Below are 57671 nucleotides of genomic sequence, written 5' to 3' on the forward strand. Positions count from 1 at the left end.
GCAATAATTTGCAATTGCGGATACTTTTTGCGAACCGTAGAAACACGATCGATAACACCTTGGGAATGACCATGGGACGTGTCGATAAGTAACACATCTACCCCAGCTTCCACCAGTAGATCAATTCGTTCATCGGTGCCAGGGCCTACGCCTACTGCCGCGCCCACACGCAAACGCCCCAACGAGTCTTTACACGCGTTAGGTTTATTTTCTGCTTTTTGGAAGTCTTTAACGGTAATAAGCCCTTTTAGCTTAAAGCTATCATCCACTACCAGAATTTTCTCGATACGATTAGCATGCATCAAATCAAGTACTTGTGCGGAATCAGCACCTTCTTTTACCGTGACCAATTTTTCTTTTGGCGTCATAACCTGCTTGACCGGTAAATCGGGACGATTTTGGAAACGCATGTCACGACCAGTGACGATACCGATAAGGTTATTTTCTTTATCGGTGACAGGAAAGCCCGAGTAACCAAGCTTTTTACTCATGGCCAGCACGTCGCCGATCGCGGCGTTCTGTTCTACCGTAACCGGATCCGATACCACACCACTTTCGTATTTTTTAACTTCCCGTACATGATTCGCTTGTTCTTCCGGTTCCATATTCTTATGAATGAAACCCATTCCACCTTCTTGCGCCAATGCAATGGCCAAGCGCGCTTCGGTAACCGTATCCATTGCGGCAGAAACCATGGGAATGTTTAGCGTGACGTCACGGGTTAAACGTGTTTGTAAACTAGCGGTATGAGGTAAAACCGTTGAATGTCCGGGGACAAGTAGGACATCATCAAAGGTTAACGCTTCTTGAATGATTCGGAGCATGCAATTACACCTGAATAGTAGAGAGATAATTGCGGCGCAATTGTAGTGTTTTTTAATAATCAGGTAAACTCTATTCGTATTAAACTCTAAAAATTTTCATCTATGATTTTCAACACTCCATCGACATCGCGCCAAATACTCACTGTTACCAAGCTAAATCGTCTTGCCAGAACGGTTTTAGAAGGGGAAATTGGCCTGGTCTGGATTTCTGCTGAAATCTCGAATTTTGTTTGCGCGGCGTCTGGACATTGGTATTTCACGTTAAAAGACAATAAAGCCCAAGTACGGGCTGCCATGTTTAAAAATACCAACCGACATATCAAACATAAACCCAAAGAGGGCGATAAGGTATTAGTTCGCGCGTCAGTGGGCCTCTACGAGCCGAGAGGCGATTATCAGCTTATTGCCGAACATCTAGAGCCAGACGGTGAAGGACAGCTAAAGCAGGCGTTTGAGGCGCTAAAACGCAAACTTCAACAAGATGGTCTTTTCGATGCTGATGCCAAACGCCCGTTACCTCAGACAATTACCACCATCGGTGTGATCACCTCCCCCTCTGGCGCCGCGTTACACGATGTACTCACCGTATTAAAACGACGCAGCCCGAGTACAAACGTTATCGTCTACCCCACCATGGTGCAGGGTGAACAAGCCCCAATGCAAATTATCAACGCTCTAGAAACCGCCTATGCCCGCCACGAAGTGGATGTCATATTATTAACCCGCGGTGGTGGCTCGTTAGAAGATTTATGGTGTTTTAATCATGAAGGGCTTGCCCATTGTATTTCTGCATCTCCCGTCCCTGTGGTCAGTGCGGTGGGACACGAAATCGATATCACCATAGCCGATTTTGTTGCTGACGTACGCGCCCCTACCCCTTCGGCAGGAGCCGAATTACTCAGCCAAGACCAAAAAGCCCATTACTTAGCCATCAAACAGCAAAATCAGGCCCTTGAACGGGCATGGACCCAATGGTTGCAGCAACGTACCCACCGACTGATGCTGCTACGGCAACGGCTGAAAAACCTTCACCCGGCTAATCGGTTACAAAGTCAGGCGCAATCGTTAGACCGATATCAATTGTCCCTTACTCACGCCATGCGCACATCGTTAAGGGGCCACCAAGAACAACTTAACCAGTTAGTGCGCCGGCTAGATAATGTGAACCCCGTTCACACTATCCAACGACACATAGACAAACAACAACAATTGCACCAAGGTCTGTTGCGAGCAATCAGTCACCTAACAGAACAAAAAGCCAAGCAATTAGCCCACAGTGCCCAATTGCTTGAATCTGTCAGTCCGTTAAAAACCCTGTCCCGGGGATACAGCATCACCTTCCAAGCAGACACCCCGCTGACAAGCATTCAGAATGTGAAAAAAGGCCAGCGACTGCGCACTTATCTGGCAGAGGGTGAAATTATCAGCACCGTGGAAGACATTATCAGTACCGGGCAAAAACCTGACTAAAAAACTTGAGCATCATTAAGGCTTAGGTCAAACTAACCGCCCCACAGACATAGGATAAACCGTGAAAAAGGTCAGTATTCTGCTTCTGTCTATCCTAATGCATGGGTGTCAGCAAGCACCTCATGTGCAGCAAGATGTAGACATATTCCCCGATTATCATGTCGCAGCTCCCATCGCATTATTTGCCACCTACCCAAGCCAAGCCATGGTAGACCTATGTGATGACAAAAATGTTAGCCCTGAGCCGTGCGAACAGGATCCTCTCAGCGGCACACTTTTTGTGGAACAGCTCACCCAAACCGGTTGGTTTGATGCGGTATTACCCGCCACCAATGCCGCTGATTATGAATTACTGATTGCCACTTTATCGGCTCAGATCCCCGCCGATGCCACGGCCGCTCAACCACAGGCGGCTAGCGTTCTTGGTGTACAACAGCACGGGCAAACAACCCGCCCCTTATATTTAACCGAGTTAACCGTACAATGGCGAGGGATCGAAATTGCTTCACGCATTTTCCAAACCCCTTTACAGGGAAGTAGTTCAGACCAGAAGATTGTCGAGAAGGTATTGCAAGACTGGTGGCAATTAGCGGTAAAACAGAAAGTATTTTCAGCCGCCTATTTGTTTGATGTGCTTGGGGCAAGTGACTATAAAAATGATATGACGCTACCCCAGCACATCCAAAAATTCGTGATTTTAGACACGCAGCTTTATCCTGATCCCTTCAAAGGTGTTATAAGTCGGTATATCCATCCCGAATATGAAGGTGCACTGCTAGATATTACCGTTGCGCCCATTGTCACAAGCATGACAGAACCACAACAAGCACGCTTAACCGCAGCACTCCAGAACAACCTTGCAGAAGCGTCACGCATGGCAGAAGCTCAAGGGTTAACACTGACCATTGACGCCCCTATTGCCCCGTTTATTGTCAACGACGAGGAAAGCCACCGTTATTCGGGGTACCGTATTGCTGTGCGTGCTGAAAGTGAGGCCACAGAGGCCATCTATGCCACTACCTATGCCTTTGAAATGAAAGACAAACTAGTGACGTTATCCACCACATTTCCCGCTCGCATTGCCGATGAACTCATTAGTGAAGCGTTACCCATGATCACCGTTCCTGGGCCCTCACCGTTAATGCAAACACTGCGGAAATTCGCCAGTCAATAGCCGTATAAAATACGGCTATTTTTTCTTTTTGTGGAAGGACATCATCCGTCTGCGCTTACGTTGTTGCGCAAGGGTTAGCTGATTTTTCTTGCCTTCAAAGGGGTTCGCACCTTCTCTGAATTCAATCTTGATCGGCGTTCCCATCACCTTTAACGAGCGACGAAAATAATTCATTAAATAACGCTTATATGCACCGGGTAAATCGTTAACCTGATTACCGTGGATCACAATAACTGGGGGGTTATAACCACCGGCATGGGCGTATTTCATTTTAACCCGACGACCACGAACCAATGGCGGTTGGTGCTCTTGCTGAGCCATGTCCATAATCTGGGTAAGTAAAGAGGTGCCAACCCGTTGGGTAGCGCATTCATAGGCTTCATTTACCGAATCAAATAAATTACCGACACCCGAGCCGTGCAGCGCTGAAATAAAGTGAAGGCGAGCAAAATCGATAAAGCCCAATCGACGATCAAGTTCACGCTTGATGTCATCTTTAACATCGGTGCTTAACCCGTCCCATTTATTTACCGCCAGCACCAATGAACGCCCCGAGTTAAGAATATACCCTAACAAGCTTAGATCTTGATCGGCAATACCTTCTCTGGCATCAATAACCAACAGCACCACGTTAGCTTCTTCAATGGCTTGTAGGGTTTTAACAATAGAAAACTTCTCTACTGCATCGGCTACTTTTTTACGCTTTCTCACCCCAGCGGTATCAATAAGCACATACTCACGTTCATCCCTTTCCAATGGAATGAAAACGCTATCTCGAGTGGTGCCGGGCAAATCGAACACCACTACCCGTTCTTCACCTAAAATGCGGTTGGTCAAGGTGGATTTTCCCACATTAGGCTTACCTACAATGGCAAGCTTAATGGGTAAATTCTTAAGGCGCTCTAACTGTGCATCAGCATCAAGCTCTTCTTCGATTTTTGGCTGTTCAGCCATATCGGGGAATGCTTCAGCCAAAGGAGACAGGGTCTCATCTAGTAATTGAGACACGCCGCGGCCATGAGCCGCTGCGATTTGATGAACTGGCCCCATCCCAAGACGGTAAAAGTCACCGGTTTCGCTATCGGCGTCGATACCATCTACTTTATTGGCAACCACAAACATATTTTTGTTTATTTTTCTTAAATGGTCGGCAATACCAATATCCGCAGGCATGAGCCCTGCTCTTGCGTCTACCAAAAATAATACGACATCAGCTTCATCAATCGCCCGTAATGATTGTTGGGCCATTTCAGCATCAATACCTTGCTCATCACCGGTGATACCACCGGTATCGACCACAATAAACTGCTTTTTCTCATACGTTGCCTGCCCGTATTTGCGATCCCGGGTAAGGCCAGGAAAATCAGCAACCAAGGCATCACGCGTATTGGTTAAACGGTTAAACAGGGTGGATTTACCCACATTTGGGCGACCCACTAGTGCAACAACAGGCAACATGCTTGAAGTCCTAATTTATAAAATTTGAAAACACGCTGGCCGCGATTAAACGCGGCCAGCTTAACGATAGGGTTAATTATACCCCAAAATAGTAACAGACGTCAGCCTAACACAGACGTTGATGTGCGATACCTTACTCAGGCATTGAAATGGATGCCACCTCGCCTTCGCGGGTAATGGCAATTAGCGCATTGCCTGTATATACAGGAGCGACATAGACTGATTCGTCTTCATCATCGCCACCGAGATCATAGCGTGCGACAATTTCACCGGTCTCTTTATTTAACCAGTGGATCAACCCCCATTTATCACCCAATACCAGGTAATCGCCGGCAGGTTCTGCTGCGGTTAACACCCGCTTTTTCAATCCGGTTTGAGACCAAAGCTCGATGCCATTACGACGGTCAAGGGCATATACATGTGAATTATTATCCACCACGTACAAGGTGGTGCCGTCTAGTGTGACATTGCGGTAACTACCGTACTCACGCTTCCAGATAACACGGCCAGAACGTAATTCTACTGCCGCTAAGGTTCCGTTAAAGGAAATGGTATAGATTGTGCCACCATACATTAATGGAGCCGCATCAATATCCACAATACGCTCTAACTCTGTAGCACCAGCCGGCGACGTGATGGCGGTTTCCCAAGCCACTAGCCCCGAGTCCACAATATTCACCTGAATTTTGCCAGTGGCAGTGCCTAAAATCACACCACCATTACTAATAGCCGGCCTAGAAATACCCCGTAACGATAACGGCGGTACATCCCCTTCATGCTGCCAACGCTGTTCGCCCGTTTCGGCGTCTAACGCCACCAAGGTACCAGAACCGGTATTGATAACCACCAGATGCTCACCAGAAACCGGTGCGGCTAAAATTTCTCCTGCCACAGTGTGGGACCAGTTCATTTCACCAGACTCAGCGTTTAGTGCCATGATGACACCGTCTTCCGTTCCCACGAAAACCTGATCACCGTCCACAGACAAGCCGGCAATTTTAGCCGATTCGCCTCTAGACCACATGCGAGTGATTGAAGACATCATGCCTTCATCTTTGAAAATGGCGATGTCCTTTTCCCATTCGGTATCACCGGTTTTAGGGTCAAGGGCAGCAATTAAGCCGCGGCGATCGGCCACATACACTTTGTCGTTAGCGTACACAGGACGTAAACGAGAAAAATAATACTCTACGCCATCGCCAACCTCAGTTTCCCAGTTTACCTGAGGTTCAAACTCAGCGTCTAAAGGCGCTAAACGACGAATTTCTAATTCCTCGTCATCTGCGAACCAGTCTGAAATAGTGGAACAACCCGATAGGCCCACTGACAGCGTCAGCGCTAGTCCTATCGCCCGTGTAATTCGACCACACTGGCCACACGTTTCTGTTAACAAATTCGATACCTCTGCGTTGATTAATTCCCGGCCAATACAGGCAGGTTATCCAGCTTCATTTCGAGTAAAACGTTGCCAGTGGCTTTTTCCAATGCTTCTGTATATGCAAGACGCGCGTCGTTGAATTTCTCTTGCGCTACGAACACATCGCCTTTCACTTCGTCGATTTTCGCTTTGAACGCGTCATCATCAAGACTGTTTAACGTTGCCATCGCCGCGTCAGTGTTGCCTAATTCCAACTGCACGCGGGCTAAGCGAATGGCTGCCATAGTAGCAATATGTTCATCGGGTGTTTCATTTTGCACCCCTTTTAACAGCGACTCGGCTTTTTCAAGATCACCGGTATTAACGGCTTGTTGTGCGGCGACTAGACCAGCAATGGTGGCATACCCCGCATTCGCGGTATCGTTGACAAAAGCGGTAAGTTCATCGGCCTGACCTTTATCTTCTACCGCCACAACCGCACTTTGGTACGCTACCGACGCGTCTTCTTTTGCGACCCGCTGGGTGTCTGAATAATAACGCCAGCCCCATAAACCACCTAGGCCTAATAAAGCGCCAATAACAATGGCTACGCCATTGTCTTTCCAAAACTTTTTAATCGCTTCAACTTGTTGTTCTTCTGTAGCGAATTGTTCCATGTTTATAACCTCTAAAACGTGTTTTGCTGCGTAAATTGACTACAGCGATTAATCCAGTAACGTTGATAATGTGTCGGCAAGAGACGATAACGCAACCGTTTGTTGCTCGCCATCTCCTCGTAACGGTTTTACCGTGGCCGTGGTATTTGTCGCTTCATCTGAGCCTAAAAGCACTGCATAAAGTGCCCCGCTTTTATCTGCCCGCTTTAACTGCTTCTTAAAGTTTCCGCCGCCACAATGCATCATGACCCGCCATTGAGGTTTTGCATCACGCAGCATTTCGGATACTTGGACAGCGTAGCTGTCTGTCCCCATGGAAGTCACGTAAACATCTGCCGCACGCAAATCATCGTCTACAGATTGCAGCGTGGTTAGCAGTAACACCAAACGTTCCATACCCATGGCAAAACCTACCGCAGGGGCCGATTTACCACCTAACTGCTCGATTAAACCGTCATAGCGTCCACCAGCACACACTGTACCTTGAGAGCCTAAACTTTCTGTAACCCATTCAAAAACAGTGCGATTGTAGTAGTCTAGTCCACGAACCAATCTGGGATTAACCTCATATTGGATACCCGCTTGTGACAATCGTTCACACAAAATTGAAAAATGTTGCTGAGATTCTTCGTCTAGATAATCTAATAGCGATGGCGCATCAACAATCGCCGCCTGTACTTCGGGATTTTTACTGTCTAATACGCGAAGAGGATTGGTTTCTAGTCGGCGAAGTGAATCTTCATCTAATTGCTCTGAACGCGCTTTCAAAAAGGCAACCAAGGCATCTTTGTAACGCTGTCGAGCTTCATTTGAGCCTAATGAATTAATCTGTAACGTTACTTCGTCGCTGATACCGAAGGCCTTCCAAATGCGCGCACTCAGCAAAATAACTTCAAGATCGATATCGGGGCCGTTAAGTCCAAAAGTTTCCACCCCAAATTGATGGAACTGACGATACCGCCCTTTTTGTGGCCGTTCGTGACGAAACATAGGCCCCATGTACCACAAGCGTTGCTGTTGGTTATATATCAGCCCGTGCTCATTGCCGGCTCTGACGCAACTGGCTGTGCCTTCAGGTCGCAAGGTAAGGCTGTCACCATTACGATCTTCAAAGGTATACATTTCTTTTTCTACGATATCGGTCACTTCACCGATAGAGCGTTTAAAAAGATCCGTACTTTCTACAATAGGCGTTCTAATTTCTTGATAACCATAATTTGCCACCACTTGGCGCAACGTTGATTCTACTTTCTGCCATACGCCAGAAACGTCTGGCAGGCAGTCGTTCATGCCACGGATCGCCTGAATTGTTTTAGCCACCTGTAATTCTCATCTACCTGATAAATAAAAGCCCCGCATTATAGGGGCAATACTACGAAACAACAATCACCGTCATCGGTAAGAAAGTGTTTATACGTCTTTTACTTCTACGGGGATTTTATTCCCTTCATCAAATCGTGCCGCTTTAGCCCGAATTTTGCGTTCTAATTGATCCACTAAGTCGTCATTAGCTAACCGCTCTCGTTGCCGTTTTCCATCTTCATAAAAGCCGCTCATGTTGCGAGCACCAGTAAGTCCAAGATCAGACACTTCGGCTTCGCCCGGTCCGTTTACCACACAACCGATAATCGACACATCCATGGGCGTAAGAATATCTTCCACACGCTGCTCTAAGGCATTGACGGTACCAATCACATCAAATTCCTGACGGGAGCAGCTAGGACAAGCGATAAAGTTGATGCCACGAGAACGGATACGCAGTGATTTAAGGATATCGAAACCCACTTTTATCTCTTCTACTGGATCTGCCGCCAACGAGACCCGAATGGTATCGCCAATGCCTTCGGCCAACAGCATGCCAAGCCCAACTGCACTTTTAACCGCGCCGGCCCGTTGTCCACCCGCTTCGGTGATCCCCAAATGTAAGGGTTGGTCAATTTGGCGAGCCAATAACCGATATGCACCTACGGCTAAAAATACATCAGAGGCCTTTACACTCACCTTAAATTGGTCGAAGTTAAGCTTATCTAATATATCCACATGACGCATGGCCGATTCCACTAAAGCTTCGGGAGTGGGTTCGCCGTATTTTTCTTGTAAGTCGCGCTCTAGCGAACCGCCATTAACGCCAATGCGAATGGGAATGCCTTTATCTTTGGCACAATCTACCACCGACTTTACCCGTTCCAGATTACCGATATTTCCTGGGTTTATACGTAAACAATCCACGCCGTATTCCGCTACTTTTAGCGCAATACGATAGTCAAAATGGATATCCGCCACTAAAGGCACCGATACTTGCTTGCGGATGGCTTTAAACGCTTCCGCTGCATCCATGGTCGGTACCGACACGCGAACGATTTCTCCGCCCACCGCAACAATACGATTAATTTGGGCGACGGTGGCCTCAACGTCAGTCGTTGGGGTGTTTGTCATTGACTGCACAGCAATGGGTGCGCCATCGCCAATGGGTACACTACCCACGTTAATACGGGTTGATTTTCGACGTGTTATAGGGTTTTCAGTAAACATGATCAGTCCTGCATAGGTAACGAGAAACGCGCGATGCGTCCGTCCTGAAATTCAGAAATATCTACCGCGTCTCCATCATAGTTAATGCTTACGCCATCAGGGGCGCCTAGGGTAACCTTAAAAGGAGGAATGCCGGAAATAGACATCACCCGGCCGGCGGTCTTAACGCCATAGGCAATGGCTTCAGAAGTAGCGTCTTCAATATTTACCCAACAATCTTCAGCAAAGGTAAACTCCAAACTGACCGTCTCTGCCTGCTGGGCGTTGTCACTGTCGTTTTCTGTGGCGGCTGCTTGGGCAAGGGTGTTACTGGGCGCTTGACTGGCGGTCGGTGGTTGTGCAGCCAAATCTGCACCATCCACAGGTGCCGGTGTTTCATTTGCCCTTGCTTCATCCGTTAGTGAAGCGGCGGCTGGCGTGGCGAGTTCTCCGCCTTCAGACAGCACCTGGCCTTGCTCTACAGCAGAACCAGCACCACTTGAGTTCGCCGCCGGTGCCGTTGTATCAGTGTTATCACTGTCTGCCGATAAGGCCCTTACTGCTGCCGTGGTGGTGGTAGTGGTTTCGTTTTCCACCAACGCGGTTTTATCATCAGGCTGTTGATACCACCACACCACAAATGCAGCGAGCAACAGTAAAATAATAATCCAAGTTACCATCATCCAACGATCATCATGGGCTTGCTTAGCAACACGACGGGAAAAACTTTGTAGCTTAGCGGGTGGCTTGGTGGTGGTATGAATTTTTTCAAATTCAACAATCACTAAATTATCATCAATGCCCACTTGCTTAGCATACATACGTACATAACCTTTCGCGAAGGTTACTGACATATTCTCATCAAGACGATCCGACTCAATGTCGGCAATATTTTGTTGCTTTAAAAACAACTTTTCAGCCATCTGAAGCTGGGTTAATCCCTGCTTTTCTCTGGCTTGGCGAAGCATAGTTCCCGGTGTAGGCGTATCCTGAACCGGTTGTTCTTCAACCTGACTTTCTTTTGAACTCATTCGATAACCTGTCAATATTATTGAGGCGGTGTTAGACGCAGTTGCGTTCCGACTTCGATTTCGCTGGGATCAACGATAGAATTCCACTCCAACAAACGTGCCATTAAAATGTTGTAGCGAAGGGAAATGCGATAGAGATTCTCTCCCCGTTTGACCACATGGTAACGGGTTTCTGAATTTTCTTCATCGTTATTTGAATTTGTGCTCGCCTGTTTTGTAGAAGCCTCTTCTGCTACAGCAGAAGGCGATACGGATTTCTCTGCCTCATCAGAGGCCTTTGTGGATGATGCATCAGCCTGTGTTGGGTAAGAACTAGCCCCTTGGCTTTCTGATGTCTGCGAAGATTTATCCACGTTATCTTTGGCTTCTGGTGCTTCTGGTGCTTCAGGAGCGTGTTGTCCCCCCTCTTCGACTTCCGATGCTTTTGGTGTGTGTTGCGCAACGTCTTCGGCTGGTGACATGGGAGACGTTGGTTTCGCTTTAGGGGCCGTTCGTTCTGTCCGGGTTTTAACCCGAGTAACCATGCTGTGTTTTTCTTTTTCAGCCCGCAATTTTGCAACAAAGGCTTTGGCTGCCTGACTGTGAGGATAAAGTGAAATTAACATTTCACCATACCCTTGGGCAGTATGCTCATCTCCTTTGCCTTCAGCAATCTCAATGGCCAATTGTATCGAGTCGGGAGTCACTTTAGACACTTTTTCATAACGGCGTAAACTGTCAGAGGCCTTATCCCATTGGCTGGTTTTAATGTATAACTCGGTGAGCATATACAAGCTGCTAGAACGACCAGGCTGATGATTTAAGGCATTTTCAAAGTAGCTAATAGCGCTTTCAGTTGCCCCCTGCTCTTCAGCGCAAATACCCATATTTTCATAGGTTTGTGCCGAATTAGCATACTGATTGTTCGCCAGCGCTTTGTTGAAATAAACCGTGGCTTTATCAAACTGTTTCTGCTGACACAAATACGCACCGTAGCTGTTGGCAATATCGCCATCTCGGGGCGCTAAGTTAAGTGCATCTTCATAAGACGATTCGGCCCGCTCCCATTCCTCAACAGTTTGGTAGTAGTATGCTAGCGCATAATGCACATCAGCACTTCGGGGCGCAAATGACAACGCTTTATCCAGGTTTTGCTTTGCCTGCTGGTACTTGCCATTTTTTAAATAGGTAAGACCCAGCGACACCCGGGTTTTTGCCGCCTCTTGTAAATCAAACTTTTCACCTTGAAAATTACCAGATGAATTCTGGCTTACACATCCTGTCAGTACAACGACGATTGCGAGTACAACTAATCGCATGAAGTTTCTACCTTTTCTGTTTTACACTATTGAGCCATTTTTACCGATATTGCTTCGCCTTTCATCTGTTTCTTTAATAATCTTTTGGTTCTGTCTACCACATCGCCTACTAACTGCCCACAAGCAGCATCAATATCGTCACCCCGAGTTTTGCGCACAACCACTGTCATACCATAGCCCATAAGGACTTTCGCAAATCTATCGATACGGGAATTACTTGAACACAAGTAAGGCGAACCTGGGTAAGGATTAAATGGGATAAGGTTAATTTTACATGGTGTGTCTTTAAGCACTTGAGCAAGTTCATGGGCTTGATCTGTGCTGTCGTTAATGTTCGATAACATCACATATTCTACAGTCACTTTGCCTTGATTCGCTTTTGATTTGCTTAGATAGCGACGCACCGCGGCCAAGAACATCTCGATATTGTACTTTTTATTCACCGGAACAATTTCATCACGTAAGGTGTCATTGGATGCGTGAAGGGAAATTGCCAACGCCACATCAATTTGATCGCCAAGTTTATCTAGCGCAGGTACGACTCCTGAGGTGCTTAACGTCACCCGGCGTTTTGACAACCCAAACCCGAAATCATCCATCATCAGATCCATAGCGGGCACCACGTTTTTAAGATTCAGTAGTGGTTCGCCCATCCCCATCATTACCACATTGGTAATGGGTCGTTTAGCGGTATCTTTGGACAAGCCCAAAAACGTTGCTACGCGCCATACTTGGCCGATAATTTCACTGACCGATAAGTTACGGTTAAAACCTTGTTGAGCGGTGGAACAGAATGTACATTCCAAAGCGCAGCCTACCTGGGAGGAAACACACAAGGTGGCACGCTCTGTTTCTGGGATCCAAACAGACTCCACCTCTTGACCGCCATCCAGCGCCAAAGCGAATTTGATCGTGCCGTCACTGGCTTCTTGATAATAGGCGATCTCTGGGGCAACCACTTCGCCATGTTCGAGCAGTTTTTGACGCAGGTTTTTATTCAGGTTCGTCATTTCATTAAAATCACTGACACCCTGCTGATAAATCCATTTCATGACCTGATCGGCACGAAAAGGTTTTTCACCAATTTCAGCGAAAAATGCTTTTAGCCCCGCTCGGTTTAGATTTAAAAGATTTGTCTTTGCCATAAATGCCGATGACCCTAATTTGTGTCTTGAATATGAAAATAATTTGTCACACTTGCGACACCACCAGACGACGCGAACAAAACGCGAATACATCCTCCATGATTACGGTGTCAGGTAACGTAGATAACATCGATTCACTACTTTTTAAAAAGTGAAGCGAACCAAAGGCAAGCGAGACTGCGCAAATTTTAGCCGCACATTCTACCATACCAAAAGGTGGTTAGAAAGCTGATAACCGTGAGGTGAAGCACTTCCCTGCTTATTCAGTGAACCTTCGATAAACCTCAAGGTATTCACGATCGCCGCCATTGAGATTTATTAACTAAATTGCTACCGTTTTTGGCGCCTTTAAAAACAACATTTTCGGGCTATGCACCCGATATCTTTTGGAGTACCTAATGAATAAATCCCTGACGGCAACGGCCGTTGCTGTTGTGCTTTCCCTAACCGGCTGTAGCACGGAACAATCAATGCAACAAACTTCGCAAAACAATAGCTCTCAAAACGCGGCATCCATGGAGCAAGGTGACAACGCGCTGCTTAAGCCCAGTTCTCTTGACTATCAAGCACCCGAATTCGACAAAATCAAAACCGAAGATTATGTGCCGGCTTTCATGAAAGGAATGGAAGAGCAATCAGCAGAAATTAGCGAGATTGCTAATAACCAAGCGGCACCTTCTTTTGAAAATACCATTTTGGCCATTGAAAAGAGTGGCGGACTTCTAAACCGAGTCAGTACCATTTTCTTCGGCCTTTCAAGTATTGTATCAAACGACGAAATTCAGCGCATTGAAGCGGACATGTCGCCGAAGCTGACAGCTCACCAAGACAAAATTTACCTCAATAACACCTTATTCGAACGCGTTAAGGCGGTTTACGAGCAAAAAGATTCATTGCCCGCTGACGACAAACGACTAACCGAATACTATTACGAGAAATTCGTTCGTGCTGGTGCAAACCTTAATGAATCGCAAAAAGCGCAAGTACGTGAAATAAACGAAAGTCTTTCTAATCTGACTACCGCGTTTTCACAAAATATCTTAGCGTCATTTAAAAATGACACTATCTTAGTGACCGACGAAGCTAAACTAGCTGGCGTGTCTGATACCGATAAAGCCGGTTTAAAAGCCGCGGCAGAAGAAGCGGGAAAAGAGGGTTACCTTATTACGTTGGTAAATACCACTCGTCAACCGCTACTGCGTAACCTCAGTAATCGAGAACTCCGTAAAGAAATTTGGCAAACATCCGCCAATCGTGCACAGGTATCCAATGATCCTGTCATTCTTAAACTGACCCACTTGCGAGCCAAAAAAGCCGCACTATTAGGCTATCCTAACTGGGCCTCTTACAAGATCGCCAACCAAATGGCGAAAACACCAGAAAACGTATTGGCCATGCTTGACGACCTCGCGCCACAAGCGGTAGAAAAAGCCCGTCAAGAAGCCAAGGATATCGAAGCGGCAATGCATGCAGATGGCATTCAAGGTGATGTTCAGCCTTGGGATTGGGCTTATTATGCAGAAAAAATTCGCACTGAGCGGTTCGATATCGCTGACAGTACCATTAAGCCTTACTTTGAATTAAATTCAGTACTCGAAAATGGCTTATTCTTCGCCATGAATAAGCTGTACGGGATTACCTTTAAAGAACGCAAAGATCTGCCTTTATATGTAGAAGATGCCCGGGTATTTGAAGTATTTGACGACGACGGCAGCTCTATCGGTCTATTTTACTTCGACCCCTATGCCCGCAAAGGTAAGAAAGGCGGTGCTTGGATGAGTGCCTTTGTTACTCAGTCTTTCCTGTATGACAACAAGCCTGTGGTTTATAACGAGCTTAATATCACCAAGCCGGCTCCTGGCGAACCGACTTTATTGACCTTTGACGAAACCCAAACCTTGTTCCATGAATTTGGTCATGCTGCCCATGGCTTGTTCTCACAAGTGAAATACCCAAGTGTTGCGGGTACAAGTACAGCGCGAGACTTTGTTGAGTTTCCCTCTCAATTTAATGAAGACTGGTGTATCGAGCCTACCGTTCTCGCTAACTATGCTAAACATTATAAAACAGGAGAAGTGATCCCCCAGGAACTCTTGAACAACCTGTTAAAATCAGTCACGTTTAATCAAGGGTTTAACACTGTTGAATACCTAGGTTCGGCATTGCTGGATATGGAATGGCATATGATAGGTGCTGACGAAGAGATTACCGATGTGGCCGCTTTTGAAGCCGAAGCATTGAAAAAACACGGGATAGATTACGCCCCAGTACCGCCTCGTTATAAATCAGCTTACTTCAGCCATACCTTCGCCGGTGGTTACTCAGCAGGTTACTATGCATACTTATGGACAGAAGTACTCGCAGCCGACGCCTTTACCTATATGAAGGATAACGGTGGACTGAGTCGTGAAAATGGCGATGCTTTCCGCAAAGACATACTGTCGAAAGGAAATAGCGAAGACCTGATGGAAAATTACATTTCTTTCCGTGGTCAAAAGCCCACTGTGGATGCCTTGATGAAACGCCGAGGTTTAGTAGAGTAATTCTGACGAATACAGGCGCTGGAACGTTTTAGCGCCTGTTAGTCCACGAGTTACCAACAAAAAAGGAGAGCTTTCGCTCTCCTTTTTTATTACCTCGCGCTCAAATTAACGAGTGCGTGGACAAATTTCTTCATCAGAAAAGAAATAAGCAATTTCACGAGCAGCAGATTCAGGGGCATCAGAGCCATGCACTGCATTTTCGTCGATTGACGCAGCGAAATCAGAACGCAATGTACCGGCAGCGGCATCCGCTGGGTTAGTTGCACCCATGATTTCACGATTCTTAACAACTGCATTTTCGCCTTCAAGAACCTGAACCATTACAGGACCTGAAGTCATAAAGTCTACCAGGGCGCCAAAAAAAGGACGCTCTTTATGTTCAGCGTAGAAACCTTCGGCCTGTTCTTTACTCATATGCACCATTTTAGATGCAACAATGCGCAGACCCGCAGCTTCAAAACGGTTGTAGATAGCACCGATTACGTTTTTCGCTACGGCATCAGGCTTAATAATTGAAAAAGTACGCTCAAGAGCCATTCTTCTTTCTCCAATGAATCAATATAATTTTGGCCGCGAATTATAGGCAATTCCCAAGGTAATGACCAGAGGGAATATGGAATACCTTTCATTGCGCGGCAAATTAAAGACTAAGTTTAGGCTTACGCCTGTGAAACTATCATGACAACACTAATTAACGGACTGTTTTGCCAATGTTTGAATTCTACTGACGATTGCTCGTAACCCATTACCTCGAGTTGGAGAAATATGACGCTCTAAATCTAGCTGAGCAAAATACTGAGCAATATCGAAATCAAGAATTTGTCGCGGCGTTTTATTGTTGTAAGCCGCCATCACCAGCGCGAGTAACCCTTGCACAATAATCGCATCGCTATCTACGGAAAAGCGGATCACGCCATTATCGAGCGTAGAATCAAGCCAAACACTACTTTGACAGCCTCTGACAAGATTAGCGTCTGTTTTTTTCTCTTTTGGCATCTGAGGAATCGATTTCCCCAGATCAATAATGTATTGATAACGCTGTTCCCAGTCATCAAAAAACGCTAAGTCGTCAATGATCTCCTGACTATCAGGCAAAGACATACTCATTTTTATTCCTTGTACTTAGAAAAATAAACCGGCTTCAAGCTGGGCTTCTTCGCTCATCATGTCTCGTGACCATGGTGGGTCGAACACTAACGCCACATGAACCGAGTCAACGTTTGGCACCATTGCAACGCGATATTCAACGTCACCCACTAATACAGGCCCCATGCCACATCCTGGCGCCGTCAAGGTCATGTTCACAGAAACCGATTTTTGGTCTTGATCCACAGCAACCTGATAAATTAAGCCTAACGACACTAAATTGATGGGGATTTCAGGATCGTAGATGGTTTCTAACGCTTCCCAAATCTGCTTCTCATCAATGTTTCCATCATTGGGGGATGGAAAATCCAACACCATCGCCTTGCGCCCGATAGCATCTGCATCGGTGCCATCAATGCGATACATGTTGCCACGCCACATAATGGTATAATTACCGCCTAGTTCCTGGGTGATGGTAACGAACTCGCCTTCCGGGATAGTAGAAACCTGCCCTGCAGGAACGAGTCTAGCTTTGCAGTCACGTTCTGTGACCACCATTTTCTGTGCTTTTGCCAAAATGTTTAACCGATATTAAAGCTTTCGCCGCAGCCACATTCGTCTACGACATTAGGGTTATTATACTTAATCACACCGTTCACCCCTTCTTGCACATAATCAATTTCTGTATTTTTCACAAATTGAAGAGCATCTTGGGCTACCGCAACAGTGAGATTATCACTCGCAACCACTAATTCATCACCAGGTGCTGGACCGTCGGCCATATCAAGAACGTAGGCGTAACCGGTGCATCCGCTTACTTTAGTTGATAGACGAATAACACTGCCAGGCTTTTTCGACACTTTGGTTTCAAAGTGTTTTACTGCGCTATCTGTTAGCGTAATCACGGTGTCAGAGGGAACGAAAGTTTCTACAGACATAAATTCCTCCTCGCTTAAGCAAGCATCATAGTCGCCTTGCGAAGGGCATCAAACAAGATATCCACTTCTTCAAGGGTATTGTAAATAGAGAACGACGCTCTGGCCGTGCCCGGGATCCCCAGCTTTTTCATTAACGGCTGGGCACAGTTATCACCGGTTCTAATTGCCACGCCTTGTCGATCCAAGATAAAACCAACATCTGCGGGATGCGCATTAGCAAGCATGAAGCTCATCACGCCCATTTTATGGGCAGCGGTGCCGATGACCCGCATGCCATCTAGGTTACTGGCCTGCTCGTGAGCGCTGGCTAATAAAGCACTTTCATGTTGCTGCACTGCTAAGGTATCTAAATTCGAAAACCAATTAACCGCGGCGGCCAAACCAATAACCCCAGCGATATTTGGTGTACCGGCTTCTAAGCGATTAGGTAACACCCCCCAGGTAGCGTCTTGATAGGTGACATCAGCGATCATTTCACCACCTACCAACCACACGGGCCAATCTTTAAGGACCGCGTGTTTGCCCCACAGTACGCCGATGCCGGTAGGGCCAAATAACTTATGTCCGCTAAAGGCATAAAAATCGCAGCCAATATCTTGTACATCTACCCCACCGTGGGCTATCCCTTGGGCACCATCAACCAATACCCATGCCCCTACCGCTTTCGCTTTTTGGGTTAGGGATTTGATAGGGTTGACTGTACCCAATGCGTTCGACACGTGAGGAAACGCCACTAATTTGGTTCGAGTGGATAACAGAGCGGAAAACGCCGCCAAATCTAATTCACCGTTATCCAGTATGGGCGCAACGTTTAATGTCGCCCCCGATACCTTACAGGCTTGCTGCCAAGTCACTAGGTTTGCATGGTGTTCCATTTCGGTCACCACCACTTCATCACCGGCTGTTAACTGTTGAGCAAGGCCTTTGGCCACCATATTAATAGATTCGGTGGTCCCTGCGGTCCAAATCACTTCTTCGCGACTGTTGGCATTGATAAACTTGGCCACATCATCCCGTGATTGTTCGTAGCGACGGGTCGCTTCATCGGACAAAGCATGGGCACCACGATGCACATTGGCATTGGTCGTGGTATAAAAATTCAGGATGGCATCAAGCACTACCTGCGGCTTTTGCGTCGTCGCCGCATTATCGAGATACACTAAGGGTTTGCCATCAATTTGCCGAGACAAAATGGGAAACTGTGCCCTCAGGGCCTGAATATCCAGGCTCATTTCACCTCCATTTGAGAAAAGCGTGTACTGAGCTTGGGTAATAACCAGGTACCGATAGCCGCTTTAGGGATCTCATTAACCAATTCTTGAATAAAGCCAAAGTTCAAAATGACCAAGGCTTTGCTGCGACTAATGCCCCGGCTTAACAAATAATAAAGCGCGGTATCGTCAATCTCTGCCACCGTTGCGCCATGGGCACATTTGACATCATCGGCATAAATTTCTAATTCAGGTTTGGTATTGATTAAAGCGCGACGAGAAAGCAGCAGATTCTTGTTGTTCATCTCGGCGAGTGTCTTCTGGGCATCACGATGGATATGGATACGACCATTAAACACCGCCCGCGCGCCATCGCCAATAATGCCTCGCGCGTTTTCTTCAGAGGTACAATTTGGTACGGCATGCTCAATATTGGTATGCAGGTCGAACAGCTCATTTTCAGCTAATAAATAGATAGCATTCATTTTTGCATCAGCAAATTCACCGGCATGAATAATATCAACATCCAAGCGGGATAACTCACTGCCATATCCGACAACGGTGCTATTTAAACGAGCATGATCGCCTAAACGGAAATGACTGCCGCCTACTTGCTTGGCCTTATCGGTAAATAATGCAAAGCGGTAGTGTTCCAGATACCCATTGTCAGCAATACTATACTCAGCGAAAGCAGTGGTTAGGCTATCGGCATTGCCTTCACCATGTTCCATAACCGTTACACTGGCGCCTTCGCCTATACGCACCAATACGCGAGAATGGACATCCACCGCTTGAGTCGTAAGGTTGCAAATACGGATGGTCGGTTGAATATTGGCATTAGCGGCAACATCAATAAACACACCTTGGGTCGCCAAGGCGTCATTAATTAAGCCAAAGGTATGGCGCTGTGGTTTGATGTGCCCAAACAAGGCTTTCACTGCCTGTTCGTCATCACCGCTGACGTCATCTAAAGTACTAAGTGTTAGCCCCTCAGGTAAATCGATGTCGGCTATTGACGTAATTAATTGGCCATCAACAAATACAATATCAAAAACGTCTAGGTTTTCGATCACCGGCACCTCAGCTTCGCCGGCATTCGCCACCTTCACCGCATCACGTTGTGATACCGAGGTCAACGGCGTAAAACGCCAGTTCTCGGTGCGTTTGCCCGGCCAACCCTGGGCTTTTAGCTCGGCCAGCGACGCCTGCCTTGTGGGCGTAAGGAAGTCAGAAACATCCTTCGCGTTGTCAATGACCTGTTCTAGCCATTGGCTCATGCCTGGGCCTCCTCATACGCTTGACCAAGAAAAGCATAACCACTTTTTTCCACTTCCAACGCCAAGGAAGCATCGCCACTTTTCACTATTTTGCCATCAGCTAAAATATGTACGAAATCGGGTTTGATATAGTCGAGCAAACGCTGGTAGTGAGTCACGACAATAAAGCTACGCTTATTATCACGCTGACTATTTACCCCTTCGGCAACTACCTGTAGGGCATCCACGTCGAGACCAGAATCTGACTCATCAAGAATACACAAAGACGGCTCTAACAAAATCATTTGCATGATTTCATTACGCTTTTTCTCACCGCCTGAGAAACCTTCGTTAACGCCCCGTTTTAAGAAATCCAAAGGCAGTTGTACTTGTTTACACGCTTCTTTGGCTTTCTTAAGAAATGCGGCGGCGGTTAGCGGTTCTTCGCCGCGCTGTTCGCGCATGGCATTTACCGACTCTTTCATAAATTCCATGTTACTGACACCAGGAATTTCCACTGGATACTGAAATGCTAAGAACAAGCCGTCACGGGCCCGTTCTTCCACTTCCATATCTAGGAGATCCTGATCATTAAAGGTAACTTGGCCTTCTGTCACTTCATAGCCGTCACGGCCTGATAAAACATAACCTAAGGTTGATTTACCGGCTCCATTGGGGCCCATGATAGCGTGTACTTCTCCGGGTTTGATTTCCAGATTTAGGCCTTTAATAATGACCTTGTCTTCGACGCTGGCATGTAAATTAGAAATTTTAAGCATTGATTACCCCACTGAACCTTCAAGACTGATTTCGAGCAACTTGCCAGCTTCCACAGCAAATTCCATGGGTAGCTCTTTAAATACTTCTTTACAGAAACCATTCACAATCATAGACACGGCTTTTTCCGGATCTAGACCACGTTGCTGGCATAAAAATAACTGCTCATCACTCACCTTAGAGGTGGTAGCCTCGTGCTCAACGATGGCAGTTGGGTTTCTGCTTTCTATGTATGGGAATGTGTGTGCACCACAGGTGTCGCCAATAAGCAGCGAGTCACACTGGGTAAAGTTTCGGGCGCCATCAGAACGTGGCCCCATTTGCACAAGCCCACGGTAGGCATTATTACTTTTACCGGCGGAGATCCCTTTGGAAATAATCGTAGACCGGGTGTTTTTACCCAGGTGAATCATTTTCGTTCCAGTGTCCGCTTGTTGACGGCCGCGGGTTAACGCTACCGAATAAAATTCACCCACACTGTTATCCCCTTTAAGGATACAAGAAGGGTATTTCCAGGTAACAGCAGAGCCCGTTTCAACTTGGGTCCAAGAAATTTTGGCATTCTTATGACAAATTCCTCGCTTAGTAACGAAGTTGTATATACCGCCTTTGCCATCTTCGTCGCCGGGATACCAGTTCTGTACCGTGGAATATTTAATTTGCGCATCGTCAAGGGCAACCAGTTCAACCACCGCGGCATGTAACTGATTCTCATCACGCTGCGGGGCGGTGCATCCTTCAAGGTAGCTTACGTAGCTGCCTTCTTCGGCAACAATAAGGGTACGTTCAAATTGCCCGGTGTTCATTTCGTTGATACGAAAATAGGTGGACAACTCCATAGGACAACGCACGCCTTTAGGAATATAAACAAAGGAGCCATCAGTAAAAACGGCACAGTTTAACGCGGCATAAAAGTTGTCGGTGCGAGGTACCACAGAACCAATATATTTTTTAACTAGCTCAGGGTGCTTTTTAATTGCCTCTGAAATTGGACAAAATATAACGCCGGCTTCTTCTAATTTTTCGCGAAACGTAGTGACAACGGAAACAGAATCGAAAACAGCATCCACGGCGACACCGGCAAGCATTTCTTGCTCATGAAGCGGAATACCTAATTTTTCGTAGGTTTTCAAAAGTTCAGGATCAACCTCGTCCAGAGACTGGGGCTTATCCTTCATGCTTTTGGGCGCGGAATAATAAGAAATCCCTTGGAAATCTACTTTTGGATATTCCACATGTGCCCACTCAGGCTCTTCCATCTTTTCCCATGCATGATAGGCTTTTAAACGCCATTCAAGCATCCATTCCGGTTCATCTTTCATGGCTGAAATACGACGAATAACGGATTCGTCCAGCCCACTTTCGAAGGTTTCCGACTCGATTTCTGAATAGAAACCGGCATCGTACTTACGCGATAGTGCCTGTTCGATCTGTTCACTCATTATAGGATCTCACCTGTTTTGCCTGAAAAAGCGGGTTCACTTACATACCGGGCCATGACGGTCTTGCCCTAGTGATACTGCAACATACACTTCGTTACAGCCGAACCTGCGCTTGAAAAAATCATCTTAATTGTATAATACCTGAGTATTTCACTCAAGTATTAGCCCTACTGCTAATTTTGATACTGTTACCATACCGGAACAAAATGCGAGCGCATCATGCCCGAATCTGATCACGAGTTCAATAATTCGGCCACAGCCTTAAGCGGTTTGTGGACTTCGCATTGACGTGACAACACGGGTCACTTTGTCGATCACATAGTCAATGTCTTCGTCGGTAGTATAGCGGCCAACGGAAAAGCGGATGCCACTGTGAGCCAATTCTGGACTCAACCCTAATGCAGCCAGCACATAAGAGGGTTCTAAGCTAGCCGATGTGCAGGCAGAACCTGACGACACCGCAATATCGTTAAGGGCTAACATCATACTTTCGCCATCCACACCGGCAAAACTCACGTTGAGATTACCGGGTAAACGTAACCTTGGGTGCCCGTTAAGATACACATGGCTAAGCCGATTCAAACCTGCCCATAACTTATCCCGTAGGGCACTTATTCGCTGCGCTTCTGTGTTCATGGTTTCGCCAGCTAAAGCAAACGCCTCGCCCATGCCGACAATTTGATGGGTGGGTAAGGTTCCCGAACGCATGCCTCTTTCATGTCCACCACCGTGGATCTGTGCACGAATTCGTGCCTTCGGACGGCGTCTTACAAATAAGGCGCCCACCCCTTTAGGTCCGTACACCTTATGTGCTGACATAGACAGTAGGTCTATCTCTAGCGCAGACAAATCGAGGGGGATTTTACCGGCCGATTGAGCCGCATCTACGTGAAACAACACCCCGTGCTGACGACAGATCTTAGCGATTGCCGCGATGTCCTGCAGCACCCCAATCTCGTTGTTAGCATGCATGACACTAACCAGAACCGTATCATCTTTAATGGCTCGTGCTATCGCTTCAGGTTCAATGAGTCCTTGTGCATCAACCGCAAGCACCGAAACATCACAGCCGTCTTGACGTAATGCATCACAGGTATCTAGAACGGCTTTATGTTCAGTATTAACCGTAATGATGTGACGGCCTTTATCGGCATTGGCCTGCAGTGCGCCTTTGATTGCTAGATTATTAGACTCGGTTGCGCCAGAGGTGAATACGATTTCTCGCGGATCACAATTGAGTAGGTCGGCAATTTGGCTACGCGCCTCATCCACTGCCTCTTCGGCAAGCCATCCCCATCGATAGGTTCGTGATGCTGGATTTCCGAAATTGCCGTCTAAGGTCAGACATTGCATCATTTTTTCTGCAACTTTGGGGTCTACCGGTGTGGTAGCCGCATAATCTAAGTAGATAGGCGACGACGGTGAAACACTCATGACAACTGCACACTCACTTTTATATCATCAAGGCCAGCGGCGACCTGTTTATCTTGTCTGCCGGACACTTCTTGTACTTCGCGCTGAGCCATCAATTCACCCAACGTAATGGAATTAAGAAAAATGCTAATACGATCACTAAGATCCTGCCACAAACTGTGGGTTAAACAACGTTCCCCACCCTGACAATCAGCCAGTCCCTGACACCGAGTGGCATCAACAGACTCATCCACGGCTCGAATAACTTCACCAACGGCAATATCCATGGCGTCCCGTCCAAGCAAATAACCGCCACCAGGACCTCTGACGCTATCGACTAACCGTTCTTTTCGAAGACGAGAGAAAAGCTGTTCTAGGTATGAAAGAGAAATTTCTTGGCGCTCAGATATATCGGCAAGGGGCACTGGCCCTCGGGTAGAGTGCAAAGCCACGTCAAGCATAGCGGTCACTGCATAGCGGCCTTTAGATGTTAATTTCATAGGGGTCTCCCAAAGTCTGTCGGCGCAAATTGTTACATTCCCGACTATTTTGGTCAAGTATTTAACCTAGTAAACTACTCAAGTATTATCTTCCTCATTCACAAAGGCAAATGAAATTCGAGCAATAATATGGCTCCCCCTAGTGGTGACAAGGGGTGTGGGGCTGTTGGTGATTATATCAGAGCTTATTTTACGAATATAGATTCAGGCAATCACAAAAATCCGTTAGACCGCATAAACACGATATTAACAGCCTATTTGCCGGCCTGATTTTTCCACCGTTTAAATTTTAGGGTCAAACTGCTCAAGTTCAGCATCTTTGGATTTGGGAATGACAGGGTCAATACCTGTATTCGCGAAGTCTTCGGCTTTAATCGCGTGCAGGTTGTCCGTACATACCTCGCCGCCAAGGCTTTGAATCACACCGCACAATTCTTCCACCTTTTGATCCATGTGATGGATATGTTCGAGCATGACGCCCATGGCATTGGCCACCGGATCAGGATTATCAGGCGATACCGCATAGGCATCAAAGCCATATTTTTTAGCAATATGATGACGTTTGGCCGAGGTTTGCGAGGCGTCACTGGCGTTGCCAGAATTCACGATTCGACCGGGGATCCCCACCACGGTAGCCCCGGCAGGCGCATCTTTCACCACCACTGAATTAGAGCCTATTTTCGCCCCCTCTTCAATAACGATAGGGCCTAGAACCTTTGCCCCCGCGCCTACCACCACATCATTTTTTAAGGTGGGGTGGCGTTTGCCCGCTTTCCAACTGGTGCCACCTAAAGTCACACCATGGTACAAGGTCACGTCATCGCCAATAATCGCGGTTTCGCCAATTACCACGCCCATGCCATGATCAATAAACACACGGCGACCTAATGTGGCCCCTGGATGAATTTCAATACCCGTTAACCAGCGACTGAAGGTAGAGAGACTGCGGGCTAGCCATTTAAATCCCCCTTGCCAGCATCGATGGCTGATACGGTGGAGCCAAACAGCATGCAGACCCGGATAATTGGTGAGTACTTCAAAGGTAGAGCGCGCCGCCGGATCACGATGAAAAACGGCACTGATGTCTTCTTTTATACGAGAAAACACTTTTCGTCTCCCTTACTTAATGGCTTTATCAATAGAGGACAAAATCCCCCGCAGGATGTTCAATTCCTGAGATTCAGGTCGCGCCCGGTTAAATAGCCGACGTAATTTTGTCATCACCATACCTGGGTGATTTTTGACGATAAATCCAGTACCGGTCAATGTGGATTCAAGATGAGTATAAAAACGCTCAAGATCATCATTGAGCGGATAGCTTTCCTCACTTTCTGGCATGTCTTTTTGTTCCAGAAACGCCATTCTTACTTCATAGCATAAGGTTTGCACTGCGGCAGCGAGATTTAATGAACTGTAATCCGGGTTTGCAGGAATACACACGTGAAAATGGCACTGCTGTAACTCTTCATTGGTAAGACCGTTGTTTTCTCTACCGAAAACTAAGGCTACCGGATAATTTTGCACTTCTGAGATGAGCTTGCGACCACAGCCACGGGGCTCCAACATGGGCCAAGAATGGGTCCGCGAACGGGCTGACGTACCAATCACCAATCCACAATCGGCCACAGCCTCTTGTAAGGTATCCACGGTTTTCGCATTGGCTAATACATCCCCTGCCCCGGCAGCAAGGGCGCTGGAGTGGCCATCGGGTGCTTTTACTGGATCCACAAGATAAAGTTGACTCAGTCCCATGGTTTTCATCGCCCGCGCCGCTGACCCTATATTGCCAGTGTGTGACGTATTAACCAGTACAATTTTAATGTTATCCAGCATAGCAAACCCTTCACCTATATTTCGGTGGCGGATGATAGCACAACCGCCCCAATGATAGCTATTTACCCTACTAAGACCCTGTTTAACACAAATGTGATTGCATATTTTACTTGCTCTGTTAAACTTCGCGCGCTTCCTAACGGGTATGGTCAAAATCCATACAGCGTTTATTCTGATCTTTTACAATTGGTGGTTTAACTATGCATCCTATGCTGAATATTGCGGTGCGCGCTGCGCGTGTTGCTGGACAAATTATCGTTCGCGGTTTTGAAAACCGTAGCGACCTGACAAAAGAAATCAAAGGCGTTAACGATTATGTCACCTTGATTGATAAAGAGGCTGAACAAGCTATTATCAATAAAATTCAGCAATCTTATCCTGATCACTGTTTTCTTGGCGAAGAGAGTGGTGAAACCCACGGCACTGAGACCGAGTTTCAATGGATAATTGATCCTTTGGATGGTACCACCAATTTTATTAAAGGCATCCCACACTTTGCCGTTTCCATCGCCTTATTACACAAAGGTCGTCTCGACCAAGCTGTAGTATTTGATCCTATTCGTAGTGAAATATTTACCGCCAGCCGTGGACAAGGCGCACAGGTCAATGGTTATCGTATACGTACCACTAAGCCAAAAGACTTGTCAGAAACTGTCTTGGCCACTGCCCTTCCATTTAAAGAAAAAGCCCAGTTTGGTGAGTTTGCCCTTAGCTTAAACAAAATCTTTCGTGAATGTGGTGATATTCGCCGCGGCGGCAGTGCTGCACTCGATATGGCCTATGTTGCTGCAGGCCGAATGGACGGCTACTGGGAACGAGGAATCAAAGCCTGGGATATCGCCGCAGGTGAATTATTGGTTCGTGAAGCGGGCGGTCTAGTCACCGACTTTGTTGGTAATAACGATCCTATGTATAAAGGCGAAATCGTAGCAGGTAGCCCAAAAGTGGTACAAAACCTGGTAAAACACCTTAAGTAATCTCTCTCTTTAAACAAAAAAAAGGTCGCCTAAGCGACCTTTTTTTGTGAGTCAATTTAGCCTAAGGAAGGGGGTCTAAATCAGCCCCTTCTTTTTCCACTTGTGGCGGCATCAAATCTTCTTTGCTGATCCCCAACGCCAATGCCACAGAGCTGGCAATATAAATGGAAGAATAGGTTCCCACCACAATACCAAACAACAATGCAGTGGCAAATCCGTGGATCAGTGCCCCACCTTTATAGAATAAGGCCACCAGCACCAACACGGTGGTCAATGACGTAATGATGGTTCGGTTTAAGGTTTGCGACAATGAAATATTCACAATTTCCACCGGTTCACCCTTACGGATTTTACGGAAGTTCTCTCGTATTCTGTCGCACACAACAATGGTGTCATTCAGTGAATAACCAATTACGGCAAGCACTGCGGCGAGTACGGTAAGATCAAATTCGATTTGAAAAACCGCGAACAAACCTAAGGTCAGAATGACGTCGTGTACCAACGCCGATACCGAACCTAACGCAAACCGCCATTCGAAACGCATAGCCACATAAATCAATATACAGATAAGCGCCACAAGCATGGCTAAACCGCCCTGCTCGGTCAGTTCTTCACCAACCTGAGGACCAACGAACTCAATACGGCGCATTTCTACGCTTTCGCCTTTAGAACGCAATGCTTCTAATACTTGCTCACCAATAACCGACGCCTTGATACCCTCTCTTGGCGCAATTCGAATAAGCACATCTTGACTGCTACCAAAATTTTGGACCACGGCATCGATAAAATCAGCATCGGCTAATTCACCGCGAATGGATTCTAAATCGGCGGATTTTTCATAGCCCACTTCAATTAGGGTGCCCCCCGTAAAGTCGAGCCCCCAATTTAACTTGTTGACTGCAAGGGCAGTTATGGAACCCAAAATAAGAATGGTAGACAATATCATGGTTGCAAAGCGCAACCGCATGAAATTGACCGTATGATTTAACGATAAAAACTGCATATAAACGGTTCCTTAAATGGGCAGCTTATTCACTCGACGTCCACCCCAAACAGCGTTGGTGACCATACGAGTTACAACAATGGCTGTAAACATAGACGTGGCAATACCAATCATCAGAGTAATGGAAAACCCTTTGATCGGCCCTGTTCCTACTGCGAACAAGATCATGCCTGCAATCAACGTTGTGACATTGGCATCCATGATGGTGGAAAATGCACTGTCATACCCTAAGTGAATAGCTTGTTGAGGAGAACGCCCATCACGGAGTTCTTCTCTTATTCGTTCGAAGATCAATACATTGGCATCAACGGCCATGCCCACGGTTAATACAATACCTGCCATGCCTGGCAAGGTAAGGGTAGCACCGGGTATCATCGACATGACGCCCACAATGACCACCAGGTTACTAATCAGCGCGACATTGGCAATTAAACCAAACGCTTTGTAGTACACCACCATAAACACCAGCACTGCCACAAGCCCCCAAATGATGGCCTGCATACCCATTTCAATATTTTCAGCCCCTAGACTTGGGCCCACGGTACGTTCTTCCACAATTTGAATTGGCGCAATCAAGGCACCAGCACGAAGCAACAACGCGAGATCCCGTGCTTCTTTTGGCGAATCTAAGCCAGTGATCCTAAAGCTACTGCCTAGTTGCGCACGGATAGTGGCAACACTGATCACTTCTTCGTGCTTTTCGAACACCAATTTACCTTCCGCATTTCGCTCTCCGGTAGATTTGTACTCGATAAACACTGTGGCCATGGGCTTACCAATATTGCCTCGGGTCGCTCGGGACATTTTATTACCGCCCTCAGAATCAAGGGAAATATTTACCTGAGGAATGCCATATTCATCCACGCCACTGCTTGCATCGGTAATGTGGTTACCGGTTAGCATAATTTGCTTTTCAAGCAATTGAGGGCGACCTTCTTGATCGTTTATCAACTGAGAGCCCGCAGGTACGCGGCCATCCACTGCATCCATAACATCATGGTCCATATCGACCATTCTAAATTCCAGTGTGGCGGTGGCGTTCAGTATCTCTTTTGCTCGTGCGGTGTCTTGGATACCCGGTAGCTGTACAACGATGCGATCAGCACCTTGCTTTTGCACCACAGGTTCTGCCACACCCAATTGGTTTACCCGGTTACGGATAATCGTGATATTTTGCTTAACCGCATTGTCACGAATGGTGGCTAATTTTGATTCCGAGAAAGACGCTTTAAGCACCAAATCGGCATCTTCTTCAAAGGATAAATCACGGTTTTGATTGCGTAAGAAAAACTCGGCTTTTTCCAAGGTTTCCTGATCGCGGAACTGAATAGCAATAAAGTCATCTCGTTGGGTCACGGTACGATAACGTAAACCTTCTTCACGTAACGAGGTTTTAAACCCGTTTTCGGCATCTTCCAAAGACTTTTTAATGGCTTCGCTCATGTCCACTTCCATCAAGAAGTGCACACCGCCTCGTAAATCTAGGCCCAGCTTCATGGGAGAAGCACCAAGATTTTCCAGCCAAGCGGGGGTATCGGCAGCAAGGTTCATTGCTACGTAGTAATCCGTACCCAGTTCTTTTTCTAATAGTTCTCGCGCTCTTAGCTGCGCATCGCTACTGGTTAACCGTACAAGAATTTGATCGTTCTCAAACTCAATGCTTTTTGGTGAAATGCTGTTTTCCGAGAGGGTCTTTTCAACTCGGGTTACCATTTGCTCGGTAACAGTTGCATCCCTACCCGCTGAAATCTGCACAGCGTTGTCTTCACCATAAATATTGGGAAGTGCATACAGGGCACACAGACCGATGGTTAGAATAACCAGTAGCACTTTCCAGATAGAATTTTTATTTAACACAAGAAATTCCTTTTACCAACGTGCCGAGTAAATACTCGGCACGGGTAGTAACACTTAGATCGACTTCATGGTGCCTTTGGGCAGCACAGCGGAAACAGATGATTTTTGAATAACAATATGGGTTTCATCATTAAGGGCAATTTCAACAAAATCTTTGTCGTCAGCCACTTTGGTAATACGACCAACTAATCCACCCTGAGTAAGCACTTCGTCACCTTTGCCTAAAGAAGCGATTAAGTTTTTGTGCTCTTTAACGCGCTTAGCTTGTGGGCGATATAATAGAAAATAGAAAATTAATCCAAACACACCCAGCATAATGAGCATTTCGAAGCCGCCACCCTGTGATTGGCCACCGGCGGTTTGTGCGTAAGCATCAGAAATAAATAAGCTCATAGTATCCTCATTTTTTAAACGTTGTAATTATAGCGCCGGTACCGGCATATCTTTTTGTGCGTAAAATTCCGCGACGAATTCATCCAAACTGTCTGTGGCAATAGCATCCCGTAACCCCTGCATTACCCTCTGATAATAACGCAGGTTATGAATGGTATTCAGTCTGGCGCCCAGTATCTCATTACACTTGTCAAGATGATGGAGATATGAACGGGAATAATTTTTACAAGTGTAGCAATCACATTTTTCATCAAGTGGCGCGGTGTCATTGCGATGCTTGGCATTGCGGATCTTCACCACCCCGTCAGTGACAAATAGGTGTCCGTTACGGGCATTACGTGTTGGCATTACACAATCGAACATATCAATGCCCCTGCGCACCGCTTCCACGATATCTTCCGGCTTTCCAACGCCCATTAAATAACGGGGTTTGTTATCGGGTATTTTTGGCGCGGTGTGATCAATGATGCGGATCATGTCTTCTTTAGGCTCACCCACCGATAGCCCGCCAATGGCATAGCCATCAAAGCCGATGTCTTCTAAACCAGCTAAAGAAACATCCCGCAGTCCTTCATACATGCCACCTTGAATTATACCGAACAAGGCCGAGGGATTCCCCTCATGGGCTGCTTTACTGCGCTTTGCCCAGCGTAACGATAATTCCATGGAAATGCGGGCTTCTTGCTCGGTGGCAGGATATGGCGTGCATTCATCAAAAATCATGACGATATCGGAACCGAGATCCCGCTGCACTTCCATGGATTTTTCCGGCGTAAGCAGAATTTTTTCACCGTTAATGGGGGAACGGAAGGTTACGCCCTCTTCGGTAATTTTGCGTAAATCGCCTAAACTAAAAACCTGAAAACCACCGGAGTCAGTTAATATTGGTTTATCCCAGTGCATAAAATCATGGAGATCACCATGTTGTTTTATGATGCTGGTTCCCGGACGGAGCATTAGATGGAAGGTATTGCCTAAACAAATATGTGCGCCGCTTTCGTCAAGCTCTTCCGGCGTCATTCCTTTAACCGTTCCATAAGTACCAACTGGCATAAAGGCAGGGGTTTCCACCACGCCCCTATCGAAAACCAGTCGTCCGCGTCTGGCTTTTCCGTCAGTATTTAGTAATTCAAATTGCATTAACTTCGTTATCCTAAAAACGCCGGTCGCACCTAACGCAACCCGGATGGATTAATATTGGCGGGGATTATAACAGTTTCCCCAAGTAGATCATGCCTTGCAACGCCCTTGAACGTGAATTAACCGCAAAGGGACCTGCTAGTTGACCTTTCGCTCAATAAACATACTGTCACCGTAGCTGAAAAAGCGGTATTTTTCTGCAATCGCATGTTCATAGGCACTCATCACGTTTTCTCTACCGGCAAAGGCACTGATAAGCATCATCAAGGTAGACTCAGGCAAGTGAAAATTGGTAAACATGGCATCGACAACTTTAAAATCGAAGCCAGGATAGATAAAAATGTCGGTATCGTCACAAAAAGGGGCGATTAACCCGTTGGTTGCCGCCCGCGCCGCCGACTCAAGAGAACGTACTGAGGTCGTGCCCACGGCAATCACTCGCTTACCTGCCGCTTTGGTTGCCAATACCGATTCCACAACCTCTGCGGGCACATCTGCATACTCTGAGTGCATCACATGTTCATGTATATTGTCTACCCGCACAGGCTGGAATGTGCCAGCGCCAACATGCAGTGTGACAAACGCAAGATTGACCCCCTTGTCCCGCAGCGCTGTCAGCATGTCATCATCAAAATGTAAGCCTGCGGTGGGTGCCGCTACTGCACCGGGCTTTTGGTTGTATACCGTTTGGTAACGTTCTTTATCACTATTTTCATCGGCTCTATCGATATACGGCGGTAACGGCATATGACCGTATTGTTCCAGTGCACTTAACACTGTCGATTGGGTCTCGAATTTTAATAAAAACAACGCACCTTCTCTACCGAGCACGGTCACAGGCAGCGCCGATTCAAGTAACAATTTTGACCCCGGCTTGGGGGCTTTACTGGCTCGAACATGGGCCAATACTTCATTATTTTCCAGAATCCGTTCCACCAACACTTCCAGTTGTCCACCGGTCTCTTTTTGACCTTTAAGGCGTGCTGGAATTACTCGGGTATTATTGAATACCAGTAGGTCGCCTGGCTCCACTAAAGACAACATTTGTTCAAATTGCATATCCCGCACCACTCCTGTGTTACCAGACAAACACAATAGTCGGCTAGCGCGACGTTTTTGAGCAGGATATTTAGCAATTAAGCTCTCTGGCAATTCAAAACTGAAATCAGATAATTTCATTATTCACTTCAAATTCAATTAATTAAAAACATGCAAACTGCAGGGGTATTGTTTTTTATACGTAGATACCTTTCGGTATACGCACAATAAATATACGGCAGGTGCTTTAACAGGTACGATCCGCCCCAGATAGTGATGATGTTCTCCCAAACGAATCCTATTCTTCGGCCCGGTATATTTACCGGGCTTTTTTATTGCCATTCACTTGGTGATAGCCAGACCCGGGGATTATTTTGTATTCCCTCACCCTGTACCTGTAATAAAAAATACTAATTCATGTCCTTGAGAATATCTTCGACATCCTGCATCGACAAGGTACGGGCATTCAAGACCATCATTATCTGTAAAAACAAATCGGCACCCATGATACCTTTATTTACTTTATTGCGCAGGTTATCTGCACTTTGCTTGACGCCTACCTCTGCGAGTCTCTCGCTCAATCCTTGATATTTTACTCCTCTCACGGACATTTCCGCTTTAACTAAACGGGCTACCAGCTGCCGCCAATTATTTTTTGAAGTCAAAATAATCACCATTTGTGAGTTATAGTTTACAAAAAAACATTTATTTACACATAAATGAGCTATTGATTATTGACTACTTTACCCCCATCTGTCTACACTAGCCACATGAATCTTGTCGAACACGGAACCAGTCGTTTACAGTGTTGTCGACATTTTCGCTTCAATTGCAAAGGAGAAACGCTATGACGTGGGATCTAGAAAAGCTTGAATCCCTCCTAAAAGAACACGATGACTTTGTCATTACCCGTGAACAAGGTTGTCTTCTTATTGCCAACCAAGACGGGCTTGATGCTTGGTTAGCGCTTAGTGGAGAACAAATTCTTGTTGAAAGCCTGTTATTTCCGGCATCGGCAGTGAAAGACAAACCTGCGTTAGACCATGAAATACTGTCTACCCATATGGTCTTTCCACTCACAACGGTGGGGATTTCCACCATTGGTGGCGATGAATACTATACGGCGTTTGGCGCACTCAGTGCCCAATCTAAGCCAGAGAGTGTTGTTATTGAAGTTGAAACATTATTCCAGAATGTAGCCTCATTTCTTGATGCCTACGAAAATCATCTGAAATAAGTTACCAGGAGAAGCGAATGTCTGTTTGGAAAAAATTAATTACCGCAGTAAAAGGCGGCGCCAATGAAGCTGCGCAAGCGGTTGCCGATAGTCAGGCTATTAGAATTTTAGAGCAGGAAATACGTGAAGCAAAAGAAGAGCTACGTAAATCCGATCATGCACGCACTCAAATTCTGGCGAAATGTAAACTGTCACAACAAAAAGTAGATAGCTTCAGTGCCTCTATTTCAGAATATGAAGCCCATGCACGTAAGGCCATCGACACGGATCGCCAGCTCGCATTAGACTGCGCACAGAAAGTGGCTGATTTAAAAACCGAGCAAGAACAGGAACAGCGTTACCTGGATCAGTTTAAACAGTCAGAAAAGCAATTAGCGCACAATATTCAGCAAGCAAAAGCGAATTTGCGTAGATTAGAACAACAGGTAGACATGGTTAAGGCCACCGAAAGTGTGCAAAAAGCGCAGGTTGCGGTTTCTTCCCGTCACCTTGGAGCCAACAGTAAAATGAAAACGGCTACCGAATCTTTGTCTCGTATTCAAGAGAAGCAAAATCAGCGTAATGCTGAGTTGCAAGCTGCCGAAGAATTAGCCGCTGATGAATCTAGCAACGATTTAGAAAAACGCCTAGCTGAAGCGGGTATCGCGGGAGGCAAAAGCTCTGCAGATGATGAGTTAAGCCGTATTCTAGGTAAGTAAAGTAGATAAAAGGGCGCCTCTTTGCGCCCTTTCTATTGGACTTGCGGCTAAATATACTTTAGCGTCTTGCTCATAATAGACTGAATCAGGACATCACGTCTCACTATGGCAATTTGGGTCATCATCCGTAAAGTGATGCTGCGATATTTTTCTGAATCTCGCTGGTATACCATTGTTATCTTTGCGCTTGGCTATGGCGTTCTTGCCTGGCTATTGCTGTATCTCGCTGGCGAGCACGCGTTAACGAACAATATCGATTTTATTTACTGGATGGCCGTCACTGCATCCACCGTAGGCTATGGTGATCTCTCACCGACGTCTTCAGCAGGAAAACTAATCGTCGCCCTTTTTATTATTCCTGTGGGATTGAGTATTTTTGCTATGGTTGTGGGACGAATCGCAGCCTGGGTAAGTCATCACTGGCAACGAGGGTTATTAGGTATGAAACCTGTGCACGTAGAACAGCATATATTAGTGATAGGATGGAACGAAAACAAAACCCTATTACTCCTTGATTTACTGCTAAAGGAACGAGAAGCGCTGGCGGATAAGCCTGCCATCGTGTTGTGTGTTAAAGCCGATATTCAAAATCCTCTGCCAGATCAAATTGAATTTGTGAAAGTGGACTCCTTTAATCGCGATGAGGATATGGATAGAGCCCATGTGGCAAAAGCAAGCACTATTCTTATCGACAATCCCCAAGACGACGTCACCCTAACCACCGCCTTGTATTGCACAAAACGCAATCCTGATGCTCACAAAGTGGCCTATTTTACCGATGACACACTGGTAGGCTTACTACAGCAACATTGCCCTAAGGTGGAATGTACGCCCTCAGTCGCAGTGGAAATGCTAGCAAAAGCCGCCTTTGATCCCGGCTCTAGCACCTTGCACCATGATTTAATTAGTGTGGACGCCGGTCAGGCCCAGTTTTCCAACGACATTCCTCAAGGGGTGCCTTCCCTCTCGTTTGAAACGGCGTTTACCAATATGAAAAAGCATTATGATGCCATTCTTATTGGTTATGCCCCCAAAGGCATTTATCAGAACCTTGTTCTAAATCCCCCGTACTCCGACACATTATCTGGCGGTGACAGAATTTTCTATATTTCAGAACGACGGTTAAATGATATCGACTGGCAAGTATTAGGAGCACATTAGATGTTTAGTAAGTGGTTTGGTAAGAAAAAAGCCCAAGAGGAAAAACCGCAGGCACCAGAGATTATGGGCTTGTATCTTGGTGGCTCATTCGAACTGGATGATCTGAAATTAAAGCTCATAGAACCCCAATTGACCATAGAAGGGGCTGCTCGCTCTCAGCTGATCCAAGCCGTGGGCGACGCACCGTTAGACAGTGGCGGCACATTACGCCGTTTCTACACTGACGATGACGGCTTCTTGCAAGTTGTGCTTGATGGTGGCGACACGGAAAACCACATTACTGATGTCAAATTGTGGTACTTTTATGAAACCCAAACCATCGGTTCACAAGCCCAGTGGGATCGTGTTTTAAACTCAGTGATTTCCCAACCCACTTATACCCTGGATGGGCAACAATACCATCGCGTTTGGAATGCGGTAGGCGAGGTTTCTCCACCTGTGGCCGTTACCGAGACTACTTACGAAGAGGACGGTGACGTCAGCACAACAGACCAATTTATGATGTTATACGAACGTGCCATAGAAAATGGACGTACCGAATCATTGTTAGTGGTAGGGGAAGAAAAAATCGTCGGCAGCAACGCAGATCGCTGCCTAGTTATTAGTACCGGGTTCGATATTGAACCTGCAGATATCACCATTAACGGTTAAATAGGACATACCATGGACAGTATTATCACCTCTCTTTCCGGACTGGATAACTTTGCCATTTATTTCGGCATTTCCATTCTTTTCCTTTTCGTATTTAAAATATTGTATGCCTTTGTTACCCCCCATGATGAATGGAAACTGGTAAAAGAAGACAAAAATGTCGCCGCGGCTGTTGGTTTCGGTGGCGCTTTAATCGGTTTTGCTATCGCGTTATCTGGCGCCGCGTCTAATGCAGTTTCATTGATTGATTTTGCATTGTGGGGTGTGGTGGCGATTTTGGCACAGTCAGTGGCCTTTGCCTTACTTCGTTTTACGTTCATGCCTAAAATTGCAGAACGTATTAGTAACAATGAAATTTCTGCTGGCGTTATGCTCGCCGCCATGTCTGTCGCCGTCGGCCTGCTTAACGCGGCCTGCATGACGTACTAATTTGGAGGGCAATTCATTATGACCCGCAAACGCAGTAAAACCATTAACTTAGCCACAATGCGCAAAGCCTTTGCATTAAAGCCGCTTGCCGTAGGGGTTACCGCAATCATGGCTTCTGGTTGTGCAGATGATCGCCAAGATGCCAAAATTTACACCTCCCTAGAGGCCTGTAAAACAGACTACCCTGATGCGGTGCAAAAGTGTGAAACCGCTTACGAAACCGCTTTAGAGGAGTCGGCACGCACCAGTCCGCGCTTTAACTCTGAACACGATTGTGAATACGAATTCGGTGCCAACCAATGCCAACAAGTTAGCAATAACGGCCATAGCTTTTTTATGCCGTTTATGACCGGTTATATGGTCAGTCGGCTATTAAGTCCTGGCCCAATGTATTCCCAGCCTATCTATACGTCCTATTCGCCATACTCATCTTTTCGTTCACGTTGGGTTACCGCTGACGGCCACGTATTTAGTGGAGACATTGGCAAGCGTAATTACAAAGTAAGCCCTTCCACATTTAAGGCGAAACCCACTGTAACCCGTACCGTAAGTCGCGGTGGCTTTGGCAGCTCAGTGCGGGCTAAATCCAGTTGGGGCAGTAGTAGTCGCTCTGGCGGCTGGGGCGGTTAAGTCGTGTTTCGGATCCCGGTTTCGCCTCGCAGTGATTGGCAGCAACAAGCGGCAGAGTTTGGCTTTCACTTTCACACAATGTATGGCGAACCCTATTGGGACGAATCAGCTTACTATCAGTTTTCATTAGCCCAAATTGAAAACCACATAGAAGATCCCACCGCTCAGTTACACCAAATGTGCCTTGAGGCCGTTGACAAAATCATCAATGATGAACAATGGCTTCGCCGCTTTTGTATCCCTCAGGAGCACTGGGATATGATTTATCATTCGTGGCAAGAGCGTGCTCCAAGTTTATACTCACGACTCGATTTGGTGTACGACGGTAAAAACCCAGTGAAGTTACTCGAAAATAACGCTGATACGCCCACCTCATTGTACGAATCTGGGTTTTGGCAATGGCTTTGGCTAGAACAACAAGTCGATAAGCAGGTATTGCCCCGACACAGTGACCAATTTAATTCATTACAAGAGAAGCTGATCCAGCGTTTTACAGAAATTGGTCGGCACTACAGCATTGATCAGATGCATTTTACCTGCTGTAAAGACACTGAAGAAGACCGGGGCACGGTTCAATATCTGCAAGATTGTGCCACGGCAGCAGGTTTTCAGACTGACTTTATTTTTGTCGAAGATATTGGTCTAGGCGATACCGGCGTTTTTACAGACTTACGGGACGCCCCCATTACCGATTGCTTTAAGCTCTACCCTTGGGAGTTTATGTTACGGGAATCTTTTGGTAGTGCCTTGTATGAAGCCAATACCCACTGGTTAGAACCTCCCTGGAAAGCCCTATTATCAAATAAAGCCCTTTTGCCATTACTGTGGGAGATGTTCCCCAACCATCCAAATTTGCTACCTGCCTATTTTGCAGATAGCACCACGCGCTACAACACCGGAAAATGGATAAAAAAACCCATTTTTTCCCGCGAAGGCGCCAATATATCTATGCTAGAAAACGGTGAAGAAACTCGCCTATCTGACGGTCCGTATGGTGAAGAGGGCTATATAGTTCAAGCCTTTCATCCACTGCCGGTATTTGAAAACAATCATACCCTTATTGGTAGTTGGCTTGTTGACGACATGCCTGCGGGTATTTCAGTGAGAGAAGATAACGCAGCCGTGACCCAGGATCTTTCCCGTTACCTTCCCCATATCATTGCGTAATCCGTATGTCACAGTTTAAAAATCAAATAAAGCTACTGGCGGCAATTGCCGGCTTATTAATAATCATTGAAGTCATTAATGTGCTTACAGCAAACAGTTTAAATCAGTTTGGTGTGTTACCCCGAGCACTGCCCTACCTTCCTTATATATTTACCGCGCCCTTGCTACATGGCTCTGTTGGGCACCTAACGGCCAATTTAGTGCCACTATTGCTGTTTATGTGGCTATCACTGCAATGGGGAAATCGCACATTCTGGTTAACCACCCTTACCATTTGTATTATTGGCGGCTTAGGTGTTTGGCTATTCGGACGCTCGGCCATGCATATTGGTGCCAGTGGTATGGTTTACGGCTATTTTGGCTTTTTATTGCTGGCCGGCTTTCGAACACGCCGCGCCCCCTACATTGTCATTTCAGTGCTCGTGGCTATCCTATACGGCGGTATGCTATTTGGTATATTACCCACCCGCGCTTTCGTGTCCTTCGAATACCACTTTTTCGGTTTTGTTGGTGGCTTAATCGCGGCATGGGCTTGGGTGAAATAAATCCATCCCGTATACTAACCTTAATAACAGTCATATAAGAATACTATGTCGACACAAAGCGAAACGAAGAAACAACAAAACCAAGGATTTTTCGGAAATCTGGCATTCAATATTGTTATCCCCGTTGTCATTATGTCCTATAGCAGTGGCGATGAATACCTTGGTCCAGCCTGGAGCATTGTCGCCGCCCTCGCCTTTCCCGTGGCGTATGGCGTATGGGATCTCAAACAATCAGGTAAGGTTAACGGATTTTCTATATTAGGGATTGTCAGTGTCATTCTCACCGGTGGCATCAGCCTATTAAAATTACCCGCAGAATATATCGCCATCAAAGAGGCTGCCATTCCGGCGCTCATCGGGTTAGCAGTTTTGGTTACCCAATTTAGCAAAAAGCCGTTGGTAAAAATGCTTATCCTTAACGACCAAATCATCAATTGGGATAACCTGAATAAGTCGTTGGACGAAAAAGGTAAGCAAGACGAATTCAAAAAGAAGGTAGCCGTCAGTTCTTATATTGTCGCCAGCTCGTTTTTCTTATCATCGGTATTAAATTACGTGTTAGCAAAAATGATCTTAGTCAGTGAGCCGGGTACCACGGCCTATACCGAAGAGTTGGGAAGAATGACAATGCTGAGTTATCCAGTCATTGTTATACCTAGCATGATTTTATTGGCTACCGCTTTATGGTATTTATTTTCTCAAATCGGCAAGATCACCGGTGAAGAACTCGATACCTTTTTAAATCAATAAAAAGAGATGGGATAAAAAAAGGGGCCTGAAGGCCCCTTTTTTTTGGCGAGTTTAAGATTCACATCGCCACTGCGATTTAAAATCGCAGCCTTTAGCGTCCCCTTCTGCAACAGGTTCTTGCTCGAGGGCATCGCTAGCATTTTCTTTTTGATCTAAAAACTTAAAGAAGGTGTTGGCTATATCCGTATTATCTATCTGCCCGATAAAGGCGTCATAACCGGCACCAAAAGCGAACACTTCCACATCTACCCCAGTGTGACCACTGGTTGTCCAGCCCGTGTTAGTGCGCTTATCAAGCAAGGTTTTGAGCCCCGCCGTGCGCCCCTGACTATCGGTGATACTGGCAATGGCTGTAACCTGCGCTTTTTCCTCATCAGATAAGGAAAAACCGAACTGTTCCTCAACAAGCGCGATGGGGTCAGAATTATCAACCATTCGGTGTGCCACCATGGCTACCGACGCCTTCATGTTTTGAATATATTGCGGTTCCCACACATATTTACCGTCTGCACCTATGGATAGGCCTCCGGTGCTATGATCCGCCGTCAGCACCACGAGGGTGTCTGGATGGGCAGCCACATATTGCTTGAGATACTTGATGGTCGCTGCTAAATCATCCATTTCTGCCATTGCCGAAGCAATGTCATTACTGTGACCTGCCCAGTCAACTTGACTGGCTTCGACCAATAAAAAGAAGCCATTGTCATTTTCCAAGTGCTTGATCGCATTCTTAGTAAGATAAGATAGGCGATGGGGACGACTGTCATCTAATGCGGCAGGAAGGCCCACAGGCGCAAAGAGGCCAAGTACGTTAGCACCTGCTGGCAAGGTAGCCAATTTATTGTAGGTATCCACATATTCGTAACCGCTATCAATAAATTCGCCAACGAGGTTTCTGTCGTCGCGCTCAAAGAACTCGGTGCCACCACCTAACATGACGTCGGCCACAAACTTGCCATCGATGCGATCATCAAAAAAGCTATCCGCAAGCTCATTGTAGTTCTTTCTACTTTCATTATGGGCGACGTAACATGCCGGTGTTGCGTGGTTAATTTGTGATGTTACTGCCACCCCAGTGCGCATACCTAGTTTTTTGGCTCGTTGTAACACAGACTCTACCGGTTGCTTATTCACGTCAACCGCAATGGCACCGTTATACGATTTCACCCCGGTCGCCAACGCCGTTGCAGCGGCAGCAGAATCAGTGACATAACCTGATACAGGCGCAGGATAGGTAGAGGCATTCCCCACTAAAATATCGTCAAAAACCACATTCTCTATATTAGGGGTTGAAGGATCATCGGCAAAATTGCGATACGCAGTCGTATAAGCGGGCCCCATGCCGTCAGAAACCACCATGATGATATTTTTAGGCTGGGTAACACTGGTTCGTTCTACCGATGCATAAGAAGCTGTTGTATTTAGTTGCGTGCACCCCTGAACGACCATGATGGCGAATAGCGAAAGCACACCGTATTTTTTTTGCATTATCTTGTCCGTGCTGAGAAAGAGCCCGTAGTGTAAAACACAACGATAATTGCAACAAATCGATTTTCCACAGACGCCTGTAAATAAAGTTTACTTGCAAGTGTCGTTAAAAAACCTATTGGAAACGCCCATACGATGGCTGAATTAGTCCGTGCTGAATCATCACTATTTTTTTAACGAATAGGTACGCCCTCAACTTTCCGGCTGTCATTGGACAAAATGTTCATTAACACAGCCCCCCTGCTCTCTCGCTACAAGCTGGGGAGGGCCCTTCACCCCATTAATGTAACCCACCTCGTTAACTTTCATGCGCACCCACATCAATCATTCATAGTAATTATGGTGAAAATGATAGATATATATTTCTTTTATTGGGCGACTCCCACTAGGATGATTTTGAGCGGTCGATAACGCAGTGCAGCGGAATCGCTAAATTCTATTTTAAAGAGAGATTGGGAGAGACTTGTATGTCGCAATATCAACAAGACATCGATACCATTGCAACGTTAAAAGCAGCGCAAAAAGGCGCATGGGAAGGCATTAATCCAGAATATGCCGCACGTATGATGGCACAGAATCAATTTAAAACTGGATTAGATATTGCCAAGTACACTGCCGGCATTATGCGTCGCGACATGGCACAGTACGATGCTGACAGCGCAAGTTATACACAGTCACTTGGTTGCTGGCACGGTTTCGTTGGCCAACAAAAAATGTTATCCATTAAGAAACACCACGGAACTACAGACAAAAGATATCTTTATCTGTCTGGTTGGATGGTAGCGGCCCTTCGTTCTGAATTTGGTCCTTTGCCTGACCAGTCTATGCACGAGAAAACGTCTGTTCCTGCGCTTATCGAAGAGTTATACACCTTTTTACGTCAAGCTGATGCCCGAGAACTCGGCGATTTGTTTAAGCAGCTGGACGCAGCAAAAGCAAATAACGGCGACGTCGCCGCGATCCAAGATAAAATTGATAATTTTGAAACCCATGTGGTGCCAATTATCGCCGATATCGATGCCGGTTTTGGTAACGAGGAAGCGACCTATTTATTGGCAAAGAAAATGATTGAAGCCGGCGCATGCTGTATTCAAATAGAAAACCAAGTGTCTGACGCCAAACAATGTGGCCACCAAGACGGAAAAGTCACCGTTCCCCATGAAGATTTTCTAGCGAAAATCAACGCGGTTCGTTACGCCTTCTTAGAGCTTGGGGTAGACGATGGGGTAATCGTTGCCCGCACCGACTCTTTAGGCGCTGGCTTAACCCAAAAAATCCCTGTCTCGAAAGAACCTGGTGATTTGGCATCTCAGTACAATGCATTTTTAGAAACCACGCCGGTTAATAGCACCGATGACCTGACTGAAGGTGACATTGTTTTAAAACAAGACGGTAAACTGGTGAAACCCGTGCGTCTACCAAACGGCTTGTTCAAATTCCGCGACAATACCGGTGTTGACCGTGTGGTACTTGATTGTATTATTTCTTTACAACGAGGCGCTGATTTACTGTGGATTGAAACAGAGAAGCCCCACGTGCAGCAAATCGCGGATATGGTGAACGCAATCCGTGAAGTGGTGCCTGATGCGAAGCTGGTCTACAACAACTCACCGTCCTTTAACTGGACCCTCAACTTCCGTCAGCAAGTGTTCGATCTTTGGCAGGAAGAAGGTAAAGATGTATCGGCATACGACCGTGATAAGCTGATGTCTGTGGATTACGATGCGTCTGAACTGGCCATCGCTGCCGATGAAAAAATCCAGCACTTCCAACGCGATGCGTCTCGTGAAGCGGGTATTTTCCATCACCTTATTACATTACCTACGTACCACACTGCAGCATTGTCTACCGATGATCTTGCCCAGGGCTACTTCGGTGATGACGGCATGCTAGCCTACGTTCGTGGCGTTCAGCGCCGAGAACTTCGAGGTGGCTTGGCCTGTGTTAAGCACCAAGCAATGGCAGGTTCTGATTTGGGTGATACCCATAAAGAATACTTCTCCGGTGACGCGGCGCTGAAAGCTGCCGGTGAAGACAACACCATGAATCAGTTCGACGTATAATTCTTCATTGTTACGCGATTTTGGCTCCTTCGGGAGCCTTTTTTATATTCAGCTTATTTATTAAAAGCCAAAGCCAAAAATTTATCGCTTCCTACGCTAATTTTCTAAATCCTCCCATTGAGACTAAAGTATCAGTACTTTAGGTGCCGATTCACAGCAAAATCTGCGACTATTAGTCAATCTGACATATGGACCTGCTGTCTTTATAATAGTAAAAGTAAATATTATTAATTTGGAGCATTTAAAACATGAATATTGCCAAAGTGGATCTCAATCTATTGGTCTATCTCGATGTTTTGTTACGGGAAGGCAGTGTCACCCGTGCCGCAAATCAGTTGAGCATTACCCAACCGGCAATGAGCAATGGACTTAAACGCTTACGTGACTTGTTTAAAGACCCGCTTTTAGTGCGCACCAGTGAAGGCATGACGCCCACAAAACGCGCCCTCGAATTGCAACCGGTGATACGGGATGTGTTAAGTAAACTGGAAAGCTCCATTCAGCCAGAAACCGATTTTGATCCTGCCAGCAGCGCCCGAACCTTCCGCATCATGACCAGTGATTATGCGGAAAGCACCCTCTTGCTAGAATTGGTAGGACGGTTAAGCAGTGTCGCGCCGAATATCACCTTAGATTTAATTACACCCAGTGACGTTACCTTCCATGATGTAGAGCAAGGCAAGGTCGATATGGCCATTAACCGGTTTGACGAATTACCGCTGTCTTTTCATCAAAAAGTGATCTGGTACGACAGTTTTAGCTGTGTGTTAAGCGCCAGCCATCCGCTAGCGTCAAAGTGGAACCTTGATACATATTTAAGCACGCAGCACATCTGGGTGAGTAAAACCGGATTTGGTGTGGGCGTCGGCATTGACCCTAATGAAGTGCAAAAGCTTGGTTGGGTAGATGCAGAGCTGACAAAAATTGGTAAACAACGGGCCATTCGGGTTTTCACACGGCACTATCATGCCGCATTACAAATTGCTAAAACTCAAAACTTGGTGGCCACATTGCCTAGCAAAGCCGCGCGCCTTTTCAAAGATGATCCCAATGTAATAGTAAAAGATCCGCCCTTTGACATTCCCCCTATTGCGTTAAAAATGGCATGGAGCGCACTACTTCATCACGATGCGGGGCATATCTGGCTAAGACGCTTAATTGGTGAAGTTGCCGCAGAAATGAACAGTGAACAATAGGCTCATTTTTCTTTCTACAACAGCGCATTCATGAAATTAATGACAATTATAGAAACCATAAATTAAAAATAATGTGCCAGACTCTCTACACTGGACACAGATTGTCAACGCAGAGGTCAGTATGAAAGGCTATATACAACATGGAAGGCTTCAGGTCGCTGAAGTTTTAGACAGTTTCATTAACACACAAGCATTGCCTGGTACGCACGTAGCGCCGGCAGCTTTTTGGCAAGCTTTCGAGGCATTACTCATCGACCTCACGCCTCAAAATAAGGCTCTGTTGGAAAAACGGGACAGCTTGCAGGCACAAATTGATCGTTATCATCAAGCTTCGAAGTCACCCACCGGTGACGAATATCTAGCCTTCCTTAAAGAAATAGGCTACCTGCAACCTCAACCTGAAGAGGTCGTTGCCACCACCGAAAATGTAGATGCTGAAATTGCTACCATGGCAGGCCCTCAATTAGTGGTGCCCATCAACAATGCTCGGTATGCGCTAAATGCAGCAAACGCCCGTTGGGGAAGTTTGTACGATGCCCTGTACGGTACGGATGTTATTAGCGACGACGGCGGTGCCGAAGCCGGTAAAACCTATAATCCGGCTAGGGGGGCGAAGGTTATCGCCAAGTCAAAAGAATGGTTAGACATCATGCTGCCCCTCGCCAATGGCTTTCATTCCCAAGTCAAAGGATATGAACTACAAGGTTCACAACTACTGGCCCGTTTATCTGACAGCCAAACCAGTCCGTTAAAATCGCCAGAGCAGTTTGTTGGTTACCAAGGTAGTGCGGCAGCACCGACGTCCTTGTTCTGTTGCCATAACGGTCTGCATTTTGAATTACAGATTGATGCCACCGATCCTATTGGCAGTAGCGATCCTGCCAGCGTTAAAGACATTGTGTTGGAAGCCGCCCTTACTACCATAATGGATTGCGAAGATTCTGTTGCCGCGGTAGACGCCGAAGACAAAACCCTGGTGTATGCCAACTGGTTAGGCTTAATGACGGGCGATCTGACGCTTACCATGGAAAAAAACGGCCGTAAAATTACCCGTGCCATGCAACAAGACAAGCAATTTATTAGTGCCGCCGATCCAGCTCAAACCGTAACCCTATCTGGTCGTAGCCTCATGTTTGTCAGAAATGTGGGCCATTTGATGACCAATGATGCCATCTTGCTAGACGACGCCCCTGTGTATGAAGGCCTAATGGACGGGGTGATCACCGCGTTAATTGGCAAACATGACGTGCTCGGTAACGGCAAATATAAAAACTCGCAAAAGGGCAGTATTTATATCGTTAAACCCAAAATGCACGGACCTGAAGAAGTGGCGTTTACCGATACCTTATTTGCCCGTATCGAAACCATGCTCGATTTACCCACAGATACGCTTAAAATGGGTATTATGGATGAAGAGCGGCGCACCAGCATTAACCTTAAAGCTTGCATCGGTGCCGCATCTTCCCGGGTCGCTTTCATCAATACCGGGTTTCTTGATCGTACCGGCGATGAAATTCATACCTCCATGTATGCAGGCCCGTTTGCGCCAAAAGGTGATTTAAAAGCCATGGCGTGGATCCAAGCATACGAAAAAGCGAACGTGGTCACCGGTTTACAATGTGGTCTAAGCGGTCGTGCGCAGATAGGTAAAGGCATGTGGGCTATCCCCGATCAAATGGCCAATATGATGGAAGTCAAAGTCGGCCATCCTATGGCAGGGGCAAATACCGCTTGGGTACCCTCGCCCACAGCGGCCACATTGCATAGCCTGCATTACCACGATGTTGATGTCTTTGGTATTCAACGGGCCATGGGTAATACGCCCTTTGATGGCACCAAAGAAATCCTGACTATTCCACTTTTGTCAGACCCTTCAACCTTGTCTGAGACACAAATTCAGCGTGAAGTAGACAACAATGTGCAGGGTATTCTTGGATATGTCGTGCGCTGGGTGCATCAGGGTATCGGCTGTTCAAAAGTGCCTGATATTAATAATGTGGGATTGATGGAAGACAGAGCAACATTACGTATATCTTCTCAACATTTAGCCAACTGGCTCCTTCACGATATTATTTCCCACGACCAGGTCATGCAGTCTCTAGAAACCATGGCGGTATTGGTCGATAAACAAAATGAAGGCGATGCCGATTATATACCCATGACGCCCAATTTAGCCGATTCTTTTGGTTTCCAAGCAGCCAAAGCATTAATTTTTGAAGGTGTAAGCCAACCTAACGGTTACACCGAGCCTCTTCTGCATCAAAAACGCAGAGAAATGAAAACCGCGGTTTAAGCTGTCGTAAAGCCACATATTGTGGCTTTATTTTTTTATACCTTTAGTTAAAAAAACAGTCCTAAACACTGGCTCCTAGCCCTTTCCCCCTATCTGATGCGTGTGTATGCTTCTAATAGTGGCACGTTGTCACGAGAATGAACTATAGTTTGAACAGGACACAATGCCGAATGACCGCTCTAGTGAGTACGACGGCAACATCAGCAAACTGTTCTTCATTCACGTATGCGGCAAATTTAGCATAGTTGGAAAGTACAGAGTTGTAATATGACGAAACACTCAATTTTTGACATTATAAATAAAAAAATTCGTAAAAGCCGGGTTGGAAAAATGGTGTCCGGCTATCAACAATTACGGGAAGCTAACTATATTTCTTCCCATTTCAGCAGTTACCTAGAGCCGGTTTTAGCCATCGACGACGATTTAAGGCGCACCGTATACGGCATACGACACAACGTCTATTGTGAGGAACTCGCATTCGAACCCGTCCATCCAGATGGCTTAGAACAAGATGAGTTTGATAGCTACTCCCGTCATTGTTTGATTCGGCACATCAACACAAATCAAATGGCAGGGACAGTAAGAACCGTTCGTCCTTTACTAGAAGAACAATATCTACCTATTGAAAAATACTGTAACGACTCTATCACCCGGGATGATCTTCGTCCGCAGAACTTTGCGCGCCATGAAGTCTGTGAAATATCTCGCTTAGCCGTACCTAAATACTTTAGACGTCGTCGTACTGATGAATTTGAAGGTTCAGCCACCGGTGTCATCAACCCCGCAACCTATTCAGAAACCGAATTACGTTGCTTTCCGTTTATCGCTGTAGGACTCTACTTTGCTGCCGCGGCCTCTGCCCTTGAATTCGGCGTCAAGCATGCGTATGTGATGATGGAGCCTCGACTGGCCAGAAGTATGGGTTATGTAGGTATTAAGTTTCAGCAAATAGGCCCTGTAGTGGACTATCACGGTAAGCGTGCGCCCTATTATATTAATCGCCCCTTACTTGAAGGCAGCCTTAAGCCTGGTTTTGCGTCAATGTTGAACGAGATTCGACTATCACTGCGACAGCAGATCCCTTTTATGCCAGAAGAACAAGAAGATTATTTACAGCAGTTTCTAAAAAAATAACGGTTGCACCTTATCGTGCAACCGCCGTTTTCTAACGTCTTACACCTTATAAAAGGCTTTATACCAATCAACGAATTTGCCAATACCCGTTTTAATATCTGTGGTTGGACGGTAGCCTGTATCGTTTACCAACGCTTCGACATCGGCATAAGTATCAGGCACATCCCCTTGCTGTAGTGGCAGCAATTCTTTTTCTGCTTTTTTACCGAGAGCATCTTCCAGCGTCTCTATGTACGTGAGCAGATGTACCGGAGTTTGTGCGCCGATATTATAAACTTTAAACGGTGCCTTACTTGAGCCAGGGCTCGGTGTTTGCCCTGTCCATTCTGGATTTGGCGCCGCCGTATTATCTAGTGTGGCGATAATACCTTCAACAATATCATCAATATAAGTAAAGTCTCGACGATGGTTACCGAAGTTAAACACCTGAATGGGTTTATCATCCAAAATGGCTTTAGTAAATAGGAATAATGCCATATCCGGACGGCCCCAAGGCCCATAAACGGTGAAAAAGCGTAAACCTGTGGTTGGTAATCCGTATAGGTGACTATAGGTATGGGCCATTAATTCATTGGCTTTTTTGCTGGCAGCATAAAGTGACACGGGATGATCCACATTATCTTCCACTGCAAACGGCATATTTTCATTCGCCCCATAAACCGAACTAGAAGACGCGTAAACCAAATGTTTAACACTGTTGTGGCGGCAACCTTCCAATACGTTCATAAAGCCAACAATGTTGGCGTCGATATACGCATGAGGATTTTCTAAGGAATAACGCACCCCTGCTTGAGCGGCAAGATGAACAACCTTATCAAATTTCTCCTCGGCAAAAAGGCGCTCCATTCCTTCTCTGTCTTCCACCGCCATTTTAACAAAGGTAAATTTATCGGCAGAGGGCAACGCTTTGATTCTGTCTAAGCGAGCGAGTTTGAGTGAAACATCGTAGTAATCATTCAAATTGTCGATACCAACAACTTCATCACCACGTGCTAACAGATACATGGACACATGAGAGCCAATAAACCCTGCTGCGCCAGTAACCAATACTTTCATTTCATTGCTTCCTTATAAACGTATATCCACGCTCGTCTTATCAAACATGTATTTAAGATCAAAAATGATACTTTCAGATTTACACAGTGCTCTTAATTGTTCAGGCGTCCACGCTTTAAATTCCTTGTGTGACACCGCCCCGATAACTGCATCGTAATGTTGTGAGCTAGGCTTATCAATTAACTGTAAACCATATTCTTCTTCCACTTCTTCAGAAGAGGCCCATGGATCATAGATATGAAGGTTTACATTGTATTCTTTAAGTTCATGGGCAATATCAACGACCTTGGTATTGCGAATATCTGGGCAGTTCTCTTTAAAAGTAATGCCTAATAACAGGATATTGGCCCCATTCACCATAATCTGCTTTTTCAGCATAGCTTTGACTAAACGGGAGACCACGTATTCACCCATGCGGTCGTTGATACGACGACCGGCAAGAATAACATCGGGGTGGTGACCAAGCTCTTCAGCCTTATGCGTAAGATAATAAGGGTCAACACCAATACAATGGCCACCCACTAAGCCGGGACGAAACGGTAAGAAATTCCACTTACTGCCAGCGGCTTCTAGAACTTCTTCGGTGTCGATGCCCGCCCGCTCGAAAATCATGGCCAGTTCGTTAATCAATGCGATGTTTAAATCTCGCTGGGTATTTTCGATAACTTTTGCCGCTTCAGCCACTTTTATAGAGCTGGCTTTGTGAGTACCCACATCGATGATCTCGTTGTACAAGGCATCCACCCGCTCGGCAATGGCCGGCGTGCTGCCAGAGGTCACTTTCACAATGCTTTCTAAACGATGGGTTTTGTCGCCGGGGTTAATACGCTCGGGACTATAACCGGCAAAAAAATCGCGATTAAACACTAAACCTGAAACCCGCTCAATAATGGGTATACAGTACTCTTCTGTGGCGCCGGGATATACCGTAGATTCGTAGATGACCGTGGTTCCCTTAGCGATAATAGAACCAATCATTTCGCTGGCTTTACGAAGCGGTGTCATATCCGGCTGTTTATTTTTATCGATGGGTGTGGGTACCGTGACAATGATCACATCACAGGTACTCAATGCCGCTGTATCATCGGTAAAAGACAAATAATTTGTGGATGTCAGCTCTTCGGTCGACACTTCTAAAGTATGGTCCTGACCGGTTTTTAATTCGTTGACACGCTGGGTGTTAATATCAAACCCCACGGTGGGACGCTTTTTCCCAAAGGCCACCGCAAGGGGTAACCCTACATAACCTAACCCCACAACGGCTATTTTTTTAAACTCAACTGTCATAATTTTCGGTGCTTCCTAAACCAAGTTTTAAAATGTTGTCATATTTTTCGCGCCTTGAAAACGCAAATATAAACCTATAGCGATGCTCTGTGTATCAGAAAAGTCCATGTTTTTCAGCTAAGGCGTATATATGTTCCACTGGAATTGCATACGTAATGCCGCTGGGCGCGGTGATGGCCGACTCTTTGGTTTCCTTCACAAAGACTTTGTTTACCACACTAAATACCTCACCCGTATCGGCTAAATAAACGGGACTACCACTGTTCCCTGGGTACGCAGTAATATCTAACTGGTAAACCATAAAGGGATGTTTCAGACTGGCTAAAAACAGTTCCGATAACTGTTGGCTATTGGCCGCAGAAATAATATTGGGTGAATAAGCGGCTACAATTCCCTTGTGCGTAGCGGGATAAAGACCCAGAGCCGCACCAATAGGAAACCCTGTTAACGCGATATCTTCACCATCGGCTACCTGTTTATCTTTTGCCACTAATTTGAGGGCCGGCAATGGCTTGTCTATTTCTAAGATAGCAATATCATGCATCTCATCGGTATATACCTGCTTCACTCTGTTAATGGTGTATTTTTTGCCTTTAGGTACAAAAATCACACGATTGTATTTAATATTATCCTCGCTTTTGGGCACCGCAGTAATTACATGGTTGTTCGTCACTACGTAGTGACCATCCCCTACAACAAAGCCTGTCCCCTTCAGTTGGTGGCTAACCGTAGCAAGGGGGGCATAAAATCCCACGCCCACAATCGAAGGTTTAACCTTCCCCACCACCTCTTTTAAAGGCGTTGCTATAATAGCTTGGCTTACACACAGAGCGCAGAGCATTAAACAGAGTCGTTTCATTGAAATAATCCTTTTCCTTATTATGAACTATTTTCCAATTCTATTTTACTTGTCATCATATTAGCTTAATCTATTAAAAGAGATAACATGATTGGTCTGCAGGATAACTGAGTAACGTATGGAATTTAACTATGATGAGGCGTTTTCCAGAAATATCGGCTGGGTAACCCATGACGAACAGCACCTTTTACAACAAAAACGCGTTGCTATAGCCGGTTGCGGCGGCGTTGGTGGCCTTCATAGTTTAACCCTTGCACGATTAGGTGTCGGAAAACTTAACATCTCCGATTTTGATCAATTTGATATTCATAACATGAACCGACAATCTGGGGCATTCGTTTCAACCAAAGATCTGGATAAAATCGAAGTGATGGGCCGAATGCTTAAGGACATCAATCCAGAACTTGACTTAGGCACGTTCCCTGAAGGCATTAACGAACATAATGTGGATGCCTTCTTAGAAGATGTCGACCTGTATGTAGATAGCCTTGATTTTTTTGCGTTAGCGGCCAGAAAACTGGTTTTTAGCCGCTGTTATGAGAAAGGCATCCCGGTTATCACCGCCGCCCCATTAGGCATGGGAGCCGCCCTTCTTTGCTTTAAGCCGGGTAAAATGACCTACGAAGAGTACTTTCGGTTTGATGATAAACAAACCGAAGAAGAGCAATTAATTCAATTTCTTATCGGACTGTCTCCATCTATGCTGCAACGAGACTACCTTGCTGACCCATCTGCAGTGGATTTTCAGGCCCAAAAAGGGCCATCCACCGCCATGGCGGTAAACCTGTGTGCCGGCCTAGCCGAAACCTATGCACTGAAGATATTGTTGGACAGAGGCGACGTACTTTACGCTCCGTACGGGCTCCATTTTGATGCTTATAAAAACAAAATGCGTAAAACATGGTGCCCTTTTGGTAACCGCGGGCCGTTACAGCAATTAAAATTCAAAATCGCCCACAGCATAGTGCTCAAAAAGTAACCAACAAGACTGTCAGGTTATTTTACAGAGAATTATTACACAAGAATCAAATAACAATATAACCCCTTAAAATCATACACTTAAAAAGTTGGCATCATACATGCTTTTACTTTTGCGAGGCCTAACAGCCGGACTAATATGAATATGGAGATGGTTATGAAATTTAATAATGTAGTAAAATCCCTCGCATTAACTGCTGGTTTGGTGGCGTCTTTCTCAAGCTCTGCAGAATTCTTAGACTTTTCAATCGATGAGTCTGCATACGGCGGTAGCTCTGTTGTTACCGGTGATAAATTTAACGGTTCTTATTTTGAAGAATTAGTGTTTGATGGTTCAGGTGGTTTCACTACCGGTGCTTTTGCAAACCTAACTTCTTTAGTTTCTAACGAAGCAACTGTTCCAGTAGCAACTTCTGTTATGGGCTTAGACCTTGGCGGTATCGGCTACAACCTGTATGCAGTATTAACTGCTTCTGGTACGTCTAACGTAGCAGAAACTGAATTTACTGCTACTACAGCAACATTCAGCCTTTATATCGACCCTTCACACGATACGTCTTCTGACGACGTGTTAGCAGGTACAGTAACTGACATCAGCGGCGACGATATCCTTATCGGTTCAGCTAGCACTGTTGTTAACGCTTACGGACAATACGAGAACGGTACTGGTAACTTCAACTTTGATTTTACTGACTTCGTATTGACTACTGAAGGTTTGTCATACTTTGTTGACCCAGCACCTTTCTACTCTGTAGTTACTGTAAATGGTGACTTCGATACGCTAGGCTCACTTCCTGACGTAAGTGGTGATTTGTCTGCTAGCTTCGTTGCAGTTGAGGTTCCAGAGCCTTCAACAGTAGCTGTTTTAGCTTTAGGCCTAGTTGGCTTAGGCATGTCAGCACGTCGTAAAAACAAATAAGTTTTACGAATTTTAAGAAAGGCGACTAAGGTCGCCTTTTTTTATGTCTGTAATTTAAGAACTCATCATAGGGTTTCATACTTTTAATTTGATAAGATAAGGCTTAAAGTAAGCCGTCTATCAAATTCGGAAGCGTTGCACTTTATGGATAAAAAAAATATATACAAAGTTCTCACCGCAGTTGTAACAACTTGTCTATTGTCGGCTTGCACTCAGAAGACCGTTGAAGAGCGGATGTCAGCAGCAGAGGCAGCGCTTGCCAATAACAATTACAAAAATGCCATTATTCAACTCAAAGCGGCTGTCCAGCAATCTCCCACGGATACACGGCCAAGAATTGAATTAGCTAGAATATACTTTGATATTGGCGATATGGTGAGTGCAGTAACCACCTTTGACAAAGTGCTTTCTCAGCGTAGCGATATAAACGATTTCGCAGAGCCGTATTTTCTTGCTCTCTATTCCATGGCCGACTTGGATATTTTTCAAGCCACCTTTGAAGAATTCGAACCTCAATTAAAAGGTGAGCAACGGGCATCCGTAGAGGTGATCGCCGCGGTGATTGCCGCACGCGCCAAATCTGCGGAACTAGCAAAACAGTATATAAATAATGCCAAAGCCTCTGCCAGCGATGCAACTCGAAAACGTATAGAAGATTTTGAATTTATTATTAATAATTTTCTGTTAAGCAATAATGTAGAACAAAAAGATGCCCTCTACGCACTTACCGAGAATTACCCTAATGATTGGTTAGCAAGATCGTTAACGGCAGAAATACAGCAAGCCATTGGTGATTACGATCTAGCAGCAGAAAATTATCAAGCCTTGCTCGCTTTGAAACCCTTTTTCGCCCAGTTAAATTTAAAAATAGCCGAAGTACGCTTAAAAGCTCGGGAATATAGTAAAGCAGAACCTTACATAGACAGAATATTGTCCTTTGCCCCAGAGCACCCTTTAGCCAATCAGCAAAAAGCCATTGTTGCGCTTTCACGTGACGACTTTGAAGCGGCGGCTCGTCATATCGATATTTCTTTAAGTAAAAATCTCATTACCCCCTCTGCCATCTATATAGCGGGTATTGCACACTTTCAAATAGGTAACTACGAGCAATCTCTTTCTTATTTGGAAAAAATCGTCGACAAGTTACCTAAAGGCCACCCTGGCTTACAAATGTATATTGCGGCCAAACTCACAGCAGGGGATTCACTTTCCGCCTACGAGCTTTACGAAAAACACCCCGCGTTGATTTCCAGTAATAACCGCTTAGCCACCAAGGCCGCCTCTGCGCTACTATTTTCCGGCCACACCAACCAAGCCGCTGTCATACTCGATAACGTGGACGACTCCAGCTTCATGACATCTGAAGAAAAGCAGCAATTGGGGCTACTGAAAATGGCCATAGGTGATAGTTCAGCCTTATCTATCATCGAGTCCTCATCGGCGAAAATCGTACAAGAATCTGCCGATGGCAGCGATTACAAATCCAAGCTGCTACTGATAGGTATAAAAACATCAGATGGGGAGTTTGATGAAGCTCGAAACATCATTAGTGAATGGATAGCTTCTGCCCCCGATGAAGTAGACAACTATAAAATTTCAGCTGAGTTTGAAAAGTTTGTAGGCAATAATGAGGTGCTAGAGAGCATATACACCACCATTAAACGCCTTGATCCTGCCAGCCTTGACGCTGCTAAATTTTTTGCAGAAAAAGCCACCGAAAATGGCGACTATGATAAAGCGGTGAAAGCTTACCTAACAATCCTACGTCAGGCCCCCAATGATGAAGTTGCCCTGACCGGTGCGTTTATCGCTGCCAACAATAGCCAGGCACCATCCGATGCAAAGGCACAAATTCGCGAGGTTTTAACCAATAGCGAAAAAACCAGCATCTTCACGGAATTTTATGTGGCCTATCTTGCTGAGGATTACAACGAGGTGGTGTCTCTGTCTCGTTCGTCTATTTTCGACTTTGCCGACCGTCCCAAGGTTAGCTACATTACTGCCCGTGCCTTCCTCGAATTAGATCAGCCTCTTGCTGCAGTTGAAGTGTTAAGACGTTCAGTAAATACCGGTTTTGCCACGGTTCAAATATACGAAGCGTATGTTGAAGCGACCATGAAGGCGGATGACGACAAAAAAGCATTGCGGACACTACGAACAGCACCTAGCAAAATTTTAAATCATCCGCGTATACGCCTACTAGAAGCCCATCTTCTAGTAAACTTAAAAGAATATGATAAAGCCTTGGCGGTTTTGAGTAGTCTCCCCCCTGCTTATGCAGAAAGCCAAAACGGTAAAGAAATACTTGGCAGAGCACAGGCAGGAAAAGCAGACTTCGTTAACGCCATTCCAGCATTGCGTGAAGCCTATGAATCGTCAAAAACACCACGTTCAGCCCAATTACTGTATAAGGCGCTGGCTGCAAATGGTAACATTGAAGATGGTTTGGCAGTACTTGAAGAAACCGCAGCGCGAACGCCAGGTTATGACAATGCAGATTTATTTTATGTCAGTGAATTAGCAAAGGTGGATAAAGTAAAAGCAATTGCTATTTATCACGATCTCCTCGAAGAACACCCTCGCAATTGGCAAGCAATGAACAATATCGCTTGGTTGCTTCTGCAAACCGACCAACTCGACGAAGCCAATCGTTGGATCATGAACGCACTGAGCTTACAGCCCAGTAGTAAAGCGTTGCTGGACACAAAGAGTCAAATCGAAAGTGCAATAAGTTCCAGTAGGTAATAGCGCCAACATACACGAAGTAAATGAAACAAAATATGGACAGTAAAGGAATTAAATCGGATATGAAGCCATCCTTGCTTTGGATTAAAGCGGATGAACTGTATCCGTTAAACAGTGGCGGAAAGATCCGCACCTACAATATGATGGTGCAGTTAAAAGCGCATTATGACATTACTTATTTTACGTTGAAGGCGCCAGGTGCCGCGCCCACGCCCAACATTCAGTCGTATTCTGATCATCAGATTTTTGCCAACTGGCAAGATAACAAAGACAGCAAATTGTCCTTGTTAACAGATGTGGGTAAAAACGTGGTGGGCTCATCCCTTCCCTACGTTATTGATAAATACACCACCCAGTCCATTACAGACACCCTCAAAGGTGTTTTGGAAGATCAACACTTCGACATTGTGGTATGTGACTTCTTGTCTTTATCTGTAAATTTAACCCGTCTACCGAAAAAGCCTGAAACCACCTACGTACTTTTTCAACACAACGTTGAAAGTTATATCTGGGAAAGGCATTACAAAAACGCCGGTAATGTCGCTAGCAAGATATTTTATAAGAATCAGTGGCAACGTTTTAAGACTTTTGAACAAAGTACTTGTCAGTGGTTTGATGGCGTTATCGCCGTAAGCGACTTTGACAAACAGGTATTTACCGAACAATTTGGTCTTAAAAATGTACTTGGGCACGTGGAAACCGGTGTGGATCTCGATTTCTTTGCCGAAATACCTCGTCAACCTAAGCCTTGTTCCCTTGTGTTTCTAGGTTCAATGGATTGGATGCCCAACATTGATGGTATCGAAGACTTCATCAAGCACTGCTACCCCAAAATTAAGCAAGCCTTGCCGCAAGTAACGCTAACCATACTAGGCCGTAATCCACCAGACAAAATTACCCAATACGGTGAAACGGACTCAAGTATTACCGTTACCGGCACTGTAGATGATGTTCGCCCTTATCTTGCCGCTGCCAGCGCATCCATTGTGCCCTTACGCATCGGTGGTGGTACGCGCATTAAAATATTTGAAACCATGGCGGCGGGCCTGCCGGTCATATCCACCACAATTGGCGCCGAAGGATTACCAATAAAACATAATGAGAACATTATGATAGCAGACGACCACAGCACGTTTGCAGAGGCCTCGGTGGCGCTACTAAAGGACAATGAAAAAGCGGCACAAATCGCCATGAATGGCTATAAACTGGTTAAAGAAAATTATAGCTGGAAAACAGTTACTCAAGACTTTGTTGATATGCTCAACACTGCAAGCAATAAGTAGGATTTCACATGAATATCAGTATTTTTGGATTAGGATACGTTGGGGCTGTCTCAGCAGGTTGTTTGGCAAATGATGGCCATACTGTGATAGGTGTCGATCCCACGCAAGCCAAAGTAACCCTTATCAATGAGGGACGAACGCCTATTATCGAAAAGGATATCGGTGAAATCATTGAACAAAGCGTTAAAGCTGGCCGTTTAAAAGCCACAACAAATTGTCAGGAAGCCGTATTAGCCAGTGATATTTCCATTGTCTGTGTGGGCACGCCAAGTCAGCTTAACGGCAGCTTAGATCTTAAATTTGTACGTCGAGTCTGTGAAGAAATCGGTGAAGTCATTCGCAACAAAAGCTCTCGACATATCGTGGTTATTCGCTCAACCATGTTACCGGGCACCATGGCTGATATCGTACAACCCACGTTAGAACAGGCTTCAGGTAAACAGGCAGGTAAAGAATTCGGGCTATGTATTAACCCAGAGTTTTTACGTGAAAGTACCGCCGTATTCGATTTTTATAATCCGCCTAAAACCGTGGTAGGTGCATCGGACGATGAAACCTTAGAGCAAATTATGGGTCTGTATAGCGCCCTTCCTGGCCCTAAAATAGGCACGGATTTGGCCACTGCAGAAATGGTTAAATACACCGATAACGTATGGCATGCCGTTAAGGTAGCCTTTGCTAATGAAATTGGTAATATCGCCAAACGGGTGGATGTTGATAGCCATAAAGTGATGGACATTTTTTGCCAAG

General features: G+C 45.9%; 53 protein-coding genes (2 of these 53 running past the window's edge). 22 read left to right on the forward strand and 31 right to left on the reverse strand.

All coding sequences use genetic code 11. The annotated features are described in order from the left end of the window. Positions 1-824: the 5' portion of an IMP dehydrogenase gene (gene guaB / locus KO501_RS13025; RefSeq protein WP_216030107.1), read on the reverse strand. It extends 646 nt beyond the left edge of the window; 824 of the gene's 1470 nt are visible here — the first part of the coding sequence; its start codon is at positions 822-824; its stop codon lies off the left edge, out of view. Positions 825-926: 102 nt separating this feature from the next. Between guaB and xseA the strand changes: the two genes are divergently transcribed. Next, complete coding sequence (gene xseA / locus KO501_RS13030; protein ID WP_216030108.1) at positions 927-2294, forward strand: exodeoxyribonuclease VII large subunit; 1368 nt, start codon at positions 927-929, stop codon at positions 2292-2294. A 61-nt stretch (positions 2295-2355) separates the two neighbouring features. After that, positions 2356-3468, forward strand: coding sequence for a hypothetical protein (locus tag KO501_RS13035; protein ID WP_216030109.1), 1113 nt, complete (start codon positions 2356-2358; stop codon positions 3466-3468). A 15-nt stretch (positions 3469-3483) separates the two neighbouring features. On the opposite strand, the gene der is transcribed toward KO501_RS13035, so the two are convergent. The 8 genes from der to KO501_RS13075 form a co-directional block, all read right to left on the reverse strand. Beyond that, on the reverse strand, positions 3484-4926 hold the full coding sequence (gene der / locus KO501_RS13040) for a ribosome biogenesis GTPase Der (RefSeq protein WP_216030110.1): 1443 nt from the start codon (positions 4924-4926) through the stop codon (positions 3484-3486). Positions 4927-5059: 133 nt separating this feature from the next. Next, on the reverse strand, positions 5060-6319 hold the full coding sequence (gene bamB / locus KO501_RS13045; protein ID WP_216030111.1) for an outer membrane protein assembly factor BamB: 1260 nt from the start codon (positions 6317-6319) through the stop codon (positions 5060-5062). A 20-nt stretch (positions 6320-6339) separates the two neighbouring features. Continuing rightward, positions 6340-6960, reverse strand: a complete 621-nt coding sequence (locus KO501_RS13050) for a tetratricopeptide repeat protein (protein WP_216030112.1) — start codon at positions 6958-6960, stop codon at positions 6340-6342. A gap of 48 nt (positions 6961-7008) precedes the next feature. Continuing rightward, positions 7009-8280: a histidine--tRNA ligase gene (hisS, locus tag KO501_RS13055; RefSeq protein ID WP_216030113.1), complete on the reverse strand. Its 1272-nt coding sequence runs from the start codon at positions 8278-8280 to the stop codon at positions 7009-7011. 90 nt (positions 8281-8370) lie between these two features. Next, complete coding sequence (gene ispG / locus KO501_RS13060; protein WP_216030114.1) at positions 8371-9492, reverse strand: flavodoxin-dependent (E)-4-hydroxy-3-methylbut-2-enyl-diphosphate synthase; 1122 nt, start codon at positions 9490-9492, stop codon at positions 8371-8373. A 2-nt stretch (positions 9493-9494) separates the two neighbouring features. Beyond that, positions 9495-10502, reverse strand: coding sequence for a RodZ domain-containing protein (locus KO501_RS13065; protein ID WP_216030115.1), 1008 nt, complete (start codon positions 10500-10502; stop codon positions 9495-9497). A gap of 17 nt (positions 10503-10519) precedes the next feature. After that, a complete protein-coding gene (pilW, locus tag KO501_RS13070) occupies positions 10520-11800 on the reverse strand; it encodes a type IV pilus biogenesis/stability protein PilW (RefSeq protein ID WP_216030116.1) in 1281 nt (426 codons plus the stop codon). A 26-nt stretch (positions 11801-11826) separates the two neighbouring features. Beyond that, complete coding sequence (locus KO501_RS13075) at positions 11827-12945, reverse strand: bifunctional tRNA (adenosine(37)-C2)-methyltransferase TrmG/ribosomal RNA large subunit methyltransferase RlmN (RefSeq protein WP_216030117.1); 1119 nt, start codon at positions 12943-12945, stop codon at positions 11827-11829. Between the two features lie 398 nt (positions 12946-13343). Here KO501_RS13075 and KO501_RS13080 point away from each other — a divergent pair, with 398 nt between their 5' ends. Further along, positions 13344-15488 (forward strand): M3 family metallopeptidase, encoded by a 2145-nt coding sequence (locus KO501_RS13080; RefSeq protein WP_216030118.1) that lies wholly within the window; start codon positions 13344-13346, stop codon positions 15486-15488. A gap of 105 nt (positions 15489-15593) precedes the next feature. Here the strand turns inward: KO501_RS13080 and ndk are convergent, their stop codons facing one another. The 12 genes from ndk to trmJ all read right to left on the reverse strand — a co-directional run bounded on the left by ndk (position 15594) and on the right by trmJ (position 25944). Then, complete coding sequence (gene ndk, locus KO501_RS13085; protein ID WP_216030119.1) at positions 15594-16025, reverse strand: nucleoside-diphosphate kinase; 432 nt, start codon at positions 16023-16025, stop codon at positions 15594-15596. 150 nt (positions 16026-16175) lie between these two features. Then, on the reverse strand, positions 16176-16589 hold the full coding sequence (locus KO501_RS13090; RefSeq protein ID WP_216030620.1) for a SufE family protein: 414 nt from the start codon (positions 16587-16589) through the stop codon (positions 16176-16178). Positions 16590-16610: 21 nt separating this feature from the next. Further along, positions 16611-17132: a putative Fe-S cluster assembly protein SufT gene (gene sufT, locus KO501_RS13095; protein ID WP_216030621.1), complete on the reverse strand. Its 522-nt coding sequence runs from the start codon at positions 17130-17132 to the stop codon at positions 16611-16613. Between the two features lie 23 nt (positions 17133-17155). Further along, on the reverse strand, positions 17156-17512 hold the full coding sequence (locus KO501_RS13100; RefSeq protein WP_216030120.1) for an iron-sulfur cluster assembly accessory protein: 357 nt from the start codon (positions 17510-17512) through the stop codon (positions 17156-17158). 14 nt (positions 17513-17526) lie between these two features. Beyond that, positions 17527-18744, reverse strand: a complete 1218-nt coding sequence (locus KO501_RS13105) for a SufS family cysteine desulfurase (RefSeq protein WP_216030121.1) — start codon at positions 18742-18744, stop codon at positions 17527-17529. After that, positions 18741-20000 (reverse strand): Fe-S cluster assembly protein SufD, encoded by a 1260-nt coding sequence (sufD, locus tag KO501_RS13110; RefSeq protein WP_216030122.1) that lies wholly within the window; start codon positions 19998-20000, stop codon positions 18741-18743. The genes KO501_RS13105 and sufD overlap by 4 nt, the downstream gene beginning before the upstream one ends. Further along, positions 19997-20758 carry a Fe-S cluster assembly ATPase SufC gene (gene sufC / locus KO501_RS13115; protein ID WP_216030123.1) on the reverse strand — a complete coding sequence of 254 codons (762 nt, stop codon included), beginning with the start codon at positions 20756-20758 and terminating at the stop codon, positions 19997-19999. The genes sufD and sufC overlap by 4 nt, the downstream gene beginning before the upstream one ends. Before the next feature lie 3 nt (positions 20759-20761). Beyond that, positions 20762-22198, reverse strand: a complete 1437-nt coding sequence (gene sufB, locus KO501_RS13120; RefSeq protein ID WP_216030124.1) for a Fe-S cluster assembly protein SufB — start codon at positions 22196-22198, stop codon at positions 20762-20764. Positions 22199-22459: 261 nt separating this feature from the next. After that, the gene (locus KO501_RS13125) at positions 22460-23632 is read right to left on the reverse strand and encodes an IscS subfamily cysteine desulfurase (protein WP_216030125.1); all 1173 of its coding nucleotides are present in this window, start codon (positions 23630-23632) and stop codon (positions 22460-22462) included. Beyond that, positions 23629-24111, reverse strand: coding sequence for a Fe-S cluster assembly transcriptional regulator IscR (gene iscR / locus KO501_RS13130; protein WP_216030126.1), 483 nt, complete (start codon positions 24109-24111; stop codon positions 23629-23631). Before iscR ends, KO501_RS13125 begins: the two co-directional genes overlap by 4 nt. A gap of 282 nt (positions 24112-24393) precedes the next feature. Next, positions 24394-25218 (reverse strand): serine O-acetyltransferase, encoded by an 825-nt coding sequence (gene cysE, locus KO501_RS13135; protein WP_216030127.1) that lies wholly within the window; start codon positions 25216-25218, stop codon positions 24394-24396. Positions 25219-25230: 12 nt separating this feature from the next. Beyond that, a complete protein-coding gene (gene trmJ / locus KO501_RS13140; RefSeq protein WP_216030128.1) occupies positions 25231-25944 on the reverse strand; it encodes a tRNA (cytosine(32)/uridine(32)-2'-O)-methyltransferase TrmJ in 714 nt (237 codons plus the stop codon). A 200-nt stretch (positions 25945-26144) separates the two neighbouring features. Between trmJ and suhB the strand changes: the two genes are divergently transcribed. Then, positions 26145-26921, forward strand: coding sequence for an inositol-1-monophosphatase (gene suhB, locus KO501_RS13145; protein ID WP_216030129.1), 777 nt, complete (start codon positions 26145-26147; stop codon positions 26919-26921). Positions 26922-26982: 61 nt separating this feature from the next. On the opposite strand, the gene secF is transcribed toward suhB, so the two are convergent. The 6 genes from secF to KO501_RS13175 form a co-directional block, all read right to left on the reverse strand. Continuing rightward, entirely contained in the window at positions 26983-27924 is a 942-nt protein-coding gene (gene secF / locus KO501_RS13150) for a protein translocase subunit SecF (protein WP_216030130.1), read from the reverse strand. Between the two features lie 12 nt (positions 27925-27936). Further along, complete coding sequence (secD, locus tag KO501_RS13155) at positions 27937-29781, reverse strand: protein translocase subunit SecD (RefSeq protein WP_216030131.1); 1845 nt, start codon at positions 29779-29781, stop codon at positions 27937-27939. A gap of 54 nt (positions 29782-29835) precedes the next feature. Then, entirely contained in the window at positions 29836-30174 is a 339-nt protein-coding gene (gene yajC / locus KO501_RS13160; RefSeq protein WP_216030132.1) for a preprotein translocase subunit YajC, read from the reverse strand. 27 nt (positions 30175-30201) lie between these two features. Beyond that, entirely contained in the window at positions 30202-31314 is a 1113-nt protein-coding gene (gene tgt, locus KO501_RS13165) for a tRNA guanosine(34) transglycosylase Tgt (RefSeq protein WP_216030133.1), read from the reverse strand. 138 nt (positions 31315-31452) lie between these two features. Then, the gene (gene queA, locus KO501_RS13170; protein WP_216030134.1) at positions 31453-32493 is read right to left on the reverse strand and encodes a tRNA preQ1(34) S-adenosylmethionine ribosyltransferase-isomerase QueA; all 1041 of its coding nucleotides are present in this window, start codon (positions 32491-32493) and stop codon (positions 31453-31455) included. Positions 32494-32762: 269 nt separating this feature from the next. Continuing rightward, positions 32763-33029, reverse strand: coding sequence for a DUF6471 domain-containing protein (locus tag KO501_RS13175; protein WP_216030135.1), 267 nt, complete (start codon positions 33027-33029; stop codon positions 32763-32765). Between the two features lie 170 nt (positions 33030-33199). Between KO501_RS13175 and KO501_RS13180 the strand changes: the two genes are divergently transcribed. The 9 genes from KO501_RS13180 to KO501_RS13220 all read left to right on the forward strand — a co-directional run bounded on the left by KO501_RS13180 (position 33200) and on the right by KO501_RS13220 (position 39620). Further along, positions 33200-33589 carry a DUF2170 family protein gene (locus tag KO501_RS13180; RefSeq protein WP_216030136.1) on the forward strand — a complete coding sequence of 130 codons (390 nt, stop codon included), beginning with the start codon at positions 33200-33202 and terminating at the stop codon, positions 33587-33589. A gap of 17 nt (positions 33590-33606) precedes the next feature. Further along, the gene (locus tag KO501_RS13185; protein WP_216030137.1) at positions 33607-34287 is read left to right on the forward strand and encodes a PspA/IM30 family protein; all 681 of its coding nucleotides are present in this window, start codon (positions 33607-33609) and stop codon (positions 34285-34287) included. Between the two features lie 105 nt (positions 34288-34392). Next, positions 34393-35448, forward strand: coding sequence for a potassium channel family protein (locus KO501_RS13190; protein WP_216030138.1), 1056 nt, complete (start codon positions 34393-34395; stop codon positions 35446-35448). Further along, positions 35449-36099, forward strand: a complete 651-nt coding sequence (locus KO501_RS13195; RefSeq protein ID WP_216030139.1) for a YjfK family protein — start codon at positions 35449-35451, stop codon at positions 36097-36099. It abuts the gene before it with no gap. A gap of 12 nt (positions 36100-36111) precedes the next feature. Continuing rightward, positions 36112-36528, forward strand: a complete 417-nt coding sequence (locus tag KO501_RS13200; protein ID WP_216030140.1) for a DUF350 domain-containing protein — start codon at positions 36112-36114, stop codon at positions 36526-36528. 18 nt (positions 36529-36546) lie between these two features. Next, on the forward strand, positions 36547-37158 hold the full coding sequence (locus KO501_RS13205; RefSeq protein WP_216030141.1) for a DUF1190 domain-containing protein: 612 nt from the start codon (positions 36547-36549) through the stop codon (positions 37156-37158). 3 nt (positions 37159-37161) lie between these two features. Then, positions 37162-38325: a glutathionylspermidine synthase family protein gene (locus tag KO501_RS13210; RefSeq protein WP_216030142.1), complete on the forward strand. Its 1164-nt coding sequence runs from the start codon at positions 37162-37164 to the stop codon at positions 38323-38325. 5 nt (positions 38326-38330) lie between these two features. Then, on the forward strand, positions 38331-38870 hold the full coding sequence (locus KO501_RS13215; protein ID WP_216030143.1) for a rhomboid family intramembrane serine protease: 540 nt from the start codon (positions 38331-38333) through the stop codon (positions 38868-38870). Between the two features lie 45 nt (positions 38871-38915). After that, the gene (locus tag KO501_RS13220; protein ID WP_216030144.1) at positions 38916-39620 is read left to right on the forward strand and encodes a VC0807 family protein; all 705 of its coding nucleotides are present in this window, start codon (positions 38916-38918) and stop codon (positions 39618-39620) included. A gap of 51 nt (positions 39621-39671) precedes the next feature. Here KO501_RS13220 and KO501_RS13225 read toward each other — a convergent pair whose 3' ends face one another. Then, a complete protein-coding gene (locus KO501_RS13225; RefSeq protein WP_216030145.1) occupies positions 39672-41108 on the reverse strand; it encodes an alkaline phosphatase in 1437 nt (478 codons plus the stop codon). A 467-nt stretch (positions 41109-41575) separates the two neighbouring features. Between KO501_RS13225 and KO501_RS13230 the strand changes: the two genes are divergently transcribed. The 4 genes from KO501_RS13230 (at position 41576) to KO501_RS13245 (ending at position 47794) form a co-directional block, all read left to right on the forward strand. Continuing rightward, positions 41576-43171 carry an isocitrate lyase gene (locus KO501_RS13230; RefSeq protein ID WP_216030146.1) on the forward strand — a complete coding sequence of 532 codons (1596 nt, stop codon included), beginning with the start codon at positions 41576-41578 and terminating at the stop codon, positions 43169-43171. A 248-nt stretch (positions 43172-43419) separates the two neighbouring features. Then, positions 43420-44367: a LysR family transcriptional regulator gene (locus tag KO501_RS13235; protein WP_216030147.1), complete on the forward strand. Its 948-nt coding sequence runs from the start codon at positions 43420-43422 to the stop codon at positions 44365-44367. A gap of 121 nt (positions 44368-44488) precedes the next feature. After that, positions 44489-46660, forward strand: a complete 2172-nt coding sequence (locus tag KO501_RS13240) for a malate synthase G (protein WP_216030148.1) — start codon at positions 44489-44491, stop codon at positions 46658-46660. Positions 46661-46927: 267 nt separating this feature from the next. Then, a complete protein-coding gene (locus KO501_RS13245) occupies positions 46928-47794 on the forward strand; it encodes a PEP-CTERM/exosortase system-associated acyltransferase (RefSeq protein WP_216030149.1) in 867 nt (288 codons plus the stop codon). 39 nt (positions 47795-47833) lie between these two features. Here the strand turns inward: KO501_RS13245 and KO501_RS13250 are convergent, their stop codons facing one another. From KO501_RS13250 to KO501_RS13260, 3 genes are all read right to left on the reverse strand, one after another. Further along, positions 47834-48850, reverse strand: a complete 1017-nt coding sequence (locus KO501_RS13250; RefSeq protein ID WP_216030150.1) for an NAD-dependent epimerase — start codon at positions 48848-48850, stop codon at positions 47834-47836. A 12-nt stretch (positions 48851-48862) separates the two neighbouring features. After that, positions 48863-50137, reverse strand: coding sequence for a Vi polysaccharide biosynthesis UDP-N-acetylglucosamine C-6 dehydrogenase TviB (tviB, locus tag KO501_RS13255; protein WP_252728411.1), 1275 nt, complete (start codon positions 50135-50137; stop codon positions 48863-48865). A 94-nt stretch (positions 50138-50231) separates the two neighbouring features. Continuing rightward, positions 50232-50996, reverse strand: coding sequence for a serine protease (locus KO501_RS13260; protein ID WP_216030151.1), 765 nt, complete (start codon positions 50994-50996; stop codon positions 50232-50234). Between the two features lie 118 nt (positions 50997-51114). On the opposite strand from KO501_RS13260, the gene KO501_RS13265 reads away from it, so the two are divergent. The 5 genes from KO501_RS13265 to KO501_RS13285 all read left to right on the forward strand — a co-directional run. Further along, entirely contained in the window at positions 51115-51975 is an 861-nt protein-coding gene (locus tag KO501_RS13265; protein WP_216030152.1) for a ThiF family adenylyltransferase, read from the forward strand. 156 nt (positions 51976-52131) lie between these two features. After that, positions 52132-52893, forward strand: a complete 762-nt coding sequence (gene pepA, locus KO501_RS13270; RefSeq protein ID WP_216030153.1) for a flocculation-associated PEP-CTERM protein PepA — start codon at positions 52132-52134, stop codon at positions 52891-52893. Between the two features lie 144 nt (positions 52894-53037). Next, positions 53038-55638 (forward strand): XrtA/PEP-CTERM system TPR-repeat protein PrsT, encoded by a 2601-nt coding sequence (gene prsT / locus KO501_RS13275; protein WP_216030154.1) that lies wholly within the window; start codon positions 53038-53040, stop codon positions 55636-55638. Positions 55639-55661: 23 nt separating this feature from the next. Then, positions 55662-56921, forward strand: a complete 1260-nt coding sequence (locus tag KO501_RS13280) for a glycosyltransferase family 4 protein (RefSeq protein WP_216030155.1) — start codon at positions 55662-55664, stop codon at positions 56919-56921. A gap of 8 nt (positions 56922-56929) precedes the next feature. After that, positions 56930-57671 carry the 5' portion of a UDP-glucose/GDP-mannose dehydrogenase family protein gene (locus KO501_RS13285; protein WP_216030156.1) on the forward strand. 572 nt of this gene lie beyond the right edge of the window, so 742 of the gene's 1314 nt are visible here — the first part of the coding sequence; the start codon lies at positions 56930-56932; its stop codon lies off the right edge, out of view.

The organism is Alteromonas sp. C1M14 (genome assembly GCF_018860965.1).
In the GTDB taxonomy this organism is placed as follows: Bacteria; Pseudomonadota; Gammaproteobacteria; order Enterobacterales; family Alteromonadaceae; genus Alteromonas.

Bases quoted from the DNA above. Each gene is read 5' to 3' on its own strand.
- KO501_RS13125 (WP_216030125.1), bottom strand. From the start codon at position 23,632: ATGAGTGTTTCACCGTCGTCGCCTATCTACTTAGATTATGCGGCTACC.
- KO501_RS13245 (WP_216030149.1), top strand. From the start codon at position 46,928: ATGACGAAACACTCAATTTTTGACATTATAAATAAAAAAATTCGTAAA.
- ndk (WP_216030119.1), bottom strand. From the start codon at position 16,025: ATGGCTCTTGAGCGTACTTTTTCAATTATTAAGCCTGATGCCGTAGCG.
- KO501_RS13065 (WP_216030115.1), bottom strand. From the start codon at position 10,502: ATGAGTTCAAAAGAAAGTCAGGTTGAAGAACAACCGGTTCAGGATACG.
- sufT (WP_216030621.1), bottom strand. From the start codon at position 17,132: ATGGTGGTCACAGAACGTGACTGCAAAGCTAGACTCGTTCCTGCAGGG.
- KO501_RS13225 (WP_216030145.1), bottom strand. From the start codon at position 41,108: ATGCAAAAAAAATACGGTGTGCTTTCGCTATTCGCCATCATGGTCGTT.
- xseA (WP_216030108.1), top strand. From the start codon at position 927: ATGATTTTCAACACTCCATCGACATCGCGCCAAATACTCACTGTTACC.
- tviB (WP_252728411.1), bottom strand. From the start codon at position 50,137: ATGACAGTTGAGTTTAAAAAAATAGCCGTTGTGGGGTTAGGTTATGTA.
- tgt (WP_216030133.1), bottom strand. From the start codon at position 31,314: ATGCAATTTGAATTACTAAATACTGACGGAAAAGCCAGACGCGGACGA.
- KO501_RS13235 (WP_216030147.1), top strand. From the start codon at position 43,420: ATGAATATTGCCAAAGTGGATCTCAATCTATTGGTCTATCTCGATGTT.
- prsT (WP_216030154.1), top strand. From the start codon at position 53,038: ATGGATAAAAAAAATATATACAAAGTTCTCACCGCAGTTGTAACAACT.
- suhB (WP_216030129.1), top strand. From the start codon at position 26,145: ATGCATCCTATGCTGAATATTGCGGTGCGCGCTGCGCGTGTTGCTGGA.
- KO501_RS13100 (WP_216030120.1), bottom strand. From the start codon at position 17,512: ATGTCTGTAGAAACTTTCGTTCCCTCTGACACCGTGATTACGCTAACA.
- KO501_RS13250 (WP_216030150.1), bottom strand. From the start codon at position 48,850: ATGAAAGTATTGGTTACTGGCGCAGCAGGGTTTATTGGCTCTCATGTG.
- KO501_RS13195 (WP_216030139.1), top strand. From the start codon at position 35,449: ATGTTTAGTAAGTGGTTTGGTAAGAAAAAAGCCCAAGAGGAAAAACCG.
- yajC (WP_216030132.1), bottom strand. From the start codon at position 30,174: ATGAGCTTATTTATTTCTGATGCTTACGCACAAACCGCCGGTGGCCAA.
- KO501_RS13200 (WP_216030140.1), top strand. From the start codon at position 36,112: ATGGACAGTATTATCACCTCTCTTTCCGGACTGGATAACTTTGCCATT.
- KO501_RS13075 (WP_216030117.1), bottom strand. From the start codon at position 12,945: ATGGCAAAGACAAATCTTTTAAATCTAAACCGAGCGGGGCTAAAAGCA.
- KO501_RS13280 (WP_216030155.1), top strand. From the start codon at position 55,662: ATGAAACAAAATATGGACAGTAAAGGAATTAAATCGGATATGAAGCCA.
- KO501_RS13180 (WP_216030136.1), top strand. From the start codon at position 33,200: ATGACGTGGGATCTAGAAAAGCTTGAATCCCTCCTAAAAGAACACGAT.
- KO501_RS13230 (WP_216030146.1), top strand. From the start codon at position 41,576: ATGTCGCAATATCAACAAGACATCGATACCATTGCAACGTTAAAAGCA.
- KO501_RS13220 (WP_216030144.1), top strand. From the start codon at position 38,916: ATGTCGACACAAAGCGAAACGAAGAAACAACAAAACCAAGGATTTTTC.
- der (WP_216030110.1), bottom strand. From the start codon at position 4,926: ATGTTGCCTGTTGTTGCACTAGTGGGTCGCCCAAATGTGGGTAAATCC.
- KO501_RS13205 (WP_216030141.1), top strand. From the start codon at position 36,547: ATGACCCGCAAACGCAGTAAAACCATTAACTTAGCCACAATGCGCAAA.
- KO501_RS13215 (WP_216030143.1), top strand. From the start codon at position 38,331: ATGTCACAGTTTAAAAATCAAATAAAGCTACTGGCGGCAATTGCCGGC.
- sufD (WP_216030122.1), bottom strand. From the start codon at position 20,000: ATGAGCCAATGGCTAGAACAGGTCATTGACAACGCGAAGGATGTTTCT.
- pilW (WP_216030116.1), bottom strand. From the start codon at position 11,800: ATGCGATTAGTTGTACTCGCAATCGTCGTTGTACTGACAGGATGTGTA.
- KO501_RS13105 (WP_216030121.1), bottom strand. From the start codon at position 18,744: ATGAGCCTGGATATTCAGGCCCTGAGGGCACAGTTTCCCATTTTGTCT.
- sufB (WP_216030124.1), bottom strand. From the start codon at position 22,198: ATGAGTGAACAGATCGAACAGGCACTATCGCGTAAGTACGATGCCGGT.
- KO501_RS13080 (WP_216030118.1), top strand. From the start codon at position 13,344: ATGAATAAATCCCTGACGGCAACGGCCGTTGCTGTTGTGCTTTCCCTA.
- pepA (WP_216030153.1), top strand. From the start codon at position 52,132: ATGAAATTTAATAATGTAGTAAAATCCCTCGCATTAACTGCTGGTTTG.
- KO501_RS13090 (WP_216030620.1), bottom strand. From the start codon at position 16,589: ATGTCTTTGCCTGATAGTCAGGAGATCATTGACGACTTAGCGTTTTTT.
- KO501_RS13050 (WP_216030112.1), bottom strand. From the start codon at position 6,960: ATGGAACAATTCGCTACAGAAGAACAACAAGTTGAAGCGATTAAAAAG.
- KO501_RS13190 (WP_216030138.1), top strand. From the start codon at position 34,393: ATGGCAATTTGGGTCATCATCCGTAAAGTGATGCTGCGATATTTTTCT.
- KO501_RS13265 (WP_216030152.1), top strand. From the start codon at position 51,115: ATGGAATTTAACTATGATGAGGCGTTTTCCAGAAATATCGGCTGGGTA.
- trmJ (WP_216030128.1), bottom strand. From the start codon at position 25,944: ATGCTGGATAACATTAAAATTGTACTGGTTAATACGTCACACACTGGC.
- queA (WP_216030134.1), bottom strand. From the start codon at position 32,493: ATGAAATTATCTGATTTCAGTTTTGAATTGCCAGAGAGCTTAATTGCT.
- KO501_RS13175 (WP_216030135.1), bottom strand. From the start codon at position 33,029: ATGGTGATTATTTTGACTTCAAAAAATAATTGGCGGCAGCTGGTAGCC.
- KO501_RS13240 (WP_216030148.1), top strand. From the start codon at position 44,489: ATGAAAGGCTATATACAACATGGAAGGCTTCAGGTCGCTGAAGTTTTA.
- ispG (WP_216030114.1), bottom strand. From the start codon at position 9,492: ATGTTTACTGAAAACCCTATAACACGTCGAAAATCAACCCGTATTAAC.
- KO501_RS13185 (WP_216030137.1), top strand. From the start codon at position 33,607: ATGTCTGTTTGGAAAAAATTAATTACCGCAGTAAAAGGCGGCGCCAAT.
- secF (WP_216030130.1), bottom strand. From the start codon at position 27,924: ATGCAGTTTTTATCGTTAAATCATACGGTCAATTTCATGCGGTTGCGC.
- sufC (WP_216030123.1), bottom strand. From the start codon at position 20,758: ATGCTTAAAATTTCTAATTTACATGCCAGCGTCGAAGACAAGGTCATT.
- KO501_RS13260 (WP_216030151.1), bottom strand. From the start codon at position 50,996: ATGAAACGACTCTGTTTAATGCTCTGCGCTCTGTGTGTAAGCCAAGCT.
- iscR (WP_216030126.1), bottom strand. From the start codon at position 24,111: ATGAAATTAACATCTAAAGGCCGCTATGCAGTGACCGCTATGCTTGAC.